Origin of the sequence: Lysinibacillus sphaericus OT4b.31 (genome assembly GCF_000392615.1) — a bacterium.
In the GTDB taxonomy this organism is placed as follows: domain Bacteria; phylum Bacillota; class Bacilli; order Bacillales_A; family Planococcaceae; genus Lysinibacillus; species Lysinibacillus sphaericus_B.
Map to the genome: position 1 here is coordinate 3,633,204 of NZ_KB933398.1, position 57,671 is coordinate 3,690,874.

A 57,671-nucleotide genomic window follows, 5' to 3' on the forward strand; every position below is an offset into this window, starting at 1 on the left:
ATACCCCAATAAATGGCGGTCCCGACCGGGATCGAACCGGCGATCTCCTGCGTGACAGGCAGGCATGTTAACCGCTACACCACGGGACCTTATTTTGTATTATTGTTTTTTCAAAAATGACCCCTACGGGATTCGAACCCGTGTTACCGCCGTGAAAGGGCGGTGTCTTAACCGCTTGACCAAGGGGCCATGGCTCCGAAGGCAGGACTCGAACCTGCGACAACCTGATTAACAGTCAGGTGCTACTACCAACTGAGCTACTTCGGAATAATTAATGTTGATTTGTCGTTGTTATCTTGTCGACTTTTATTATTATAGGGACAACTTAAGGAAACGTCAACCTTTTTCTTAAAGTTTTTTTATTTCATTAGTTTTAGAGGGCCTGCGCACTTACCACAGCAGTATTTTTTAACATTTACTCTAATCTTTCTAATATATAGCTGCTGACATTTTACACATGTATATGTATAAGAAGAGCGCTGTCTCTTCCTCATAGTTGTAGATGTTTGCAATGTTGAGCAAAAGCGAGGTGCATCCACTTTTTTTAATAGCTCTCTAAAATCTTTGTCGCGATGCTGGTAGCCTTTCCCCTCTAAGTGCAAATGATAGTGACATAGCTCGTGACGAACTATGCCTTCTACTTCGCTTACACCATACTGTTCAAACGCCTTAGGATTTATTTCAATATGGTGTGATTGTAATAGATAGCGGCCACCAGTCGATCGTAATCTTGCGTTAAAGTAAGCTTGATGCAGAAAAGGTTTATGAAAACTTTCTAATGAAACACGATTAACAAGCTGTTGTAGTTCCTCATTGTTCATAGCATTCACCTCTATCAACAAGAATACCACACTGCGTAGTATAGACAGTGTGGCTAAAATTTATTACTTTTCAAGTATTTGATCTTTTGGTGGTAGCATCGTTAATGAGATGCGCCCTTTATTTACTTCTATTTGTTCTACCCATACCGTAACAATATCACCTAATGCTACAACTTCTAATGGATGCTTTATACGTTTTTTTTGCAACTTAGAGATGTGAACGAGGCCATCCTGTTTTACACCAATATCAACAAATGCGCCGAAATCAACTACATTTCTAACTGTACCTTGCAACTCCATCCCTACTTGTAAATCTTCCATTTTCAATACATCTGTTTTAAGCAGCGGCTGCGGAAAGGCATCACGTGGATCACGGCTTGGCTTCATTAATGTATCCACTATATCTTGAATTGTAACAATCCCCATGCCTAAATCTTCACTTAGAACTTCCACATTAAGAGTTTCAATCGCTTCTTCTGCCTTCTGAGACCCAATTTCTTTTTTATCTATATGTGCCGCATCTAAAATCTTTTCTGCTAAACTGTAGCTTTCCGGATGAATACCTGTTCCATCAAAAGGATTTTTAGCTTCTGGTACACGCAGAAAACCTATTGCTTGCTCGTACGTTTTTGCGCCAAGTCGTGGGATTTTTTTCAGCTGTGTTCTTGTAGTAAATTGACCATTTTCCTCACGTACTTTAACAATATTCTCAGCCACTGTTTTTGAGAGGCCTGAGACATATTGAAGTAGGGATGCTGAAGCTGTATTGACGTCTACTCCAACCTGATTTACAGCTGTTTCTACTATAAAAGTTAACGACTCTGTAAGTTTTTTTTGCGAAACATCATGTTGATACTGACCTACACCGACTGCTTTCGGTTCAATTTTCACTAATTCTGATAACGGGTCTTGCAGACGACGTGCAATCGATACAGCACTTCGTTGCTCTACTTGTAAATTTGGAAACTCCGCTCTTGCCACATCCGATGCAGAATAAACTGAAGCACCCGCTTCATTGACAATGACATATGCCACCTCATTATTTACTTCGTTCAGTACATCTGCAATGAACTGCTCAGTTTCCCGAGAAGCTGTACCGTTACCAATAGCAATTATACTAATTGGATACTTTGCTAAAATCGACTTCACGACTGATTTCGATTTTGCTACATCCGGTTTCGGCGGATGGGGGTAAATGGCTGTTACTTCAAGCATTTTACCAGTTTCATCGACAACGGCTAATTTACAGCCCGTTCGGTAAGCGGGATCTACCCCTAATACATACTTGCCCTTCATCGGTGATTGTAATAACAGATTGCGAAGATTTTCAGAGAATATATGAATTGCCTGTGCTTCTGCCTTTTCCGTTAACTCACTTCGTAATTCACGCTCAATGGATGGTTGAATTAATCGCTTATATGAGTCTTCAATAGCTAATTTAACTTCCGAAATTGCCGGTGATGAGCCTGTTGCTGGAATCCATTCCTTCCACATGATCATAAGCACCCGCTCAATCGGAACATGAATTGAAACTTTTAGAATATCTTCTTTCTCTCCACGATTAATAGCTAAAATTCGGTGAGGAACAATGCGATTGACAGGTTCTTGGTAATCATAATACATTTCAAAAACATTTTTTTCGTCTGTTTCGTTGTTCTTCACAATTGTTACCAGTACGCCCTCTTTCCAAGAAAACATACGTATTTTTTCACGGATACCTGCGTCATCAGCAAAGCGCTCTGCTAAAATATCACGTGCACCTGTTAAAGCTTCTTCTGCTGATGCAACATTTTCCTCGTCTACAAAATCCTTTGCTAAAAGCGTTACATCTTCACTACGGAACTCTAATAGAATATCCGCTAACGGTTCTAGTCCTTTTTCCTTCGCAATTGTCGCTTTAGTACGTCGTTTTTGTTTGTAAGGACGATAAAGATCCTCTACACGTTGTAAAACAGTCGCTATTTGAATAGCCTTTTCTAATTCTGGCGTCAGTTTATCTTGCTCCTGAATTAAACGAATAACTTCCTCTTTACGTTGCTCGAGTTGCTGTATGTAGTGATAACGATCCTCTACAGATTTAATTTGCACCTCATCAAGAGAGCCTGTAGCTTCTTTTCGATAACGCGCGATGAATGGAACGGTATTTCCTTCATCCAATAATTTAATAACTGCCTCCGCTTGGCCGGGTTTAATAGCTACATCTTTTGCAATGAGCTGTAACATATGCTTTTGTTCCACATCATCACTACCTTTTTCTTTTCATTTTACCATTACATACTAATAAACATGCAAAAAATAGCCCCCTCTTAAGTAGAGTAGACAGCTTCTTTAAAATATATAAGGCGTTTATTGCTACTGGATAGAGGAATCCGATAGTAATAAACGCCTCAAGTGATGTTTAGAGCGACACACTGCCACTAGACAGAATAGCCTCCTGTAATTTCTTAATTGCTTGCCTTTGTATTCTTGATACATGCATTTGAGAAATCCCTAATCGTTCTCCAGCTTCTTTTTGACTAAGTTGTTCTAAATATGTAAGCTGAATGATTTGTTTTTCTCGTTCGTTTAAAACATCCATAGCATCTGACACAATCATTCTTCTATTGGTCATTTCATAGCCAACATCTTCTTTACCCATAATATCAAATAGCGTTACGGTACTTCCATCAGCGTCAGATTCTATTGAACGGTCCATAGAAAGTGCTTGGTAACTGCGACTCATCTCCATAGCCTCTAAAACTTCCTCTTCTCTAACCTCTAATCTGTCCGCGATTTCCTTAATAGAAGGAGACCGTTGCAATTCCATTGTCAGTGCTTCTACGGTTGATTTAATGCGTGGTCCTAATTCTTTAATTCGTCTTGGCACATGCACATCCCATGTTTTATCACGTAAAAAGCGCTTGATTTCCCCTACAATAGTTGGAACAGCAAACGCTTCAAAACTCCGGCCAAAATCTGGATCAAAACGTCTAATGGCACCTAATAACCCAAGCATCCCTACTTGAACGATATCATCAAAATAAGATTTACCATGTGAATATTTCCGCGCAATGGACTCTACCAAATACCGGTAATGAATCACTAAATTTGTCTGCGCTTCATCATCCTCAGTTGCTTGGTACAGTACAATCCACCTTAATACATCTTCCTTTGATGAAGATTTATGTAGTGATTCTTTCTCCATTTTTTCCCACCTGCTCTCTAGCGACATACTTTGTCATGAAAACAGTTACGCCACCATCGTTATTAATCATCACCTCATCCATCAAAGTTTCCATTAAGTAAAGTCCTAAACCGCCTTCTCTTAGTCCTGCAATACTTTCCCCAGGAAGATATGGGCCAATTTCCGACTTTACCTCCTCAAAATTGAAACTATTGCCGTAATCCGCAACCATCATTTCTATCTTATGTTCATATAAGGCACACCCAATCACGATTTCGCCTTCTTCATCTTCTTTATAAGCATGGTGAACAACATTCGTAACTGCTTCACTTGCTGCGATTTTCAAATCTTCAATATCATCATAATTAAATCCTATCCGACTAGCTAAACCAGAAACTGTTAAACGAATCACACTGACAAATTGCGGCTTTGCAGGAACCCTTACTTCTATATAATCAAATTCCTTCATCAGCTTAATTCCACCTTTTTATCAGTTTCAATATCCATCAATTCACTTAAGCCTGTTATTTCAAATAATCTTTGTAATCTACTTGATAAGCCAACTAGTTTAACTTTACCATCTTCGCGCGTGGCTCTTTTATAAAAAGCTACGAAAATGCCTAGCCCTGTACTATCCATATAATTTACTTTTGATAAATCTAGTTGAATTTCTAATCCTTCAGTTATCTTCACAGCCTCAAGTTTTTCACGTAGTCCTGAAGCTGTAAATGTATCAATCTCACCTTCAACAAATCCATATAATTTTGCACCGTCTTCTTTAAAATGGATCATTACGTCCATACAGCCCACCTCCACCATATTTGTTCGACTCTTCTTCAATTACCCTTATTATAAAATACTAAACATAATTATTTATTTTTTTATAATTACAACTGTAAAATCATCCGATAGTTTAAAGTTTTGTATTCTTTCTATTTTCTTATAAAGAAAATTACATAGTTCCTGTGCAGATTGATGTCGATGCTCGGCAATCAATGATGTGATGATCTCTCGTGAATTTAACTCATTATGTTGTCCTCTAAATTCTGTAACACCATCTGTCATGATTACTACTACATCCTGGTCCTCTAAGGGGATTTCGTTATATGAATACTTGATTTCAGGTAATACACCAAGTAGTAAACCTTTCGCCTCTAAAGAATAAAATGTATTTTCTTTAGCCTTATAGTGCAACGCTGGTTCATGACCTGCAGATGCGTATGAAAAAATGCTATTTTGAATATCCAAGCAACCGTAAAACATGGAAACGAACATGCTATCGTCCACACCTTTTTCAATTACACGATTGATGACCTCTAATACATATGATGGATCTTTATAAGCATAATCAAGCGTCTCAAGTGCATATTTCACCATAGACATACATAATGCAGCAGGAACGCCTTTACCCACAACATCCGTTACGGCCACACAGAGACAATCCTCTCGGTGATGTAAAAAATGTACATAATCACCGTTCATTTTACGAATGGGGATTGAAATCATCCCGATATCAACACTCGACAGTTGTGGTACGACAGTTTTAAGTAATGTTTTTTGAATATTAATTGCGATATTCATTTCTATTTCAAATTCAGCCTGTTTTTGTATTAAGCTTTGATGCTCTCTATGCGCCATCCCATAATGCACCATCACTTCAATGAGAAAATCATATGCAGGACGCACTTCATTTATTCTATCTGGAAAAATCTGCTCTACGGCATTTTTATGAATGCTCACAACATCCTCTGGTGAAACGTTTTTTTGAATTAATTGACGGGTGAAATTTTGACCAATATATAAATTTTCTTCAGTTTGATTGGTCATATAATCTGATAAGATTTTTTTATATTGCTTGTCTAACTCTTTCAAACCTCCACCTCCTAACGTAGCCATTTTTCCGTTGTGATGACCGTACCTTGTCCTAGAGTAGATTGGATATCCATGCTATCCATTAACCTTCTAACACCAGGTAAGCCTGCACCTAGTCCACCCGAAGTAGAGTAGCCCTCTTCCATTACTTTTCGAACATCCTTAATGCCTGGACCTTTGTCTGATGCAGTAATAACAATTTTCTTTTCAGCTTCTGTCTCAACACTTTCAACTTCTATAAACCCAATACTTGCATATAAATATATATTTCTAGCTAATTCACTAATCGCTGTCGTTATTCGAGCCTGATCAACAGTTCCAAATCCAAGTGCCTTCGCCTCGTTGCGCCCTAGTTGTCTTGCCGCAACTATATCCCACTCTGTAATAATTTCAACCGAAGACTTTAATGTCACTGTTGTCCCTCCAATTCCTTTCGGAGCTCTATTGTTATATTCTCTCCCTTTTAAGCTTAATTACCTTGCCATTTAAACTTAACTAACCGTTTTTTATCGAAAGAGAAATAATATAAGGTATATTCTATGTATATCTCAATAATACCTTTCGACATTTTTTCACAAAAATCTACTTTTATTCTAATGCTTATGTCCATTTTAAATCTATTTATACTATTTTTGAAGTACATTCAATTCAAGGTGAAGTAGACTTTGAGAATAGAAATGTAAAAAGCACCTAGATGAAGAAATCATCCAGATGCTCTATACATATATGTATATCAAAATTTGACAAGTCCCAAACTAATCATCAATGCACCATCTACCTTTTCCATCACCGCATGATCAAGCTGCGTAATACGATCTGTCAGTCTAGACTTATCAATTGTACGCACTTGTTCGAGCAAAATGACCGAATCACGTTCAAAACCATACTTTTCAGCATTTATTTCAACGTGCGTCGGTAGCTTTGCCTTTTGAATCTGAGCAGTAATTGCTGCGATGATGACAGTCGGACTAAATCGATTGCCAATATCATTTTGAATTATTAACACCGGCCTAGTACCACCTTGCTCGGAACCGACTACCGGCGATAAATCTGCAAAAAAAACGTCACCACGTTTTACATTCAAAGTGTCATCCCCCGCTAACGAGACGCTCCACTGTATGTTGTGCTTCATATTCTGCATGCAAGCATTCACTTGCAATCATCAGATTAATATGAGACATCTCAACATATCCTTTCATCATAGCTTCCCGTATTTGATTTGGTTGCTCCTGCATTAAATTTTTGCGCGACAAAATCTGCGCAAAAGATTCACCTTCAATTACTTCCTTTGTTTGTAGAAATAATCTGTCTTGAACAGCAATTGTAGCTTCTCTTAACTTTTTCTCGTACACAGCAAGCACCTCCAACGGAACCATCACTTTTCATTACTTCTCATTCTACCATTGAAAGATATTGTTGAAAAGACACGAAATGACAAAATATCTGACAATTTGAAGTATATGTTGTAAAATCCATGTAGGTTGTCGAAGGAAAATGTGTCGTTAAATATATATTTTAGGAACTCTTGCTGTTATAATGCATGGTATTTCATAATTTATGGTTTCAAGCTTTACTGCCCATTCATTCATTGAAATAACTTCTTGCCCTTGACGACCAATGAGCGTTACTTTCTCCCCTATAGCATATGCTTTTGGTAGGGCAACCATACATTGATCCATGCAAATTCGTCCAACTATCGGTGTTCTTTGGCCACCTATTATCACTTCTTGTCCAGCTAGTTTACGAATTACCCCATCCGCATAGCCTACAGGAATTGTACCTACCCACATATCTGTAGGGGCAAGAAACGTTGCCCCATAACCAATTGACTCACCTGCACTTACTTGCTTTACATGTACAAGCTCACTCTCAAGTGAAAAAGCTGGACTCAATGGAAATGGTAAAATCCCTTCAACATAAGACGATGGCGACAGTCCATACATTGAAATGCCATAGCGTACCGCATCAAATTGTAAATGTACGTCCTTCACTAATGACGTTGCTGTATTTGAAGCATGTACAAGTCTAGGTTTCTCAGGCAGTAAGGACATAAATTTCTCAAAAAACTGTACCTGGCTATCGAAATATTTCGTCTCCTCATCATCAGCCGTTGCGAAATGCGTAAAAATTCCGTCAAGGTCCACATTATGGGTTAATTGAATCGTATGATATAAATCCAATAATGCTTCCTCAGTACGTATGCCGATTCTTCCCATCCCACTATCTACTTTTATATGTAGGCGTAAAGGATTTACTTCATTAGCAATAAGTGTCGAAACTTGCTGTACCCATTCACTCGCAAATGTAGTAAGTATAATGCGTTGCTTAGCTGCATGTGGTGCAAACGAAACTGGCGAGGCACCTAATACTAGTATGTCTGGTTCTTCAAAATGTGCTCGAATATGTAATGCTTCGTCTGGTGTAGCCACGGCCAGCATAGTTGCGCCTGCTTCCAGCGCTGCTTTTGCAACTGCTACATCCCCATGTCCATACGCATTTGCTTTTACAACTGCGATAACTTGCACATTCGGTTGAAGTAGCTCTTTTAAGTTTCTCACATTTTGTTGAATGGCTTGTAAATCTACAATTGCTTTGGTTGGTCTAAAATGCTGCTGTGTCTTCATTAGAATACCCTCTTTATTTTTTATTAAACCATTATGTAATGCCAAAATACATTTTATTATCCTACATTGCAATAATTTCTATTGAGGTTTTAATTCACCTAGGTGTTAAAACACCTAAATAGTGTTAATATACAACCTTTTTCATTATAACTGTACTATTTTGCTTAACTAGCTACAGCTTTTTTTACCTGGAAAGCTGTAGCTAGTAAAAAACTACTTCATACTACTTATCGTCATAGAACTAGCAACTTCAATCATTTCTTCACGCGATAATTTACTCGATGCTACAAAGAAGGCAACGCCGTCCTTTTCCCAACTAATAGATGTATCCGTGATAGCACCAATTGTAAAGCCTAAGTCAACTGGATCTCCAGGTGAAGTTACTGGCAACATTGCAGTCTCTTTCATGACTGGTTGTTGCATCACAGTATAGGCCTTATCACCTTCAAATGTTAAGATAACGCGCTCCATACCATCCTCACTAATAGCTTGCTCATCAACCATTGTTGTGTTTTCAAAATTCACAACAGGGTAATGTGTTTGGAATTCTTGATATTCTACTTCCGCGCCCACTGCTTCTTTATCATCTTTTTCTGCTGGTGCGGCTTGCTCGCCTTTCGTTTCATCTGTTTCAGTAAACTGCTCTACGGCATATTCTTTCGCCGCATGCTGTACACCTAGCTTAATATCTTTAAAAGTAATACGAATTTGCTCTTCCTTCACATCGTTCATAATTACTACAGATGTTGGAAGCATTGATTTTTTATCAACGGTTATGACCTGATGAGGCATACTATTTTTATAGCTATTTCTAGTAGCCGCTTCAAATATATATGCTTTGTCTTCCTCTTTCATGACTAAATTTTTATCTTCAGCTAAATCTTCTGCAAGAGCCCCAATCAAATAGGCTTGACTATTCTTCTTTGGCCAATCACTTTGGAACTTATACATTTTGTTCAACGTTGGTGTGACCACAAAGACGCCATCTGCATTGCGCACAATCATTTGCGAAACGTCTTTTCCACTTTCCACTACTTCTACTCGGTAAAAATCAGGCTTTGTATGCCAAACCGTTACATCATACTTTCTCGGTTCACCACCCGATTTAATCTCCATCGTAGCGTCTAATTCATAACCATTTGTCTCTGACCACTTGCCATTAACTTTCTTCAACACTTTTTCCTGTGAGGCTGTACCACATGCCGACAGAAGTAATATCGCACAAATTAAAACGAGCCAAGTAACTAAACGGTTGCCCACGCTTTCACCCTTTCTTCTTTCAAATCCACTACGACAATATATGAACTGTATTTGTCAGTTATGTCTTATGAAGAATAGGCAATATATTTTTATGTTCCCTCATCCTATGTTTTTTTGGCAATAAACGAATAAACAGCCGCCTCTACAATTGGTGAGATAAAGACAATAATAGCTTTTTCGCGTTAGGGCCGCGACTAAATGAAGATAAAGTGTCAGATGGATGTTAGGAATTTTGAATGGAGTTAATGGTGCCAGCACAAATCACAAGCCATTTACACCGAGGCATAATTGGCTACAACAGTAATATTACTTGTGCGGCGGCATATTGCTTAGTATGTGTAATACTGACAAATCCGTTCACAAGTTCTCCTTTGAAATAGAGAACGGGATTACCAGCTTCCCCTCTCAATATCTCAACATCCCGCAGCTCACAATCTTTCCCAATACCTGTACCTAGCGCTTTTGAAAAAGCTTCTTTTGCTGCAAATCGTCCTGCCAAAAATTCTATTTTGCGAGTTTCTGAATGTGTTGAAAATAATGTCTGTTCCCTCTCCGATAAAACGCGATCTTTAAATTTATTTGTTCGTGTCATCACCTTAGTAATGCGCTCGATTTCTACAATGTCGAGACCAATTCCTTTAATCATTTGAACTTCTCCTTTTCTTATTTTCAAAAAGCCATGTATAATAATTGTAAATTGAGGTGGAGCAATGTTTAGTAGAACAGAAAATTTCAAGCAATATACAAAGTATTATCCTGTTGTTTCAGCATTAATAGCAGTCAATCTTATCCTTTATGTATTAACTCTTTTACCTGGTATAGGTACGCTCTTGTGTAACTACGGTGTCCAGGCAAATTTCCTCGTTCAAAACGGTGAATGGTGGCGTGTTCTCTCAGCAATGTTTTTACACGCTGGTTTTATGCATGTACTTTTCAATATGTTTTCACTGTATTTATTTGGGCCAGAGCTTGAAAAGATTGCTGGTAAGGCACGTTTTATTACAATTTACTTAGTCTCCGGTGTTGTCGGTAACATGGCGACCTATATGTTATATGATAGTAGCTATGCGAGTCTTGGCGCAAGCGGTGCTATCTTTGGCATTTTTGGTGCTTTCGGTGCACTTGTGTACTATACTCGCCGCACAATGCCTATGCTACGCAAGGTTATATTACCGATAATCGTCATTAGTGTTATTATGACGTTTTTACAGTCCAATGTGAATGTCTATGCCCATTTAGGTGGTTTAGTAACAGGATTTATTCTCGGTCTTATCTACCTACATCCCAAAAGAATCTTAAGCTGGCGAAAGCAAAAAATGGCAGGTAAATAACTTAAAAAGAGAGTGAGGTCATCCATTTAACCTTCACTCTTTTTATTTATCCACATCCACGTATAATTGTATGGGAGGTTCCCCTTCAGCTATTTGTGGATAAGTTTATAATGCAACTGTCTTTTCTTTAGCTGATTTACTTTTTTTCCATTCTGCTGCGGTTAATCCGTATACAACCTGGTCTACATGATGATCATATAACCATTCCGCATCTCTTAAACGACCTTCTTCATTAAAGCCTAACACTTTTGGTATTGTACGACTTCGAATATTCCCCACCGCCACACGCACTTCAATACGATTCAACTTCAGATAACTGAAAGCATAATCCATAACAGCTTTCATCGAATTGGTAACCAATCCTTTGCCGACAAAATCATTACCTAACCAATAACCTATGCTCGTCCACTTATGCTGCCAATTTATCTGATGATAACCAATCACTCCTGCAAGTTTACCTTCAAAGTAAATCCCAGCTTGTATCCCATTATTACTTGCATATTGTTGCATTGCATTCCGTATAAATTGTTCAGTATCTTTTACCGATTTCACATCATCCACAAATGGTAACCACTCACGCAACGTGTCCCTTGAACGATCCGTCAGTGCAAATAATTCATCCACATCACTTAAATCCAACAATTTCAAATATGTTTTCTCATTAATATCATATTTAAACACGATTACCACCCCTTTTGTTTGATTTATTCTATTATATACGTCATTTCTGTAAAATTATAGATAAAAAAGCTAATCTTCACATTTTACTGTAAGATTAGCTTTCGTTTGTTTCATCAATGCTCATACCAGGATAATATTGTTTCGGCATCCCGTTGTTCCAAACTTGGGACATTACCTGTCATTCCCGTCATTCCTGACATTACCGTTGCTTTAACAGACATAACATTTTTTCTCTTTTGGAAATATGTTTGTGTACACTCAACTGATTGTATACGTTTTTTCTCCATATAAAACGTTATACGACTAAAAATACGATATTGCATGGTAAATTGTTTACCATCAATCATATAGCCCGCAGTTTTATGTTGCCATATACCAAGTAATATCGCGAATGGAATCAGTAGCAATGACAGTAAGCCATAAGGATATAAGAAATAACTACTTGCACCAATTATCGGTATAAGCCATATAAAATCAATTCGGTAAAAAAACGGACGGGCTCGTTTTGGCGACCGTGTAAATTCAGGAAGCCAGTTCATATCCGGAAAAAGTTCAGCTAATATTTGTAGACTGTCATGCTTTTTAATAAGTGGGAACAGTGCAATTTTCTTATCCCCACCTTTTTCACCGTTTCCGCCAGCACTTTCTACAACAACAGTTGCAAAGCCCGTTAACTGACGTACAGGATTTTCAACAAGACGAATTGCTTGAATTCGATTTAAAGGCAGTGTGATACGTTTCTTTTCTAGCAAACCCTTTGTAATAATAAGCTTTTCGTCTTCAATTCGAACCGTATAATCATAATAATTTATAAGTGTAATAATAACGGATACAAACCATGCCACTATCAGAATTAGCATGACGGCTAATGCTATTAAAAATGCACCAACTTTCACAAAGTCTGAAAGCTCATGAAATACTGCATCATATGGAATTATATCTGAAAACTGTGAGACTGCTGCCACAAGCCCCGAAAGCACCACTCCAATTCCACCAGAGGTCGTTGCTAATACCAATAAATCGCGGATTGACATACGATAGATTGTTGGAATCGTCGCTTCTTCCACAGGAGTAGAGTCAAGCGTCTGTTCTACTTCAATCAATTGATGTGCCTGACTCTTTGTTCTACGCATTTCAAGTTCAATCACATCTGCCGCGTCCTTACGTATTGCTGTCAATTCTACCTCCGGCTTACCTCCCTTACTTCCAGCAGTTTCAACTTGCACCTTTACTAAACCAAATAAACGGTGGAAAATGCCCTCATTATAATTTAAACTTTGAATCCGCTCAAATGGAATATAGCGCTTCTTCTTTACAAACAGTCCATATTTCACACGTAATTCGCCATCCTCAAACCAATAGACAAAGGTGCGCCATTTTACAACACCACCTATAAGGGCAAGTACTGCCGCTACACCCCACACACCAAATAGTAAAATCGTTTCAAAAAAATGCTCACTGTGGAAGTTGAATGAAAAATTAAAGCCATTACTAATGATAATAATTGCGACTGGTAAAATCATACTTTTTAATGCTTTTACACTCGTTATAATGGCCGACACAGGGTGTAAACGATAGATTTCATTAGACATCATCTTCCGCCACCCTTGCTAATTCCGAAATACGTGCACGAAGTCCATCTGCCTCATCCATGATAAGTGCAGGGATTGTATGTACAGTAGCCGCCGTGGAAATCGAAATATTGCCGAGATTATATTTTTTTAAAATCGGTCCTTGTGTTGTATCAACATGTTGTACACGCACCATCGGAATAAGTGTACGTTTTACAACAAACAAACCGTGTTGTACTTCGATTTCATGTTCACGCACCTCATAACGCCAACGTTCCCATCTGATTTTTGGAAATAAATAGACAGATAGAATAGCACTTAGTAAAACAACCGCTCCGGCAACGAAATAAATAAATGTTGGCCACTCAAAATAATACGTGCCATAACAAACGAATGCTGCCACAATTATAAGAAACACCGTTTGAAATACGCCATATAGTCGCCATACTGTTAACCCTTTACGAGAAATTTGATGAATTGGTTCAGCTCTCAAAGTCGTTCCTCCTCTTTTATCCAACTATGTATACGTACCCAAATGCCATTTTGTTTCAATTAAAAATGAAAAAAACCTTACAGTCAAATTAGACTGTAAGGTTCATGATTATGATTAGTCTTCATGACGTCGAGGTGCTCTCGAACGACCACCTTGACCTTGACTTTGACCTTGTCCACCTTCACGGCGACCTCCGTCTCGACGTCCGCCATCTCGGCGACCTCCACGATCTCCACCGCGGCGTTCTCCGCTTCGTCCGCCTTCTCGACGGCCTCCGCTGAAGTTACGACCTCCACGGCCTCCGCGATCTCCACTGCGGCCTCCGCCACCGCCAGAACGTTCACGACGCATTGGTAATGGACGCTCTTCTGTAATTGTTACAGGTGTATCATCAGGCTCTTTTGTTAATGAGCGTAATGCAGCAGCAACTACATCTGTTGCATCATGGTTTTCAAGTATTTCTGCAGCAAGAGTGCGGTATTCACCTAAGTCATTGTTAGTAACAAGACCCTCAAGCGTCTCAACAGCTAAACGTTGTTGACCAACCAATGCTTCGTCAGTTGTTGGTGGACGAAGTGGCGTCATGCGTTTTTTCGTAGTATCTTCAACGATACGTAGGTAACCCATTTCACGTGGTGTTACGAAAGTGATTGCTGTACCCGATTTACCAGCACGACCAGTACGTCCAATACGGTGAACGTAAGATTCTGGATCTTGTGGAATATCGAAGTTGTAAACATGCGTTACGCCTGAAATATCAAGACCACGAGCAGCTACGTCCGTTGCAATTAAAATGTCAATTTTACCCTCTTTGAATTGGCGTAAAACTGAAATACGTTTCGCTTGGCTTAAATCACCATGAATACCTTCTGCAAGGTAACCACGTACGCTTAGCGCTTGTGATAATTCATCAACACGGCGTTTTGTACGACCAAAGATAATCGCAAGTTCCGGTTTTTGAACATCTAATAAACGAGATAACGCATCAAATTTCTCACGTTCAGTCGCTTTCACGAAGAACTGCTCGATATTTTCAACTGTCATTTCTTTTGCTTTAATTTTAACTACTTCTGGGTTGTTCATGAAAGTTTCAGCAATTTTACGAATAGCTGGTGGCATAGTAGCTGAGAACAATAATGTTTGACGGCTAGATGGCACGCTTTCTAAAATTGTGTTAATGTCATCGATGAAGCCCATGTTCAGCATTTCATCCGCTTCGTCTAGTACAAGTGTTTGAACTTCGTCTAATTTAAGCGTACGACGATTAATATGGTCTAAAATACGCCCTGGTGTACCAACAATAATTTGTGGCTTATTTTTAAGTGCACGGATTTGACGACCAATTTCTTGACCACCGTAAACTGATAATAATTTAACACGTTTGTCGTAACCTAATTTATATAGTTCTTCTGAAACTTGAATCGCTAACTCACGAGTCGGAGCGATGATTAAAGCTTGGATTGCAGGGTTTTTAGGATCGATTTTCTCAATAAGTGGAATACCGAATGCTGCTGTTTTACCAGTACCAGTTTGCGCTTGACCTAAAACGTCGCGGCCTTCCATTGCAAACTTGATAGTACCTTCTTGTATTGGTGTTGCTTCTTCAAATCCCATACGCTTTAGTGAACGTAATGAAGATTCGCTAATATTTAATTCTGAAAAATTTGTCAAACTTCTCAATCTCCTTTTTCCTTTATAAGTTGACAAATGGTTACATTTTCAGATGAAGTTGTCGGCAAATTCGAGCCTGTGGTGTGGAACGTTTCCGTTACTTAAAAATTCTCTCTACGTGGATGTATCGTGTAGAGCTCTCTTATATGAAAAGGAAAGCCCGGTCTTTACCGAGCGGTTCAATTCTGTCGTAATTATTCACTTAGAATAAAACCGTTATGTTCAAAAAAAAGCACTCTTCAACCAAATCATGAAGAGTCTTCGCACAAAATGTATCCATTGCTTACACTAGTCTATCACGTGAATCAGTCGTATGCAACGATAACGCATGAGTCGTAATAATCTGACTACTTATTGACCCTTTAAAAATTCAAGAACCCTTAAAAACCAAGCAGAGCAATCCTCGCCATAACAAATATGATGCTTGCCATTATCAGAAAAATACAAATGTTTGTCTTTCGAGGCAAGTTGATCATACAAAAATTGTGCCGTATGATATGGTACAATACCGTCTAATTTTCCCTGTATTATAAATACTGGATTTTTTATATTTTTATAATACGGCGCTACCGCTTGAACGAGTTTCATAAATTCAATTGTTGCTGATAAGGGCACGTTGTTAAATTTACTCCGATAACGTAAAAACAGTTCATTATTAGAAAGATTGCGATGGTAAGCCTCTGTCGCCAACATTTTAAAATCCTTAACAAGCTGCTTTGGACTCACGTACCTCGCGGCCGCACTAAGTAACACAAGCTTTTTCACTTTATAACGTTTCGCCAAGTATAAAGCGATAATGCCACCCATCGAAAAGCCAACTATTATTACTTCATCCACCTTTTTCGCAAGTGCACGAAAAGCTAGTTCAGTATCCATTAGCCAATGTTTTGCTGTAAAACCTCGCATATGCAATTCTTCACCATGTCCAGATAAGGTGGGCGTCTCAATCAACCAATCTGTCTGCGCCCGTAAATAAGCTGTAAATGGTTCTACTTCGTAAGGTCCACCTGAAAATCCATGTATACACAGCACCCCTACTGTCATTACCTCACCCCTAAAAAACACTAGTCTGACAACTAGCAACTGTTAAATTAATCGCATACTAATGAATGTCAGGACACCTAATGCAGGGAATTCGAGATGATTAAAACGTGTCGTTCAATCATTATTATGTACCCTACTATTTATTATATACTAAAGTTCACACCGCCCTATGAAGCCCTTAGCGTAACTATATCCTGCTGACCTCAACGACTACAATAAGAAATTCTAGACATCCAGCAAGCGCTGAGAAATGCTAAGTAACACGTAGCGCTTCAAGATAAAAACTAAACGCTCCGTATCCACAGCAAAAAAATCTATAGTCTGCTTAAAAAAATTTATCGATGAGGTCCGACCCCATCGATAAATTTTATTGCGTAAATGCTTTTAAAATGTTTTCTAACTTCATGCCTCTTGAACCTTTTAATAAAACGATGGATTGTTCATTAGCTTTGTGTAACTTTTCAATAATCGGTGCATAATCGTCTTGCGAGTAAATTAAATGTGCCGCATCAAAACGCTCTTTTAACACCTCATTCAAATAAGCCATGCGTGGTCCATATAAGCAAACGTAAGAGATCTCTTCTACATGAATATCTAGTGATAAGTCTTCATGGAAGCTCTGTTCATTTGAACCCAGCTCTAGCATATCACCTAGCACAAGCCACTTTTCTGAGCGAATCGTTGTCGTTGATACAAACTGAATAGCAGCCCTCACCGATGTTGGTGCCGCGTTGTAAGCATCATTAATGAACAATGCACCATTTGTACCCTGTACTTGTTGCATGCGCATATCAGTTAAGGCCACTTGCTTTAGCGATTTCCGTATTTGGTCATCGTTTAAACCTAAGTTTTGTGCAATTAGCATAGCAATCAGTGTATTTTTCACCTGATGCTTGCCTAATACGGAAATAAAGAAGTCCCCTTCAATTACACCATGTGTCGTGAAACTACTTCCGTTAGCTGTCGCTTCTATATTCTCTGCATACAATAAATCTCCAGGCTCTAAACCAAATGCCTGTGACTTTAAATTCCCCTCTTGTACAACTAATTCGTGCAATAACGGCTCATCGCCGTCATAGAAAAGTACACCGCCGTCTTGCATACCTTGAATAATTTCAAATTTCGCCTTGGCAATACCTGCACGCGAACCTAAATCTTGCATATGTGCCTCGCCAATATTCGTAATAACTGTTAAATGCGGGCGTGCTAACTTCGTTAAAAATTCAATCTCACCAAAACCACTCATACCCATCTCAAGCACAGCGACATCGGTATCTTCATCAAGCTGTAATATTGTTATTGGCAAACCTAGCTGATTATTAAAGTTCCCAATGGTTTTTTGCACCTTAAAAAAAGGCGCCAGTGTGCCTGCTAAAATGTCCTTCGTCGACGTTTTACCATTCGACCCCGTAATCCCTATAAACTTTGCCTTATGCTCACTGCGATAGGCACGTGCCATCTGTTGTAATGCCTGTTCAGGATCATCGACAAACAGTAGCGGAATTCCTGCTGGCGGATTCGGTTCATCTCTTTGCCACAGTGAAGCTCCTGCACCTTTTTCAAATGCTTGCAAAACAAATTTATGGCCATTTGCTTGCTCTCCACGAAATGGCACAAATAAGTCACCTTGCTGAATCGTTCTTGTATCAATAGAAATCCCTGATACAATCGTGTCACCGAAAGCTGGCACTTCATCATCTAACCATGCTGCTAATTGCTTTAATGTCTTTTTCACAATAATCCCACTCAGTCTTTTTTATAGTGAAGCTGTTGTTTTTCCTCATATCGCTCAATCGCTAGCTCAATTAAACGATTAATAAGCTCTGGGTAACTTACATTTGTATGTTGCCAAAGAAGTGGATACATACTTACAGGGGTAAACCCAGGCATTGTATTCACTTCATTGATATAAACCTCGTTATTCGCTGTAACAAAGAAATCTGCACGTACTAAACCGCTTCCATCTAGAATTTTAAAGGCACGTTTCGCATAATCCATTAAGTTTGCTACAACTTCTTTAGACAATTCTGCAGGGATGATAAGCGCTGTCGACCCATCTTTATATTTGGAGTCATAATCATAAAACTCTGTCACCGGCTTAATCTCACCTGGTACAGAAACTTCCGGAAAATCATTCCCCAATACACCAAGCTCTATTTCACTTGCCACGATTCCTTGCTCCACTACGATTTTGCGGTCAAATTGTAAGGCTACTTCAATTGCCTTTATAAGTTCTTCACGATTTGACGCCTTACTAATCCCAACGCTTGAGCCTAAGTTGGCTGGTTTTACGAACATTGGCCAAGATAATTGTTCTTCACAGCGTGCTAAAATGGCTCCCCGTTCATTTGCCCACTCACTGCGAATGAAATACGTATACGGCACTTGTGGTAAACCTGCAATTTCAAATAATTGCTTCATGATTACCTTATCCATACCTGCTGATGATGCTAGCACACCATTCCCTACATACGGAAGATTTAAAACTTCAAGTAAGCCCTGTACTGTACCATCCTCACCATTTGTTCCATGTAATAGTGGAAAAATCACATCGAACTTTACTGCTTTACTATTGTCGTCGATTAAGAAATCTGAAATATTGTTTTCTAAAATAATGGCATCATCACCAAATTGTAATTCTTCAATTGTACTTGCAGGTTTTACTAGGCGCTGACCTCGTCGCCATTCCCCATCAAGTGTAATGAAAATCGGATATACTTCATACTCCTCGAAATTTAAAGCCCCAGTGACTGCACATGCCGTCGACAATGACACCTCATGTTCCGCAGATTTTCCTCCGTATAATAAACCGATTCTTTTTTTCATTTTTGTGCCCTCCACATACTTCTTGAGTACTATTAGTTTATCACGAAACGGCTTGACTAATGACATAAAAATCTCACCGTGATTTTGACGGTGAGATTTAAGTATCCTATTCGATTCACGTTTAAAAGGTGAATGAGCGTTAGGTTAAATAATATGAATCAATTCATCGTGTTCGTTTTTCAAAATCGCATTTAAATCATCCCACACTTCATCTGGGAAAGAGTAATCTGATAGGTTGCGAATTTCAATGCCATACGCTGCTTTAGGTTTTTCAATACGATAGAGTGACAATAGTGCCCCGTCTTTAGCGAAGGAGCGATAAGCTCTCAAAAACTCTGGTGTGATTGAAGGCGTACTGGATTTCACTTTTCGACGCCAAAAGCCCGTGCTACGTTCTTTTTCACGTATTAAACTATTAAAAACATTGGCAACTAGCAAATCTGAATCACTTAAATGACGAAAATAAACTTTCGTCATTTTTTCCACATCCGAAGAATAATAGACAAAGCGGTTTTGTAATTTATTAAAAAATGGAGAAGTAATTGGTTCTTTTTTATGACTTAGGTAAAGTAACTCCCCTTGCTCCATAGGTGTCAGCTGATTTAATTTTTTCTCATCCATAAAGTCTATCCAACACAATTCTTTTGACTCAGTCGCTTTCTTTACAAAATGAGAAACTTCTTCATCTGATACATAGTCAAACTGTGTATGCATATTAAACGACCCATCTTCATAAGAATGTTTCAATAACAGTAAGTGATGCAGTGGATCTAAAGAAGCTACGAATTGCGAGAGCTTAAGGCCACTAAAAATGACGAATTTATCGACATCATTCATATGAACGTATATATGGTACATAAAATCTTCAGCTGACTTCAATTTCTTAGCCACAACCATCACCCCATTCTTCATATCATTATAAAACTAAACTGTAATTTTTTGAAACATTTTATGCTTATTGTCGTCACAACAATATACGTAGCCGGAAATACGTTTTTTGCGTTATAATGATAATGTTGTATATGCGTTAGCGCACATATTTTTATACTATTTTATTTTAGGTGGCTTTTATGGAAAATAAACGAAATTTCGCGAATCGTTTCGACTGGACACTCGCTTTTATACTTATCACTTTCCTTGTCATTAGCTTGTTAGCTATTGCATCGGCGCAAACTTCAGGACAATACGGCATTAACTATGTACCTAAGCAACTTCAATGGTATGTGATTGGTGCATTTATTATTGGTATTGTCATGTTTTTCGAACCAGATCAATATAAAAAAATGGCGTGGTATATGTATGGAGCCGGTATCGCTCTCTTAGTACTACTTATTTTCATGCCTGAAGGAGAAGGGCAAATTGGCGCACCTGTTAACGGTGCTAAAAGTTGGTTTCATACACCTGTAGGGAATATTCAACCCTCTGAATTTATGAAAACATTTTACATTTTAGCACTTGCACGGCTAATTAGTAAGCACCATGAGGTCTATTCATTAAAATCTTTAAAAACTGACGTCATTTTATTAGCTAAAATCAGTGTAACCTTGATTATACCACTTGCTATTATTATGAAGCAGCCAGACCTTGGTTCAGCGCTTGTATTCTTTGCTATCACCGCTGCACTTGTTATTGTTGCAGGCATCTCTTGGAAAATAATTTTACCGACTTTCGTCGGTGGAGCTGCACTTGGTGGTACTCTCCTATGGATGGCACTCTATATGCAGGATTTCTTAGAGAAAACATTCGGCTTTAAGGCTTATCAGTTTGCCCGTATTTATTCGTGGCTTGATCCCTATTCCTATTCATCAAGTGATGGCTACCATTTAATTACTTCATTGAACGCCATTGGTTCAGGTGAAATTTTCGGTAAGGGATTCCGTGGTCGTGAAGTTTATGTTGCCGAAAACCATACCGATTTCATCTTCACAGTTATCGGTGAGGAATGGGGCTTTATTGGTGCTAGTATCGTTATTTGTATATTCTTCTTGTTAATCTATCATTTAACGAAAACAACACTTTTATTAAAAGATCCGTTCTCAACGTATGTATGTGCTGGAATAATCGCCATGATTACGTTCCACGTCTTTGAAAACATCGGTATGACCATTCAGTTACTTCCGATTACAGGTATCCCGCTGCCGTTCATTAGTTATGGAGGGAGCTCATTGATGGGGAATGCACTTGCTATAGGACTTGTCTTTAGCATGCGTTTCCATTATCGCACTTACATGTTCACTACTCACGATGAAGATGATTAAAGTCCACAGACAGATACCAAGATATAGGAAATGGGTAGTCTCAATTTTAGGAGACTACCCATTTTCATTTTAAACGAGTTAAGCTTGAACTTGCGGTGTTTGCGTTGGCGGTGTGAGTACTTTTAAAAGCTCAAGTCGAGACTTTGTTACAGTAGCTTGCACACCCAACTTCGATAAATTCGAAACAATCTTTTTCAAATCTACTTCCTTCGTCATACGTTCCACCTCAATCTTTCCTCGAATTTTATAACGTTTCATTTACAAAAAAGTTTCAATGTATATGTGTAAGAGGTCTGACAAGTATATCTTTCTCTATCATACCATTTAACTTGACTTTATAGTTTTTCAATTTTGTTACAATGTAAATTTTATTTACCTGTTAACTCTTACTTCCTGTTACATACCCCACATCGGTATGTAACCTATAAATATTATACTGTAGAACCAAACGATGGTGCTATATGACAAATGATACAAATCAATCGAATGGCTCGAAAAGGTCATTTACTCTCCCCTTGATTTTTTCTATAACTAAATTATTTACATACCGCGCCATATTTATGCGCACAAAAAAATTCCCCCTTCATAAATCAAGTATATTTAAAATAAAGAGTGCTCCTTGTAAAGTAATGTTGCCAATCACAGAAATAATCTTTAACAACATGCTGATGAGCTGTCCATCGTTCCCTTGTAATAGCAAGAACAAGAGAGGTAGAATATACATACTGAAATATCGTAAGAAAGCAGGGAACTGTATTATGAAAAAGGCTATTCTATTGTTAATGTCCGTTCAATTTCTGGTCTATCTAGGTTTCGGAATTATAATTCCTGTTTTACCAGAGGTTATTGTCCAGCAGGGCTGGGATGATATACACGTGGGTGGTTTACTGACTGTGTATTCACTCGCAAGTTTTTTTACTGCACCACTTTGGGGAATGCTATCAGATAAGGTAGGGCGCAAACAACTCATTTTATTGGGTTTAATAGGCTTTAGCCTAAGTTTCGTTATTTTCTCTTTGTTTATTGATAACTTAGCTATTCTATACATATCACGCGTTGTAGGTGGCTTATTTTCAGGCGCACTATACACAGCCGTAACAGGCTTTATTAGTGATATGTCTAGCGAGGAAGATCGTAATAAGTACATGGGTCTAATGGGCATGTCCATCGGCCTTGGATTTATTTTTGGTCCCGCTATTGGCGGTATGCTTGGGCATTATAGCTTGCAATTACCTTTTATTGCTTCTGCAGTTTTAATCGCACTATTATTTATTTATGCAAGTATCGTCTTAAAAGAACCGGAAAAACGAAAAGATTCAAAAAAACGAGCAATTGTGCCAAAGGGTGCTGGCAAGATGCTTCAATACCGAGTACGTTATTTATTTATGTTCTCTTTTTTAGTGACATTTATGCTAGCTGGTGTAGAGGCTACCTTCCAACTATTCCAAATTGACCGTATTAACATTACACCATTACAGATTGGTTATTTGTTTATGTTTAGCGGCTTTGTGGATGCGGCTATTCAAGGTGGTGTCGTCAGACGCATTAAAAATGGCACTGAGACCTCTTGGTTAATTGGTGCTCAAATTGTTACAGCAGTTGGTATGCTTTTATTTACGTTAACTGCTAATTTAGCCATAGCTGGGCTAGCACTTTGTGTCTTTACTGTTGGGAACGCACTTGCAAGAACATGTATCGTCTCTCTTTCTTCCAAAGAGTCTGGCGGTCAATATGGCACTGCGGCAGGTCTTTCTTATTCAATGGATAGTTTGGGTCGTATTCTTGGCCCGCTATTCTTCACATGGTTGTTCACAGTGGAATCTAATCTGGGTTATTACATTGCAGCAGGCATTGCATTTGTATCTATCACACTAATTTTTATCTATAAATCATCAAATAAATCTTTACGACTTGAATAATTTAGCTGTTAAAAGGCGTAACCTATAATAATTCACAACTTTATATAGTCAATCAAATACCTAAAAAAAGTATATGGAGCGTATGTAAAGAATATTGAATGCTTTTATGTGTAAAATCGGAGGGCTTTACATGAACAAAATAACGAATCTTTTACTTCCTAAAGAGCTAGAAACGTTTCGTAGTGAAATTGAAGAGACACTTCGTTCAACAGTGATTATTTCGCCCTACAAACGTTCAACTTCGTTAACGGAAAGTAAATTTGCTGGTGAACCTTACTTACCTTATTATCAAGCATACCCAAAAGATATTACAGGTGAGCCGATGCGTCTATTAGCGCAAATAAATTTTGCAGAAATGCCACTGCTACAGGATTTTCCTACGCAAGGCATTCTTCAATTTTTTATTTCATCCAATATATTTGCTAACGCTGCGCATTACCATGAGGATATTTTCCAGCAGTTTTATAAAATACGATTTTACCCATCAATAAATACCGACATAGCTGCTCCTATATGTGAGACAACTGTGAATGCATCAAATGATTGGTTCCCTATTAACCAGGAGCTGGCCTTACAATTCAGGCACGAACATGAACCTGTTTCCGCTTTAGATTACCGTGCACCACACTATTTACCGAACCTAAAACCAAATCAGGATGACGTTAATTTACATGAAATATATTTACAGCATTTTTTAGGTGCAGGGGCAAAAATAGGTGGTTACGCATATTTTTTAGAGGAAGATATACGTCATGAATCACAGTTACTTCAGCGCTATGATATTCTGCTACTACAAATTGATTCAAATGACGAATTCGGCATTATGTGGGCTGATAGTGGTGTAGGAAAATTCTTTATCAACCGCGACAGACTACTTCAAGAAGATTTTTCAGATATATTATTCCAATGGGAACATTATTAAATACTGGATTACCTTGAACTAGCTTTCAAGGTAATTTTCTTTCTTGATGCAAACTATTCATGTATCTTCTTTCATTCTACCTGTGAAGTAAGCTATACTAAATATATTGGAAATATAGTAAAGGCAGGTGCAGGAATGAGCATTTTTACAAATGTAGAATATCTAGTACCTTTAATTTTAACAATAAATATATTATCAGCAATGACTATTATATTTTTAGAACGTAAAGATGCTACTTCTACTTGGGCATGGATTCTAGTACTATTTTTCCTGCCATTAGCTGGGTTTATTTTATATTTATTGCTTGGACGGCAATTGCGAAAAAAGCATTTGTTCCGTTGGGAAGGTCGCAAGGATATTGGCATAGATACCCTTATTAATTATCAAAAAGAAACTATTCGCGACGATACGTTTGAGTTCCGTATCGACAATGCAGAAAATTATAAAGAAATGATTTATATGCATTTAAAAACAAATAATTCCGTACTAACACAGGACAACCACATCACTATTTTAGATGATGGCGCCGATAAATTTGAGCAGCTCCTTCGTGATATTGAGGCAGCAAAAGATCATATCCACATTCAATATTATATCTTTCGTCTAGATAACTTAGGAACTCGTATTATCGATACACTTATCAAAAAGGCTAAACAAGGTGTGAAAGTACGACTCTTATATGATGAAATGGGCTCACGTAATGTGAAAAAGCGCCATTTTAAAACGCTACTTAGTGCAGGCGGAGAAGTAGAAGTGTTTTTCCCATCAATTTTACCACTGCTGAATCCGAGGCTAAACTTCCGAAATCACCGTAAAATCGTGGTTATTGATGGCCGAATTGGTTATATAGGTGGTTTTAACGTCGGAGATGAATATCTTGGCCTACATAAGAAATTTGGCTACTGGCGAGATACGCATTTACGGATTGAGGGAAGCGCCGTGCATCCATTACAAACGCGCTTCTTGCTGGACTGGAACCAGGCATGTGCACAACAAAAAATGGGCTATTCAGACCGCTACTTTCCGGCAATTCCTAAAAAAGGTGATGTAGGCTTACAAATCGTATCAAGCGGTCCAGATTCCGAGTGGGAACAAATCAAAATTGGTTATTTAAAACTAATTAATATGGCAAAAAAATACATTTATATTCAAACACCCTATTTTATTCCCGATGTTAGTTTTTTAGATGCCATAAAAATTGCCACACTTTCAGGGATCGATGTTCGGATTATGATTCCGAACAAACCTGACCACATGTTTGTATATTGGGCTACATACTCGTATGTTGGACAATTACTTGGTGCAGGGGCAAAGGTTTATATTTATGAAAAAGGGTTTATTCATGCTAAAGCCATTATTATTGATGATGAAGCGTCGACAGTCGGAACAGCAAACCTTGATGTTCGAAGTTTCAGCTTAAACTTCGAAGTGAATGCCTTTATTTATGATTCTACAATTTCCCACCAGTTAGCCGAAATATTTGAAAAAGATATTTTTGACTGCACTGAATTAACATGGGAAATGTACCAAAATCGTTCGAGTTTGATCAAATTTAAAGAATCCATTTCACGTTTACTAACGCCGATCCTATAAAACGAAACGTTAACTGTTATGAAAGTTCATAAATCCATAAAAAAGAGGTTATCTCGATTTCTAACGAGACAACCTCTTTCTTTTATTTAACACCTAAATATTCTTCTAACGTTATATTTTGCTTTTTAATTTCTTTGGCAACATCGATGCCAACATAGCGGAAATGCCACGATTCATACATGTAGCCCGTAATGTCTTCTTTATTTTGAGGGAATCGCAAAATAAAGCCATATTCCTGAGCATTCTCCACTAACCATTTCCCTGCTGGTGTTTCTCCGAATTCTTCAGTAAGCCATACATCTTTATTATCCCGTTCTCCAATATCAAAAGCTAAGCCCGTTTGATGCTCTGAATAGCCCGGACGCGCACTATAACGATCGGCAGCAGCCTGCCCATCACGATTGACGTAGTTGTTGTAGAGCGTTGTTTGATATTTGAAAGAGCGATAACCACTAAATGCTACTAAATCGAAACCCTTTAGTTTCTTCGCAGCAGCCAGCATTTTATCTAGTGCTTGGCTTGCCTCTGGATTTACATCAGGCGCAAAAGTCGATGGAAGCGGGTAGATTTTATTTGCCAATAAAATACCATTAATGTACGTTGGCTCTGTTGGTAAGGTTTGGTTCGGTATATAGCCATTTTCGTCAGGTTGTTGTTCTGGTTGTTCTACTGGTTTTGTTGGACGATCTGCTGTTTCTGGTTTCTCCGTTGCTGGTGTATCTTTTTTATTTGCCTCTGTTACTGGTTGTTGCTCATCTGACGCCACATTTACTTGATTATTTTTATAGTAAACGACTACGATAATAGATATTATTAACGCCACTGAAATAAAAGCACCAATGATGAGTGGTAGACGATTGTTTTTCACTGTATTTGCCCCTTTTACATTTATCCCTTGTTAATGGGTTGTTAGGGCTCCCTACTTTTAAAATGGATATGTAAGTGGGAGCTCCAGTATCGCACACCCGATTAATGAACACATACAAGTCCCCCATTTCCTATGGTACCGTATGTGTAAACCACATCTTGTAAGCTTTTCATCATTTATCGGTAGCGAGGAATGCACACGAGGATTTAACTCCTACGTCGAGTATTTTCGCTGATGAAAGCCTCACTTTATCCATATAGTATTATTTTAACACCTTTCACATTTTTTAGTGTAATATTTTCGAAATTATTCTTTTGTTAATCTGTAATAATAATATAAAGTACCACGACTGAGGCAATAGTGAAAAAAATGGCCATATACTTCATCCATTTTGCTTCTTTCACATACCCTTGCTCCTTAAAACTCTTAGCGCGGAAAGCATTTGATAGAGCAAACATTATAGTCATTGCAAGTACCGCAAAATTAAAATTACCCATAATTATACATACAATAGCCGCAATACTGAAAAAAGCGACGAGCATTGATGATAACCACTTTGTGTTCATCCTTTTGTCCCCCTAAAAAAATCGAGGCTACACAAGCGCCTCGACATACATTTTTTTATGATGTTGCTTTTTCGGGATGCTCCGAATAATATTTTCGTCCAATATAAGTTTGAATAATCAGTAACGCACCACTTACAGACCAGTAAAGCGGTAGAGCTGCCATAGAAGACATTGAGATAAAGACAATCATAATTGGTGAAATATAAATAAACATTTTCATCTGTGCTTTTTGCTGCTCTGGTACCGTCCATAGTGACACACGCGCTTGCACTAGATAAACAATACCCGCGATAATCGTCATAATGATATCAGGTGAACCTAGGCTAAACCATAAAAACATATGTGATTTTACATCGGCTGAATATAAAATCGAAAAGTAAAGACCCATAATAATTGGCATTTGAATCAACATCGGTAAGCAACCCATATTCAATGGATTAACACCATGCTTTTTATATAATGCCATCATTTCCTGTTGATGCTGCATTTGTTCTTCTTTTGTCTTAGCTTCCTTCATCTTTTTCTGAACTTCTTCCATTTCAGGCTTGAAGGCATCCATTTTAGATTTCATTATTTGCTGTTGACGATAGTTTTTCAACATAATCGGCATTAAAACTAAACGAATAAGCACTGTAATAGCGATAATCGCTAAACCATAGCTACCTGAAAATATATCATTCCCGAAAAACTCAAGTAAAAATTCCATAGGCTTCACAAAAATACTATAGAAAAAGCCTTCTTTGTTCTGAACTGCTTGACAACCACTAAGGACAAATACCACAAGACCAAGCATTGAAAATAGCTTTAAATTTTTCATTTTTCCACCTACTATTATTTTTCAACTAATGTGAAGTATACCTTATAAAGACTACCTTTATCAAATAGCAAGTGCTACTAATTCAATTACTTCTAGGCTTCATCGTAAGCTTTTTGATATGAAGTAAAAATTCCATAAAAAAAGATGCGAGTTTAGCATCGCTAACATGTCCGCATCTTCCTATTTGTTCAAATATTGCTTACAAGGTCATACTACTGTTTGAGACAATTAATAACTACTATATATTTTGAAGCTCAGACTCAGCCATTTCAAAACGATAAAATTCGTGATGTAACTCGTCACGGAAATGTTTAGGTGTTACGCCTGTGTATTTTTTAAAAATACGCGTAAAGTAACTTTGGTTACAAAAATGGAACTGATCTGAAATAGAAGTTATACTTTTATTTGTATGGCGCAAATAGTATTGAGATTCCTCTACACGGCGAACATTTAAATATTCAACAAGAGTAATACCCACATGTTCTCTAAATATACGCGATAAGTGGCTTGTACTAATATGGAAGTTATTTGCGATACTCTCGACTGTTAAGTCATTCTCTAATTCATCGTTTATATACATTATCACCTTATTGACAGTCTGGTGACGGAAAGTTGGCTGCTTGCGATCAGCGATAAAATAAACGAAGAAATCAATTAAATCGTCTGCGAATTGTAAAAATTCTGCATCTTTCATTTGATTTTCTATCATATCATTACAGGCTATATTAAAGGCAAAAGCTTTTTTCGAAGGTACTTGATTGTCAAGTAATTTACGAGCAACAATCGACGACAAAACGGAAAAATAACTTCGAACAATTTTAATGACTTGCTTGCCAAAACGTATTGAAAGAATATCAATTAACTCATGCAATGATTTCTTAGCCTTTGCACATTCTAAGTGATAAATTTCAAATATTAATTTCGACTCAATATTAAAAAATTCTTCTACACCGATATATTGATTAATATTATCGATTTCTTGGAAGTATCTTTTTGATATCGTTTCTGACATTGAATGTTGATGTAGTTGCATAATCTTCCCCATCTTTCCTCAGAGTGCACGAATTACTTTACAATATTTTACAAAAATCTACGTAATTGCAAATAAGAAAATAGCATTTACTTATTTTGGTATGAATTGAGTCCTATTTCACAAGTATATATTGACTATAACCTTAAAAATAATCCAACTAAAACACCATTTGTAATAAAAATAGACTATACAGAGGATTTTACCATATTCTGCGATTTCCTTTCAACCACATTTTATCCCCTTCACTAGTTCTTATTTATCACACAGCCATAGTAGAAACCTAGTAAACATACTTATAACCAATTAAATATTACCATATATATAATAAAAAAAATTAGTAATTAATTAATTTTTGTTACATATTATGTAAAAAAAATTACATCTTTTGATTTCACATTCGACATTTCTCTATTTTATTCCTAAATCTTCTCTATATAATTTATACGAATATGTAGTAAAATAGATGATAATACTATTTTTAAAAGTTCAAAACGAGGTGTTAATAGTGGATCCAAAACAAATAGAAGAAATTATGGAGATTATTAAGGAGTTTTTCCCAGAGAATACTTCAATCGCAATTTCCGACACAAACGAATACTTGTATTACCAGCCTAGCAAAAAAGTTGATTTAAAAATCAAGCCAGGTGATCCTATTAAAGAAGGTTCAGCTGCACATAAAGCTTTAAGCTACGGACAAAAAATCAGCACCTACATCGAACCAGATGTATTTGGCGTTGCCTATTTCGGCATGAGTATCCCTTTAATGGAAGAAGGCGAGACAAAGGGTGCTATTACTGCAATTTTCCCACAAAAGCCATCAGCATTTTTAACAAATTACATCACAATCAAAATTGATGATTGTTGGTATCCAATTAAGCATGATCAAGTCATTTATCTTGAAACACAGCTTCGAAAAACGTTCGTTAAAACAATGGGGCGCGAAGGGTATCACCGACTAAATTTAAGTGATCTTGAGCTATTCTTAGCACCTGATTCATTTATTCGATGCCACCGTTCATATATCGTAAATATTGACTTCATTGATGAAATTCAACCAGACTCACATTCCACTTTCTTATTAATCATGAAAGATGGTACACGCATTCCTGTTAGCCAACGCTATGCAAGCTACTTCCGTCGCTCTTTAGGTTTCTAATTTTTTATAAATACAGCAAGCATTTTACTTTAAAGTGCTTGCTGTTTTTTTCTATTTATTAAGAATTTAATGTCAGTTCAAAACAAGCGACGCTATAATAAAACGTTTTCTCTGTCGAAAAATCATTCTTATGCTCGAATTTCCTTTTTTTAAACAGTTTAATGCTATTTATGAAGTAATTGTGACAGTTTGGTGATAGTATTATTCAAATGGTTGGTGCTATACTACAACTGAATAAACAGAAAATTCTTATAAGTTTTTTCTTGTTTTGTTATCGGTTTCCATCAAAACTTTTAGGGGAGGATTTTTTTAATGGATGCAATTATTCAAAAACGTTTAGGTTTAAAAGAGCTTGAAAGTAAAATCGTTACAGCTGATGTAGCTGCAGCACTTATTTCTGATGGTGATGTAGTTGGTATGAGTGGTTTCACTCGTGCTGGGGATGCTAAAGTGGTTCCAATGGCATTAGTAGAACGCGCAAAAAATGAAAAATTCAAAATTGATGTATATACAGGTGCTTCTTTAGGCCCAGAAGTAGATAAATATTTAGCTGAGGCTGGCGTTATCCGCAAACGCGGACCTTTCCAAGGCGATGCAGGTATCCGCAACCTGATTAACTCTGGTGATATCCAGTATGTAGATGCACACCTTTCACATAACGCTGAATTAGTTCGTCAAGGAATTATGGGCCCAATTAAATATTTAATTCTTGAAGCTGTGGCTATTACCGAGGATGGCTTAATTATTCCTACAAACTCTGTAGGTAACTCACCTATCTTCGCTGAGTATGCTGAAAATATTATTATCGAGTTAAATATCTCTCACCCAGAAGCTTTAATCGGTATTCATGATATTTACGTACCTGCTGAGCAAGGTGAACGTGAAGCAATTCCGATGACAGATGCTACTCAACGTATTGGCGAAATCGGTATTAAAGTAGACTCGGCTAAAATTAAAGCAATCGTTATTTCAGAAGAACCAGATGCTCCTTCATTAATTGTTCCTCCAGATGAAGAAACACAAAGAATGGCGAACATTTTATTGGACTTCTTCCGCGATGAAATTAAAGCAGGTCGTCTAACTAACAAATTAATGCCATTACAATCTGGTGTAGGTTCTGTAGCAAATGCTGTACTTGATGGCTTCGCTGATTCAGAATTTGAAGATTTAGTTGTTGCTTCTGAAGTACTTCAAGATGCTGTATTCAACTTAATCGATGCTGGTAAAGTTAAATTTGCAGCTGCTACTTCAATTACACTTACTGAAGAATTACAGAAAAAAGTTTATGGTAATTTAGAAAAGTATGCTGATAAAATTTGCTTACGTCCACAAGAAATTTCTAACCACCCAGAGCTTATCCGTCGTTTGGGTTTAATCTCAATCAACACGGCTCTTGAATTAGACATATACGGTAACGTAAACTCTACTCACGTATCAGGTACTCGTATGATGAACGGTATTGGTGGTTCTGGTGACTTTGCGCGTAATGCTCGTCTAGGTATCTTTGTAACAAAATCATACGCAAAAGGCGGAGCAATCTCTTCAATCGTACCAATGGTTTCTCACGTGGATCACACTGAGCATGATGTAGACGTTATCGTTACTGAACAAGGTATCGCTGATTTACGCGGGCTTGCGCCAAAAGAACGTGTACAACTTATCATCGAAAACTGCGCTCATCCAGATTACAAAGAGCAATTATGGGATTACTACAACCGTGCTGTAGAAGCAACTGGTAGCCATCAAACACCTCATATTTTAGAAGAGGCTCTTTCTTGGCATGTTAATCTTGCTAAAAACAAAACAATGAAAAAAGAAGTTGTAAAAGCTTAATTTTCCATTATAACGCCTACTAAGTTCATTTCGACTTAATAGGCGTTTTTTTATTGTCAAAAATGGTATAATAAAGTGAAAACTTTGATCGGTGGGGATATAGGATTCCCCACCGATTATTAATGATTTCTGCAAGACCTGATAAGCTTTATATGTGTTGTTTTATCGACTAGGGTGCACGATTTCCTCCAACTGTGTTGTGAAGTGAAAATGTTAGCATCCCTTTGTATGGATAAACCCACTATGTCGTAATTTGTAACAGGAGGAGTTATGAAGAAATTTATCTATGTGATTATATTCTTTTCATTTTTTGACTTATTTACTCAGCTTCCTGTGATGAGTACATATGCAGAATCTTTAGGCGCATCTGCTTTTTTAACTGGGCTTGCTGTTGGCATGTATTCCCTTTCTAATACGTTTGGGAATATTATTTCTGGGTTTTTAACCGATCGTAAGGGACCTTTTGTGATTTTAGTAATCGGTCTTTTAACTACAGGGCTCTCGTTAACACTTTATAATTTAGTAGCAGAACCATTTGCTTTACTGGCAGTACGCTTTGTACATGGATTGGTAGCAGGTTTTATTGTCCCAGCTGCGTTTACATTCTTAGCAAATGCAACCGAACAAGAAAAACGTGGTAAAGGTAGTGCTATTTCAGGTGCATTCGTGGGAATAGCAGCTATCATTGGACCAGCCTTTAGTGGTATTTTAGCAAGTCGGACGAGTGTACCTTTCGTTTTTAATATTACAGCAAGTTGTATGCTACTTTTAGGTATTCTAGCTACATTTCTACTTAGATCAAGCCAAGTTAAAAAGGAAAAAACTGCACCAAGTATACATATACCCATTAGTGTATTTTTCACTAATAACGGGACGTTAAAAGCTTTTTCAGGGGCATTCTTTTTAATGTTTTCACAGGGCGTTATTGCCTATCTACTCCCTTTAAAGGTACAATCTCTAGGCTTTGATTCGCGATTAAGCGGCACACTAATGAGTGCATTCGGCATTATTGCTGTACTAGTATTTATCTTGCCTAGCAATCGTATTTTTGACAAAGTCGCACCGGTTAAAACGTTGTCGCTTGGTATTAGCTTAATGGGTATAAGCCAAATACTTATCAGTCAAGCCGATTCCAATACATTACTCTACATTGCGATGGCTTGCTATGGTATTGGTTTTGGTTTCTTATTTCCTTCAATAAATTCACTATTGATTGACTCGACGACAGTTGAAATTCGAGGAAAAGCATATGGTTATTTTTATGCCTTCTTCTCATTAGGCGTTGTACTGGGCTCCTCGTTGCTAGGTTGGCTTTCACTCGGTATTACCAGTGGGTTTATTTTCACAGGAATAGTATTGATAGGCTTTGCTATTTTCACTCTAATCCCCAAAAGAAAACCTTCTCATAGTTAAATGAGAAGGTTTTCTTTAAATAGAAGCATCTATATGAACCCGTTGATTTCCGCTACGGCGGACGCTTTTTGCGGGCATGGCTTCAGTCTCCTCGTCGCTACGCTTCTGCGGGGCCTTTTCGCTCATGCTTTTCCCGCAGAAGTCGCCGCTTGCGCTCCAATTAACTCGTGTACGTTAAGTTGGACGACCAAGTATTGATCTTATCGTTCTATTTTACATGACATTTATTCAATATATATTTGGTATTCGTTCTATACATCATTCCATTAAAGAAATCCAAAAGAACATGGTGTATAGTGACATGAAACAAGTCTATGCGCGTCTAAAAGAATCGATGGAACGTGTATTTGCGGATGTGTAAGAAAAAGCATAGTATGCGTTGGACAACCTTGTACTACTCTCGTTAGGGGCTATTGTAACTAATATTTCTGATAAAAATTTCAAAAGGTATTCGGAACGTGATTATTCCGAATACCTTTTGTCGTCAATCTGAACCTTCTCATAGTTAAATGAGAAGGTTTTTTGTTACTTTTCTTTTTCCTGGATTTCTTCGTTATAAAAATGGACGCCTGTATGTCCGCCACCTTCAGCAACCATTTCATTTGATGCTAACTTTGTTGGCGATGTCCCTGCTTCTGTCGCTACCTCAGTAGTTACACGTTCAGCGATTCTGCCATCCATATTAACATTTGATGTATTCAAATAAGATTCAAATTTGGATTTAGCACTACTTAACATATTCAATGCCTTATCTCGATTTTCTTTTTTACTTAAATAAGATGCCGCTAATCCTGCTAATCCTGCAAGTACAACACCTGACCCTTTACGTTTTGCCATTAAAAATCCCTCCTAGAAATATAGAAACTGGCCTTATAATATAGCTTTTCCCTATTTTTAGAGGTCTAAACATTATTTTTCGCTTTATATAACATATCAAGATGCGGCAAGCTATCATAGATATACGGTTCTGAAACTTGCTTGAAACCAAATGAGCCATAAAATGCTTTTAAATATTGTTGCGCCTGAATGAAAATCTCTGAACCTGGCCATTCTTTTTCGATTGTCTTTAAAGCTAACTCTATCATTTCCTTACCAAGCCCCGTGCCACGAACTTCTTGCTTTGTGATAACACGACCGATCGATGCCATAGTAAATTTTTCACCGGGCGGTAATAAACGTGCATACGCGAATATTTCCCCATTTTTAACATATGATATATGTATAGAGTTTTGATCATGATTATCTAAATCCTCATAGCATGATTGTTGTTCAACAATAAATACATTTACTCGTAGCTGAATAATTTTATACAATTCTTCCGTCGTTAATTCATTATACGTCTGTATTTTCCAAGACATTATCTATCACTCTCCCACTCGATATTATCGCACAATTCTAACTTTTTTTCGTTAACCAACTCTATTTTGTAATTTATTATGATTATAAATGACAAACTAAGGGAATTAATTAATTATTACAATTAATAGGAGGGTGATTTGTGTGAAAGATTTAGACTTGCTATACGATTGGGTAGATATGGCTTCATTATTGGGAGGAGCAGGCTTCTTAACTTTTCTAATTTACAGTGTAATTCTACTATAAGGAGCGTATGAAATGATTTCTGTAAAAACTAAAAAGGCAATCCGCTTACTAGCACAAGGCTACTAGCAGATTGCCTTATTTTTTTCATAGTCCCCTCTATAGACACCCTATTAGTTTTGCTCGACATATTGTCAAATAGATGTCTTACAGAGCTCTACCTTATTGTTTTACATCATTATAGGCATCGGATTTATCAAATGCCGCAACTACATACGAACATACTGCTTCCATTTTATAATCGTTTTCACGTGCATAATCAGCTGCACGATCTAACAATTTCTTCGCCACCCCTTGACCACGGAGCTTGTCTGAAACATATGTGTGATCCATTACCATCACTTGCCCCTTTTGTTGCCAAGTAATCTCTGCTAATCTTTCGCCTTCTTGCTCAAACACAAAAGCAAGCTTGTTCGATGCTTCACTCTGTAATCGGAATTCCATTTCTCACCACTCCTTTTTTTCATAGTAACATAGCCTGTTGTTATTCTTCAAAGATAGTGCAACGTTGCTTTGATTGGATTTGCACACGTTTACTTACTAACAATGGCGGCAATGCAAGTCCCTCTATGAGAGTTTAAAACGATGCACTTCCCCAGAAACCTGGAAACACAATGTGCGTAACTTATCCTGTTCATATTCTTATACCAACTAAACATAAAAAGCTCACTGCCATTGTGACAGTGAGCTTTACTTTCTTTAGTTAAACCAAGATGAAATGGATTCTTTTAAATTGGCAAAGAAATTTTTCACACCCGCCCAGAAGCCTTCATCTTCCATCAGTGCACCGAATTTTTCTTGTAACGTATTACTAATATCATTTAATTGATCTGACCATTTACTAAAGTCAATGTCTAGTTTACTAATTTTGTCCATCAAATCGATTAGCAGCTGTCTATCCGTCTCGCTTAATTTTATCTCGAGTTTGTTTAACTGCTCTTGCACGATTTTTTCAACATCTTCACGTGTTGCCGGTTTTGATTCTGCTATTTGTTTTTTTATTTCTGTTAGCAGTTCTGCAACCTTCGCATCCTCTATTCCCGATGATTGTGCAAGAGATGTTGCAACTGATAACTCCTCATTGGCAACGTCTGTGCGCTCAATATCTAAAGTTTCACCCGTTTTCACTTCATAAGCTTTATAAATCCCTACAAGCGCTGAATGACCTGTTACAGCCTTTGGCGCGGCTACTTGTACTGTCGCATCCTCGATACCAGCTGTCAGCATAGCATTCGCATACATTTCAGACGTTACTTGTGTAATATTTGAGGGTGTGACAATCTCAATAACCAAGCCTTTCCCAGCATCCTTGCGAGTAATTTTTGCAGAGGAATACATGCGTGAACTTGCATTACTGTCTTTAATGTATTTAGTTAAGTCTTCTCCAGATACTGTAATTTCTTCGATTTCAGGTTCTTCGTTTACTTTTAATGATTCTTTAACAGATTCTTTTTCCGTCTCTGATAAGTTTGCACCATAGACCACAATTGGTACGCCAAGTTTTTCATCAATTGCTTTTGTTGTCGAATTATCCGCGGCAAATCCTGTTACTGGTGCCATCACACCAAATACTAACATAGTAGCAGTTAGCACTTTCAGCCATGTTTTTTTCAAATTGTGTGACCCCTTTCGCTTGAAAAATCATCTAGCCTGTATAATGTAGATCACTATACAACTATTAGTACGAAAAAATGACGAGAAGGTTTCAAACAGTCTCTCGTCATTCGTGTGATATTAATTGAAGGATTATAAAATCCATTGCACGTCTACTTAATACTTTTACAGTTAAAACAAATCACTGTTAGAAATTAAATTTCTTCCGTCCAGCCATCTTGTTGTTTTATTTTACCGGCCTTCATTAATGTACCCAGTGCACGTTTAAATGCCGCTTTACTCATCTTGAACATTTCTTGAACTTCTTCCGGTGAAGACTTATCACCAAATGGCATTTTGCCACCCACATCTTGTAAATAGCTTAGAATTTTCTGTGCATCACCAGTAATACGTTCGTGTTTACGTGGTAAAAGTGAACCGTTCATGGAGCCGTCCTCTTTGACGTCAATAATACGTACCTCTATATCTTGTCCAAGACGAGGTTCTGCATAACGCTCTGATTCATGAACAAAAATGCGGTATGGTGCTTCCACACCTAGTAAAAATGACCCTACTGGCAATAAACGATATGGTCGGGCTTTAATATTTTTATTGTGCAGATCTTCAAATGCACCCTCATATAGCTCAAATATTTTTTCTTCAGTTGCTAAACGTCCAAATAAATCTCCATTGCGATCTGTGCGCAATGTCATAAATAAATGGTCGCCCACTGCTGGCCAAACCTCTTTAATGGCAGGTAGATCCTCTGCTTTTACTAGCACTTCACGTGATGTCCCAATATCAACGAAAGCTCCTTCATGTTCGACCACTCTTAGTACGCGCGCCCAGCCATATTCGCCTTGCGCAAATGTTGGAATAGCTGTTGTAGCCGCTAAATCTCCACGACGGTCTGTGAATAAAAATACTTGAAGGCGATCTCCTATTGCAAGTGGTTCTGTGACCTCTGAAGCATTTAAAGGTAGTTCAGCTACCCCATTGGTTAAGATCCATTTCGATGCTTGTTGCTCTAATACAGTAAGCGTTACAACTTCACCTGATTTTAATTCGTTCATAATGTCTTCCTTTCCTTCACACCATCATTTTCGCAAACTATTTTACTTCGTACGACTAATGGGTACTAAGAGGCCCACTCCAAAACAACAGGATAGTGGGAAATCCAGTACCCCTAAGTAACCGATTAAAGTTTTACTTTATAGGTTGTGCTGTGATCTAGATGCCTCTAATTTTTTTGCGATGTCTGGATTTTCTTCCATTACCTGCACAAGATCAGCAATTCGATCGATTGAATTCCAACTAAGATGGTGCTCAATTCCTTCTACATCATTGTAAATACGTTCTTCATCTACACCAATGATTCGTAAAAATTGCTCTAGTAGTTCATGGCGTTGCACAAGACGTTTTCCAAGTTTTTCCCCTTTTGGCGTCAATGTAAGGCCACGATATTTTTCATAAACTAAATAGCCATCTTTATCTAATTTTTGAACCATTTTCGTAACAGAAGAAGGAAGAACAGATAATGCTTCCGCTATGTCAGACACACGAGCATATCCTTTATTAGCGATTAATAAATATATTTGTTCGATATGATCCTCCATACTTGGTGTTGGCATATCCAATTCCCTCTCTTTCTTTTTCTTACTCTCTAGTTTACTACAAGCTTACCTTAAAAGTTAACTGAAAATACATAACCACAGCAATCCTTGTCATTACACATAAAAAGAGCCGACCTCATATGAAGTGGGCTCTACTCATGCCGTGGATACTTATTCACTACATGTAATGCACGAATAATCTCCCTGTTGATCAGCTCAATATTTTCTGGAGTATTCATTTTTTTAAATGCTTCATCACGCGCGTTCATAAATGTAACATACTTACTAGGCAAAGCATTTAGAGCGATTGCAACTGTGTCGAACTCACAGATTTCACATTTACAAAATGTTTGATATTCTGGCCCTCGTAAAAGAAAACTTACTAAGCCACGTACAATTTCCTCTGTAACATTTACTAAAATAGGTTGTGACATATAAAACTTTCGCCTCATTTATAATTAATTGTTACATTGTTCCCAACATATATTAGCACTAAACAAGGGCTTTTTCAAGAATAGCTAGTAGCATCTACATCAACAATATTTACTAATTACAAATGGTATTATTATCCTAAAAATCAACGAACTTCAAACTTATTATTTGTATTTTTTTGTTTTAATTAGTCTTAACGAGTTAAAAACCACAAGTAATGTAGCACCCATATCTGCAAAAATGGCAATCCATAACGTTAACCATCCTGGGATAACGAGTAATAAGGCGATTAATTTTAATGCCAGTGCAAAAATGATATTTTCTTTAATAATGCGTAATGTTTTTCTACTTAAATCAATTGTATACGGCAATTTCGTTAAATCATCACCCATTAAAGCAATATCTGCGGTTTCCAAAGCTGTATCCGTGCCCGCACCGCCCATTGCGATACCTACATTGGCCGATGCTAAGGCCGGCGCATCATTTACTCCATCTCCGACCATAGCTACAGCTCCATACTTAGTGCGTAATTCTTTAATTGCTGTTAATTTTTCTGCTGGCAGTAACCCCGCTCTTACATCACTCATACCAAGAGCAGTAGCAATGGCTTCTGCTGTAGGTTTAGCATCCCCTGTTAACATGACAGTATGCTTCACTTTTAATGTTGTTAGGTTTTGCAGTACACTTTTACTTTCACCACGTAATTGGTCAGCGATTCCGATAATGCCGATGAAATGATGGTCACTAACAACGGCAACAACTGTTTTACCTTGCGCTTGCAATTGATTGGCTTGTTCTTTTGTAGCTTCATCTACAGCTGTGAAAGTGGAAATCCATTTCAAACTCCCGACAGAAACCTTTTTGCCCTCAATTGTCGCAAAAGCCCCTTTTCCTGTCACCGATTGGAAATCAGTCGGTTCTAACTCAGTTAAACCTTTTTCATGTAACGCAGTTAAAATTGCTTTCGCTAGTGGATGCTGCGATTGCTTTTCAACGGCTGCAACAAGTTGTAGCACACTGTCCTCTGTCATATTACGGTGCGTGAATATGTCTGTTACCGCTGGTTTCCCCTTCGTTAAGGTACCTGTTTTATCGAATGCCACAGCTTCAATATGACCTAATTGTTCTAAATGGACGCCCCCCTTAATGAGCACACCCTGCCTTGCTGCATTTCCGATAGCTGTCACGATGGCAACTGGTGTCGAGACAACTAGCGCACAAGGGCAGCCAACAACCAGCACCGCTAAACCTTGATAGATCCAATGCTGCCAATCGCCTATAAACAATGGTGGAATAACAGCAACAAGGAAGGCAACCATCATAATCGCAGGTGTGTAATATTTAGCAAAGCGATCAACAAATTGCTGTGATGGTGCTTTTTCTGCCTGTGCTTCTTCTACTAAATGGATGATTTTAGCAATAGTTGTATCTTCCACACGCTTGGTAACACGGACTTCTAGTGCACCTTCCTCATTCAATGTTCCAGCAAATACTTCGTCATCTTTTGATTTATTAACAGGTATCGACTCGCCTGTTATAGCTGCTTGATTGACTGCTGATAGTCCTCTTATTACAATCCCATCCATGGCGATTTTTTGACCCGGCTTGACTATTAAAATATCACCGATTTCAATTTCTTCAGTTGGTACTTCCATCTCATGGAAATGCTCACCGTGAGCACGTTTGATAGTCGCTGTTGCAGGGGCAATATCCATAAGTTGTCGAATCGATTGGCGCGCTTTATCCATAGAGTATGCCTCAAGTGCTTCACTGACAGCGAATAGGAAAACTACAACCGCCGCTTCTTCCCACTCACCAATAATTGCAGCTCCAATTACAGCAATCGTCATCAGCGTTTTCATATCAAATTCGAAGCGTGCTAAATTACGGAATCCTGTTTTAAAAATGCCAACGCCACCTACTAAGATTGCTACGATAAACATGCCAATTGCAAAAGGATCTGTTTCTCCACGCATTGTTACCAAGACATACCCAAGTATTACAAATAACAATGCAATACCAGCTAAAATATTTTCCGTTTTTTTATAAAACGACGTTGATTTTTCAATTGAACTTTTTGGCGATTGCGATACTTTAATGCCATCAAATGCACCTGCTTCTTCAATTTGATCGACGTTTATCTCACCAAACACCGTTATTTTGGAAGCTCCAAAATTAACTTGTGCATCTTCTACCTCGGGAATAGCTTTCACATTTTTCTCAAATTTTGCCGCACAGCTGGCACAGGATAAGTTTTGCAAACGGTATTCTTGCTTAGTTGGTGTCGCTGCCATCGTCAATCCCCTCTTTCGCATGTTCATAAGCAATCGTGACAATTTGGTATACATGTTCATCGGCTAAAGAATAGTACATTTGCTTCCCCTTGCGATGCGATTTCGCTAGACTGTTATCTTTTAAATAGCGTAAATGATGCGATGCTGTTGCTACAGATGATCCGATAATTGTGGCAACATCACAGACACATAATGCATCTTCTACCGTTAGCGCATAGGCAATTTTCAATCTTGTTTCATCAGATAAAGCCTTTAAAAATTTGGCTACACCCGATAAATCTGGCATTTGTTGCTGTACTTTCGTGACCGCTTCCTCATTTACATGTGTTATTTCACATATTTCTTTCGGCATTTTTTCACCTCATTCAAATGTTCGTTTGATTGTTTTCAATATATCATAGTACTCCATCATATTCAAACAGACATTTGAATGTATATGATTACTATCACGGAATTATACTTAAAGTTCTACTCTGACTCTTACAAAAAAACAGCACACTAAATAGTGCGCTGTTCTTCAATATTATTGTGCCTTTAATAACAATGTCTTCCCCTTAATCTCTTTGTTCTTTACAAAAGTTTCATGATAATTCCCAATTGCCCAATCCTCCACTTGGTCTTGATACCACTTCGATTTAACATGACCACTCTGCCCTGGACCAACGATATGATAGGCTGAGTTCAAATCACTTACATCCGCTATAAATCGCCAGGAAGCTCCGTGATCTACATTGCCATCTAGGTCATCATCGGCCGCCTGTACAGTGACTTTCGAACCGCCAATCGGTACCTTTTTAGCATTAAAGTATTTTGCTAGTATTGGTGACGCGCTTCCTAACGTGTGATCAAATGTAAGTTGATGGAAATCTCCCCATTGCCACTTGGAAGGTTTCTTGCCGAAACGCTCTTCAATTAGTGCTATCGATCGTTCTAATGCTTCATATACAGCTGCATCCACACCACCCTGTTGTTCAATCCAAATACTCTTCTCGCCTGCATATGCTTTTCGCAATAGCTGATCCGTTATATTGTATTTACCAGCCATCAGATTATACATATCTAGAGGCATTTCATCTTTAAAGAGTACTTCCTGCAATTGTTCCATTAGCGTATGGAAGACAAGTGGTGCGCTCGAATCTTTTGTATCCACCATATCCCATTCTTCCAGTAAGGCAATGACTTCTGCATATTTTTCATCCTGATCTTTTGCTTTTAACGACGTTAATAAATCTGGTAAAAACTCACGTGCATATAAATTATGTTGATCCATTTGTAAATTCATCATGTCTTCTACTGTTAGCGAATCATTGGCTTCTAACACTTCTTTAATACGCTCATAACGATACGGCTGTGCCCAGAAATCCGTTATATGATAAGGGTACTCCTCGCCGATAACTTCATTATTTGCAGTCGCAATAAATCCTTCCTTTGGATTTACGACTGTTGGTAGTTCATCCCATGGGATAAAGCCTTCCCATCCATAGTCACTTGAATCACCCGGTACTGGTAACTGGCCTTCTCCCTGCCTGCGAATCGGAATTTCACCATTTGCTTTATAAGCAATTGTGCCATCCTTAGAGGCAAAGATAAAGTTTTGCGCGGGTGCCTTAAAGTCTTCTAATGCCTTTTCAAAGTCATCCCATGAATTTGCCTTATTAAAGCCAAGTATCGCTCGCAGTTCTGCCGTAGATTGCAAAGCGGTCCATTGCATAGAAAACTGTGCTGATGGTTCCGTATCTTTAAATGCTAAATCGGTCATAATTGGCCCATGTCGTGTGACAATAACATCAAAATCTACTGTCTTTCCATCCTTCACCTTGATTGATTCATTACGTACCTCGGCCTGCTCCCACTCGCCATCATATTTGAACTGTGTTGGATTATCTGGATTCGGTATTTCAATATACAAATCTTGTACATCTGGACCTACATTTGTTACCCCCCAAGCAATATCATCGTTATGTCCTAAAATAATGCCAGGGATGCCTGCAAATATGACTCCACTAACATTTTGTTCAGGTGACTGAAGATGCATTTGATACCAAATAGATGGCGTGCTTAAACCTAAGTGTGGATCATCTGCTAAAATCGGAAAACCTGACTTTGTTTTATCGCCTGATACAACCCAGTTATTACTGCCATTAAATTCATTCGGCAATAGGTCAGCGTCAAATTGACCTGCTACCGCTACAGGGTTTGCTATGTTTGCCTCAATAATTGATGACGCGTTGTCAGGATACTTTATAAATAATTCCTTTGCCTTGTCTTCGTCGAAATGTTGTAAAGCCCAGTGACGGAAAGCAAGTGTATTCCAATTACCCCCTAAATCATATGCCATATATTTACCAATCGTTAGCGAATCTACAACGGACCATTCTTCCGGCTCATAACCTAGTAATGCGAATTCATAGCTTAATGTATTATTTTCCTTTGCCTGCTTAATAAAAGCGTTTACTCCTTCTGCAAACCATTCGAGTACCTGCTTGCTTTCTTCATCATAAGCAGCTAACGATTTTTCTGCTGCATCACGTAAGCTAAACGTACGGAAATGTTTGTCCGTATTAATTGTCGCCTCACCAATCACTTCTGATAATCGACCACTTGCCTGTCTACGCGCTAAATCCATTTGAAACAGTCGATCCTGTGCCTGAACGTAACCTTGTGCACGATATAAATCCGCATCTGTCTCTGCTAATATATGGGGAACTCCCTTATCATCCCTGGTAACAGTTACATCCTGATTAAGCACACTTACTGCAAGATCCCCTTCAATAACGGGCTTTGATTTATTCATAAACCATGTAAAGCCAATAAAGACTACGATTAGTGCAATTGCTAAAAAGCCAACAACACCAACGAGCCATTTTTTCCATATCTTTTTTTTCACAACGACAAACCCCCTCTTAAGCAATATATTCTTTAGCAAGCTTTGTAAATCCTTTTCAACAAGATAAAAGCTGATTTTTCTAGCGAATTTCGTTGTTTTTTAATAGAAAATCCCCTTGATATATAGAAATCCAAAATCCCACTGTACATAAAATAGTAGATAGTAAATTATTTCCTGTACTACAGAAATATAAAAAAAATCGCATTTCCCACTGGAAGTACGATTTCTTCTTAGATATTAATAATCGAGTTGTAATTCAATTGGACAATGATCACTACCCAAAATATGCGAATGGATTGTCGCAACGTCAATTTGTTCTTTCAATCGTTCAGATACAATAAAATAATCAATGCGCCAACCAATATTTCGCTCACGCACTTTATTCATATAGGACCACCATGTATAATGATCCGTCTCATTTGGATGCTTGAAGCGGAAAGAATCTATAAATCCACTTGCTAAAAGCTCGGTCATTTTAGCACGTTCTTCATATGTAAACCCTGAATTGCCAATATTTGATTTTGCATTTTTTAAATCTATGTCCGTATGTGCGACGTTCAAATCTCCACAGTACACGATAGTCTTTTTAGCATCAAGTTCTTTTAAATACAGGGCTAAACGGTTCTCCCAATCCAGGCGAATGGGTAATCTCGCTAAATCACGCTGCGAATTCGGTGTATAGACGTTAACTAAATAAAAGTTTTCATATTCTAACGTAATTATTCGTCCCTCTTCCTGTGACTTATCTTCACCGACACCATAATGTACTGAAAGAGGTTTATGTTTTGTAAAAATAGCTGTACCTGAGTAGCCCTTTTTCACAGCATAATTCCAATATTGTTCATAACCTTCTAGTGAAAGCTCAACTTGTCCCTCTTGACACTTCGACTCCTGAATACAGAAAAAGTCTGCATCTACTTCATTGAAGAAATCTAAAAAGCCTTTGCTCATGCAAGCGCGGATTCCATTGACATTCCATGATATAAATTTCATAGTTTTGCACCCCTAGAAAACGCCCCTCGCCTTTAGCGAAGAGCGCCATGTATAATTTTCTTATATATCGTCGCCGACTATTTTCACTTCAGTTTCTAAGTCGATGCCATACTTTTCTTTGACCGCCCGTTGCACCATTTGAATAGTTGCAATGTAATCAGTGGCCGTTGCATTTCCTTTATTCACGATAAAGCCCGCATGCTTGGTCGATACTTCTGCACCCCCCACGCCTTTTCCCTGCAGACCACTATCCTGTATAAGCTTGCCTGCGAAATGACCTGGAGGACGTTTAAAGACACTACCAGCAGATGGGTATTCTAATGGCTGTTTAGATTCACGCTGGTACGTTAAATCAGCAATTTTCGCGTCAATTTCTTCCTGAACGCCTTGCGTTAACTGAAATTCCGATGACAGTACATAATAACCCTTCTTAGCAATGATACTTTTGCGGTAGCCGAGTTCTAGTTCTTCTTTTGATAATATTACAATGTCGCCTTCTTTTGTTAAAACTTTAGAAGAAATAATAATATCCTTAATTTCACCACCATATGCACCTGCGTTCATCGCCATAGCTCCACCAATGGAGCCAGGAATCCCACATGCAAATTCAAAGCCTGTTAGGGATGCGGTTGCTGCCAGCTTGGACACGTCCTTAATGAGGGCACCACTTTGTGCATGTACATAATCACCGTTAATGTGAATTTCATCTAGATGTGCAAATGTGACAACTATTCCACGTAAGCCGCCATCACGGACGACCATATTGGAGCCATTACCTAGCATTAATAATGGAATATTATTTGTATGAGCATAGCGAATAACAGCTGCCGCTTCATTCTCCGTTTCAGGTAGAACAAACACATCCGCCTTGCCACCTAATTTTGTCATTGTATATTGTTGTAATGATTCGTCTAACTTAATATTGGCTGGATTAATGGTTTGCGCTAAATCCGTCGCCCATTGTTCTTTTGTCATGAGAGCTAATTCCTTTCTAACGTCCTTCTTACTTACACTAGTATGGATTTAGAACCTCGATTTGACAAGTAAAATGAAGGGTAATTTTCCCGCATTAACGGGCAGTAAGATACCTTTTACATAGCTACTTCATAACGATTTAAAAATACATAGTCATTCTAACTGCCCGTAAATGCCCGATTCGTTCAACTAAACCATCAATGATAAAATTGATATCACTGATGGCAGTGTTTATAACCAGCCACTTGCCCAAGTTTCAATATTGCGAATAGCACCTTCCAACGCTTGACCTTTATCCGTTAAAGAATATTCTACACGCACTGGTACCTCTGAATATACTTTTCGTTCAACAAGCCCTTCTTTTTCAAGCTCCTTTAAACGTTCTGATAATAAACGACCACTTACAGGTAATGCAGACTCAATTTCATTGAAGCGTTGGGGGCCGTCTAATAATTGATATAAGATTAGTCCTGTCCAGCGTTTACCGATTAAATCCATAGCTTTAGCTAAACGAGGACATAAAGTTGTCTCATTCATATTTTTCACCTCTTATGTATTCTATTGTAACGATTTCTTAAGTAAAAGTAAATTTTAAGTAACTTATTTACTTGACGTAATTTGTTTACTATTTTATATTTAATTACAAAAAGTAACTTTAAGTTTGGAGGATATTTCTTATATGTCTTTTAAAATTGATACAAAATTAGAGCTTGAGCATTTACACCTAGGCTTTTTATTTGAATGATCCGGAGGGTAACGGCATAGAAATTTACCGTGACCGCCATCGTTCTGAATGGATAAGTGATGGTAACGGTGGCCTTGTTACAGGAACAGAGGGAGTCGATATAGAAGATATAATGGCTCATTATGACCGCCATCGTCCATGGGTAGGTTTCCCTAAAGGCACTGTACTAGGTCATATACACCTAAATGTGAGCGTGTTAAATATACAACAACTTACTTCTATATAGATGCACTTGGTTTCGATATTATGACTAGCTTCCATGATAGTGCGCTATTCATTTCCGCTGGAGGCTATCATCACCATATCGCAGTAAATACATGGCAAGGAGTCGGAACACAAGTACCACCAGAACAAACAACAGGTTTACTAAGTTACACGTTTTCACTTTCTTCTCAGGCAGAATTTCAAAAGCTTATAGCCAATTTGAACAAGCATCAAGTGAAATATACATTAGATAATAGCCGCTTAATTGTTTTGGATTTTAATAATGATGCCATGAATTTTTACGTTCGATAGTATTTTTAATAATTATAAATATTCACAAAGCACACTATATTTAGTGTCATATTTTATCTCTTTTACTAAAAACTCATTGAACTAACAAATTTTTTAATTTATTATTCGTGTAAGATGCTGTTTTTAGGGGGGACCTTCCAATGAAAAAATATGCTATTGATTATAGTCACTCAACGATCGGTTTTTCCGTTCGACATATGATGATATCGCAAATTCATGGAACTTTTGAATCTTATCATGCCGAACTTGCCGTGTCCGATATTGTACAAATACAAGATGCCAAGATATCATTCTCGCTCATTGTTGCCAGTGTTTCGACCAAAAATTTTGATCGTGATGTTCACCTTGTATCACCTGATTTCTTTGATGCTGATGTCTATCCGAAAATTCACTTTGAGTCTACATATATTGAAAAACTGGAAAATAACAAATTTGCTATTCACGGAGATTTAACGATTAAAAACATTACGAAGGCCGTCGTCTTCACAACCGTTTACATTGGAAGTAGCATGAATCCATGGGCACAAGAAGTACATGGATTTCAATCAAGATCAAAAATTGACCGTAGAGATTTTAATTTAGTATATAATGCACTCCTCGAAACAGGCGGTGTATTAATCAGTGATGAAATTGATATAGTAGTAGATCTTGAAATAAATCTACTTTAACAGCTTGAGTCTTTATGAATAGGAGGTTGATTAATGCTATGGTTTGATGGCTTTAATTTTGCATCGATTTTTATTTCGATAATCTTTATCATGGTCTTTGGAACATTTGCATTTGTTATCATTAACGGCGTCAGACAATGGTCTAAAAATAATGCAGCACCGGTTTTAACCGTGCCAGCTAGAATCGTAACAAAGCGTACAAATACAAGGGGCGGTAGCGGCAACTCTGGTGCGCACACTTCTTACTATGTAACTTTTGAAGTACAGAGTGGTGATCGTATAGAGTTAAAGCTAAATGGTAGTGAATATGGACTGTTGGCAGATGGCGACTTTGGTTTATTAACATTTCAAGGAACTCGTTTTCAAACATTTGAGCGACACAAAAAGGAGAGCAGCGATTGATATCGCACTCTCCTTTTTGCTATTTATTTGATTAAATATTTTCCAAATCCAGCTTCTTCAGCATCACCAAGATACTCTATGTTACTGCCAGCTGGAATGATTTTCTGTGCATCCTTTGCAGAAAGGTAAATAACTTTTGTATTCGCCGGGAATGGTGCAAATGACCAATTGTTGTCCGCAGCAGGATTAATTGTTTTATTTGCCATGATGTAGTCAATCACTGCTTGACGATTTTCATATGCATAGTTTGTTACATTCGAGCCGTCTGTATTTTTGAATGTCGCCCCGTAAGAGCCACCTACACGATAGTTGTTCGTAATGATGATAAACTCTTGGTTCACATCAATCGGTTTACCGTTGTATTGTACATTTTTAATACGATTCGCTTTTTCGTCCACTAACTGACCACGACGATCGTATTTTGCAGGCGATGTCACATCAATTTGATATGTTAAACCGTCTAAAACGTCAAAATTATAAGAACGTGCTTCTGCGTCAATAATATTTTGCTCTTCTGCTTTATTTGGATCAATTGTTGTGAAGATACCTGCAGCCATTTCTAACCATTCGATCGCTTGTGCACCCGTTACTTTGATAGTTGCAACAGTGTTGTCGTAATGATAGATATCTGCCATATTTTTTATGGCAAGTGGCCCTACAGGAATGTTTGTGTAGTCGTCTGGATTATTTCTTGAACCTGCCTTAAAAGGTGCACCAGCAGAAAGGATTGGTGTATTCTCATCAGCCGTACCCTTTAATTCTTTTTCAATATACCATTGTTGTGCTTGTGTCACGATTTGAATCGATGAATCATCTTGAACCATAGAGAAATAGCTGTGTATTGGTGCAGTTGTCTCACCAACAGCTTGGCGGATGTACGTTAATGTACCTTCGTGCGCTTCTTTTATAGCATTTAACACTGTTTGAGATGGTTGTAAGCCTTCTTGTTTAATAGAACGAAGAGCCCCTTGTCCATTTACCACCACCCATTTAGAGCCTTGTTGCTCTAATTTCAAGTCAATAACGCCAAGGTGGCTACCATAACTTCCTGCCATTACTGTAGGAACACCGTTAATCGTTCCTTTTTCTTGATCAACATTTTTAAGATCTTTATAATCACCTGGGAATGTTAGATGTGAGTGACCTGTTATTAAGGCATCAATACCTTCAATAGCAGCAATTTGGTAACCGACATTCTCAGCACCTGCTTCATACGTATCTCCACCAATACCTGAGTGAGAAAGCACAACAATCACATCTGCTCCTGCTTTTTGTATTTCTGGTACCACTTCTTTGATTGCTTCCACAGGTTCTTGCATCTCTACCTTACCTGCAAGATGAATGGCATCCCATTCAACAATTTTCGTAGGTACGATTCCTGTTACACCCACTTTAATAGTATGTTTTTTCCCTGTGTTATCCAGCACTTCTTTATCCATAATTACATAAGGCGTGTACATATGCTTTTTTGTTTTTGCGTCATATGCATTTGCATTAACGACCGGATATTTTGCATCATTTAATACTTCACTTAAGAAATCTAATCCATAGTTGAATTCGTGATTCCCTAAAGTTCCACCATCATATTTCAGCGCATTTAGTGACGCAATAGCTGGATGAACCTCGCCTGGTTTTAAGACGTTTTCTAACGCTTTATATGAACCAAGAGGTGTCCCTTGAATTAAATCACCATTATCAAATAATAATGTATTTGGGTTTTCTGCTCTTGCTTGCTCTATTAAGGCTGCAGTGTTTGCTAAACCGACATCAGCGGATTCAGCATCTAAAAAATAATTATAGTTTGCTAAATTCGTATGAATATCAGTTGTGCCTAAAATTTGAAGATCAACTGTAGTCGCTTTTACAGGCACTTTGTATTCTGCTACAAAGCGTTCTACAATACTTTGCATTTGTTCAGTTGTCACATAGTCACGTGGACGAATTGTATCGTCTTCGAAACCTTGTAAGATATTTGCCGCGACTGCATTTGCTAGGTCTTGCTTATGTGTCTCAGCAATTTTATCTGCATCCTTGAATTTATCTAACTCTGCCAACGATGCCTTTTCAGTTACTAATCCACGTGCAGATATAACAAATGCTTGTTGACGTGTTAATTTATCATTCGGATCAAATGATGTTGCTGTTTTGCCTTTGATAAGCTTTAGTTCTAGTGCTTTTTCAACATAAGGAGCTAACTCCTTTGGTACATCAGTAAAAGCAAGTGTAGAACCATCTCCTAACTCGACATTCAAGCTTTCTACTAATTCTTTCACGTAGTCTCCACGTGTCACATCATTCGATGTAGCGTTTGCAGATAGTCCCCCTGGGAAGACTGTGAAGAGAATTAATAACATTGCTAAAAAATTAGTAATTAATTTCTTATTCATGTAACGACCCCCTTATTAATCTAATATTTTCCTACGGTTTCTATTATATTATACTAACAAGTGATTTAACTGAATATTTAGACCTAATTGTATGTACTTTTAAACTAATAGCACAACACTTTACTAATATATAATATATATTTATTATCTATTAACTATTCACTATCACAGGATGTTTTTTTTTGTAAAATTCTAATAAGTGCACAGTATCAATATGTCAGCCCTTCATTCCTCTACCAGACCTCTACTTAGCCAATAAAAAAAGCCCCCTCAAAACCGAGAGAACTTTTAATAAAAATAAATGATTATGCGTTTACAGTTTGAAGAGATTGCGCAACTTTTTTCACTGCTTCTAAACCAGTTGCAATAATTTCCTGTGCTTTGTCTTGTGATGCATTATGTCCTTCAATAATTACTTCTTCGATAATTTCCATACCAAATACGCCACCTACTACATTTTTGATGTAGTTAACAGACATTTCCATCGGTTGTGCTTCTGGTGCTGAATAGTAGCCACCACGAGCATTTAAAATGATAGCTTTTTTATCATTCATTAAGCTAACTAGTTGACCTTTTTCGCCATATTTGAAAGTGAAACCAGCTTGATATACATAATCAATGAAAGTTTGTAAAGTAGCTGGGATTGTTAAGTTCCAAAGTGGGAAAGCAAAAACTACAACATCAGCTGCAGTTAACGCGTCCATTGCTTTTTGTTTTGCAGCTAAAATGCGTGACTCAATGTCAGTTAATTCTTCGCCGTTTTGTAATTTACCGTAAGCGTTGAATAGATCTTGACCGAAGTACGGCATATCTTCAACGAATACGTCGAAAGTCGTTACATCTACGCCTTGTAGGTTTTCCATGAAAGTGTCATACATTTTTGTTGAGATACCGTCTGGGCGGTTATTTGCTTTTACTACTAATACGTTCATTATATAATTTCTCCTTAGTTTTCCAACATTATTATCTCGAATTCAAGATATATGAATATATTAAAAAACATCTTTTAAAAAGTCAACGCTAATAGTCTCATACTTTTGACTGAAATGCCTACTTCCTTTTATTCACCTTCTAAATTAGTGATGTCGTTTAATGCTGTGCACCACACGCAAAAATACTCAGGCTCACGTTACTCGAGCCTGAGTACCTTTGCATCAGCAGAAGTTTACATCCTACGTTTATTGAGTAAAATTAAAACTCGCAGCTTTCATCAGTACATACACCAGCATTTGAAAAGCCTGTCATCTGCAATCCTGGTTGTAAGCCTTCTTCTTCCGCTACTTTACGTAAAGTGTCTTCAAAAACTTCCTGCGGTTGCGCACCTGAAATGCCATATTTACGATTTATAACGAAAAATGGTACTCCTCGTACACCAAGTTGTAGTCCTTCTTGAATATCTTCCTCAACATCAGAAGCAAATACATCACTAGTAAGAACGTTCTCTACTGCCTTACGTTCAAGACCTAATTGCTCAGCAATGTCAATCAATACGTCATCATGACTAATACGTTTCGCCTCAATGAAGTAGCCATGTAGTAAGGCCTCAACAAGTGCTGGCGCTTTTCCTTGTTGTTGTGCCCACTTTACAAGTCGATGTGCCTTTAACGTGTTTTCTTCCATTAGGTTGTCAAAATTATAGTCCAGTCCTACTTCTTTAGCACGAGCTGCTACACCTTGCGTCATTTCCTTCGCCTTATCTACTGTCATACTGTATTTTTTTGCTAAGGATTCATACGTAGAAACATTCGTATCCATAGGTGTTGTTGGGTCAAGTTGGTAACTTTTATAAACAAGCTCCACCTGACCATCAAAACCCGTATCCTGAAGCGCCTTTTCTAATTGCTTTTTGCCAATATAACAAAATGGGCAAACATAATCTGACCATATTTCAATTTTCATAAATGTTCACTCTCCTTTTGCTACATTGTATCGACACTATACATTCCTAAGCAATTTTTCTGCTTCATTGCATAAATTTTCAAATCAATCTCCATACTGAGCTTAAAAACAATGTGAGGGTTATGTATGACACAATCTCTTTGGCTTGCAACGAGCGAGTCTGTCTCCTTGCCATCTCTAACTGATTCTACTACATGTGATGTTTGTATTATTGGTGGAGGTTTGACTGGACTATATACTGCCTATGTTTTAGCAAAAGCAGGTGTGGATGTGGTACTGCTCGAAGCAAATTCCCATATCAGTCATGGTACAACTGGTCATTCAACAGGAAAATTAACAGCACAGCATGGCTTAGTATACGCAAATATTATGGAAAAACTTTCAGTAGAAGATGCGCGGCTCTATTATCAACTAAATCAGCTCGCTGTTGAGAAAGCCTTACAGATACTGCCCAAGGAATCCATTCAACAAGTAGATTCGTTGCTTTATTGTCAAACGAAGGAAGGCTATAAACAATTATTAAATGAATGGAATGCCTATAAGGTTTTGAATATTAAGGCGAAAATCACCTCAGATACGGAACTACCCTTCTCTATTACAAAAGCACTTAGCATTTCGCAACAAGCGCAAATAAACCCTGTGGCCGTTTGTAACTTTTTAGTGAAAAAGGCATTATCAATGGGTGCAAGATTGTATGCCAACACACGCGTCCAGCAATTACGTCTGCCACAAAATGACTTACATACCGAAAATAATATGTCGGTTCAATATAATAAGCTTATTTTGGGGACGCACTATCCGATTGAGGCCTTCAAAGGTCTACAACTATTTAAACTCTCAAATAGTCGCTCTTATATGGTCGCTAGCAAAATTTCAGATACATTCCATGGGCAATATTTATCGGTCGATTTTCCTTCGCGTTCTATTCGAACTGCAACCATTAATGATGAACACTATATACTACTTGGAGGCGCTAATCATACCGCTGGGCAAACAACAAATACCGAGCCTTTTTATGACGCTATACAAAATGAAATGCAAGAGCACTTCGAACGAGAGCCTCTTTATAGGTGGTCAGCACAAGATATCGAAACACCAGATATGATACCTTATGTAGGCAACATTACACAGTCCTTACCAAATGTCTTCATCGCTACTGGTTATAGAAAATGGGGAATCTCCAATTCTTTTGTGGCGGGAGATTTACTATCTGCGCTTATTACAGGAACACAGGCTGAGGATGGAGCAACTGCACTTTATGCACCTTCGCGTACGAAATTTGGTGCTCAGTTTATGCAAATGCTAAAGGTTGGAGGCTTCGTTGCAAAGGAATTTGTAACAGGCTATGTCAAGCACGCTAACGCACCGACCTGTACACATTTAGGCTGTAAAACAAAATGGAATAATGCAGATGAAACATGGGATTGTCCTTGTCATGGCTCACGCTTTAATGCTCAAGGGGAAGTCCTTGAAGGCCCTGCTGTCTTTCCACTTAAGCTAGAATAGCAAAAAGGGGTGTCTCAAATGACTTTTGAGACACCCCTTTTCTGTATCGATAGCGTAGCGGCAGATACATAGTTGGGCTAAAACCGCTTGTTTTTCAGAGAATATTACTATCTAAATTTCTTATTTTTGACTTATTGGACAACCTTTTTTTATTATTTCAATGCGTCCGTTAATACTGGTACAATTTGTTTTTTACGTGATACAACACCTGGTAATACCACGCGATTGTTCACAAGTTCTGCGCCAAAACCTTGGGCAGCAGCTTGTGCCACTTGCCCAATAGCTACCGCTGTGGAATCATTGTTTAAAATATCTGTTACAACAAAGAAGAATAAATCTAAACCATTTTCAGCAACATTCTTATTTAATAAAATCTCTAACTCTTCTTGACGTCCCAGTACATCATCAATATCGACAGCATTTACTTGCGCAACTACTGATTTATATTCCCCAAATTGGAACTCTTTTGCGTCTAGAGATAAAAGATCTTCTAATGATTTATCTGAAAGGTCTGCGCCAGCTTTAAGCATTGCTAAACCATATTCTGCTACATTAACACCTGCAATTTTAGCTAGCTCTTCACCCGCTTTCACGTCCTGCTCAGTGCACGTAGGTGATTTGAATAATAATGTATCTGAAACGATGGCAGAAAGCATTAAACCTGCAATATTCGCTGGTACCCCTACACCGTTTTCTTTAAAGATTTTATTTAAGATAGTTGCTGTACAACCAACGGGCTCTGCACGGTAATATAATGGATCTGCTGTTTGGAAGTTTGCAATACGATGGTGATCAATTACTTCGGTAATTTGTACTTCTTCAATACCATCAGCTGATTGTTGGAATTCGTTGTGGTCTACAAGAATTACCTTTTCAGTTTCTCCTACTACTGATGTGATTAATCGAGGTGCTGCAAAATCGAATTTATCTAATGCAAACTTTGTTTCGTTGTTCAACTCACCTAGACGTACTGCTTCAGCATTCTCACCAATTTGTTGTTTTAAATAGGCATATACAATAGCAGATGTAATGGTATCTGTATCTGGATTTTTATGTCCAAAAACTAAAACTTTACTCATTGAAATGATTCCTCCTAAATGGCTATTACAATTTTATTTTTATTCTATCATACCTTTTGACATAAAATTATATAAAGTAAAACTTTAATAGGGTTTTTCAATATGTATACTAGCTCATCTTGGTGCCTTATTGAGAGACATAAACTCTAGTATTTCTCCCTTTCAAATATTTTATCTATTTTTTACCATCCATCATTTTACATTTAATATAGAAAACAGGTTTTTACTTAAAATTTATTCAAACAAATAGATATATAGTTGCGTTTTGTTATTCAAGAAACCATAATTTTATGCTATTATCATGTAGTCTATATGTTAGGAAATACAGGAAATGGGGATTACGATGACGAAGAAGATGGAAAAAAAGTATATTCCTTTAGCAAGCTATTTTGAAGTAGCTTCGCAACAAGACATAACTTTATCGTTTAACGCACTAGAAAACATTATGGGGCAATCCTTACCCAATGCGGCTTATTTGAATAAGAGCTGGTGGAAAAAAACAAAGCCTCCCCTCTCTCATTATTTATCATGGACAAATGCAGGATACTATGTCATTGATGTCAAACTTGGAACAAGTGTCACTTTCTCTCGCAATCAAGTGAAGGCCTCATCAAGCGATATTTCTGAAAATAATGAAAATCCTTCCGCTTACATAATCCGAGCGATTGAAGCACCGGATGCTAGAGCATTTATTCTTTTACAAGAAGAAATCTTTCAGCAAACCGACTTTATGTATAATGAGCAAAATGAGTTAGATTTAACTGTACAGCAGCTTCGTAAAAATTTAGCCTATTGGAAACAATTAAAAAACCGCACAATTTTGTTGTGCGTTTTAAATGGTCTATTTGCTGGTTATGCCGTTATTCATGGTAGTAAGCATTCTAAAGCCAAACATGTGGCTTCTGTTCGTCTCGCAGTCAAGGAAGAGCATCAGCAAAAAGGCATTGGCTCTTCACTGATGAAAGCAGTCGAAAACTGGTCCATACAGCGAGATATTTCACGCTTAGAATTATCTGTTATGGAACATAATGACGTTGCTATCAATCTGTTTAAGAAGTTAGATTTTCAACATGAAGGCACTCGCCAAAACGCCATTAAACTAAATAACTCTTTTTTCAATGAGTATATTATGAGTAAAATTATATAACCTATTTTTCACAAGCCTCCAAAGGTGCTTATCTACTAGAGGAGGCTTGCCCAATTATCTTACCTGTCGTTTAAAGAACGAATGCTCGAAAATAGTTTTACGCTGCTCATAGATTATCCATAGAAAAAGGTATCGCTTCTTAATCTATGCGATGTATGCTATCAAAACAACACTTGCTTTTCTCTTGCTGCATCTAAGAATAATAAATTATTCTCCACTTGCTCATATGAATGCTGGTATTGATCGTATTGTGCTTTATCGTGACTGACCATTTCTTCTATCAATGCATGCATAAACGAAAACAGCACTGGCACAATATCGAGTGAAGATTGGTTCTTCATGCCAAGTGCAAATAATGCATTTGCATATTCTCTTATTGGTGACAAGGCTGATCCTGTAATCGCAATAACTCTTACCTTTTTCATCTTCGCAATTTCTACGATTGTTTTTACATCGTTTGTATGCTTATCACACGCAAAGACGATTAACGTCGTGCGTTCACCAATACTATTAATTTGTTGCACAATATCTTCGGAATCTGTGCGCAATTGCTTAACGTTTGGTCGTAAGGTTTTCAACGTATATGATAACCAGTTTGCAATCGAAGCCGATTGACGAGCACCCAGTATATAAATGGTATCAGCTTCATGCATCCATTTTGAGCTTTTCTGAAGCATGTTATCGTTAATAAGATGAATAGTATCTTGAATATTTTGTATATCACGCTGCATGACCTTACTAAAGCTAGTGTTCTTCTGCTTAGTGGATGTATATGTAGCTTGAAGATGCGCTCCATCATTTTGAGACATTAAATAACTTCTGATTTCCTCTTGAAGCTCAACATAACCTGACAAATCCATGGCATAACAAAAACGTATAACTGTCGATTCACTAACATTAGCCTGTCTTCCAACTTCAGCCGCACCATTAGCAATAACAACTGTCGGATTATCCGTTACAAACTGTGCAACTTTTCGTTGCCCCTTGGACAGTCTTATAAATTTCCTCTTTATATTTTCATTTATACTCATTCCTAACAACCTTTCTTTCAAAGAAATTATCACGAATGGAGATTGTTTTCTATGGACTCTAAATTCGATTAAAAATACAGTATCACGATTACAATTTGAATACAATGACTTTTCAGAAAAATCTTTAATGCTTTAAATCGCTAATATAGTAGTTCGTAATAAAATGACAT

At 37.7% G+C, this 57,671-nt stretch carries 57 protein-coding genes, 3 tRNA genes and 1 pseudogene; 15 read left to right on the forward strand and 46 right to left on the reverse strand.

The window, feature by feature from the left end; genetic code table 11:
- Positions 1–13: 13 nt before the first annotated feature.
- From H131_RS16700 to acpS, 15 genes are all read right to left on the reverse strand, one after another.
- Positions 14–89: transfer RNA gene (locus H131_RS16700), tRNA-Asp, on the reverse strand.
- Positions 90–117: 28 nt separating this feature from the next.
- Positions 118–189: transfer RNA gene (locus H131_RS16705), tRNA-Glu, on the reverse strand.
- 1 nt (position 190) lies between these two features.
- Positions 191–267: transfer RNA gene (locus H131_RS16710), tRNA-Asn, on the reverse strand.
- A 92-nt stretch (positions 268–359) separates the two neighbouring features.
- Complete coding sequence (locus H131_RS16715) at positions 360–821, reverse strand: SprT family protein (protein WP_010860305.1); 462 nt, start codon at positions 819–821, stop codon at positions 360–362.
- 63 nt (positions 822–884) lie between these two features.
- Positions 885–3,059, reverse strand: coding sequence for a Tex family protein (locus tag H131_RS16720; protein WP_010860306.1), 2,175 nt, complete (start codon positions 3,057–3,059; stop codon positions 885–887).
- A 160-nt stretch (positions 3,060–3,219) separates the two neighbouring features.
- The gene (gene sigB / locus H131_RS16725) at positions 3,220–4,005 is read right to left on the reverse strand and encodes an RNA polymerase sigma factor SigB (protein WP_010860307.1); all 786 of its coding nucleotides are present in this window, start codon (positions 4,003–4,005) and stop codon (positions 3,220–3,222) included.
- Positions 3,983–4,453 carry an anti-sigma B factor RsbW gene (gene rsbW / locus H131_RS16730; protein ID WP_010860308.1) on the reverse strand — a complete coding sequence of 157 codons (471 nt, stop codon included), beginning with the start codon at positions 4,451–4,453 and terminating at the stop codon, positions 3,983–3,985. The genes sigB and rsbW overlap by 23 nt, the downstream gene beginning before the upstream one ends.
- Positions 4,453–4,785 carry an STAS domain-containing protein gene (locus tag H131_RS16735; RefSeq protein ID WP_010860309.1) on the reverse strand — a complete coding sequence of 111 codons (333 nt, stop codon included), beginning with the start codon at positions 4,783–4,785 and terminating at the stop codon, positions 4,453–4,455. Before H131_RS16735 ends, rsbW begins: the two co-directional genes overlap by 1 nt.
- Positions 4,786–4,857: 72 nt before the next feature.
- A complete protein-coding gene (locus H131_RS16740; protein ID WP_010860310.1) occupies positions 4,858–5,856 on the reverse strand; it encodes a PP2C family protein-serine/threonine phosphatase in 999 nt (332 codons plus the stop codon).
- Positions 5,857–5,867: 11 nt separating this feature from the next.
- Positions 5,868–6,269 (reverse strand): anti-sigma regulatory factor, encoded by a 402-nt coding sequence (locus H131_RS16745; RefSeq protein WP_010860311.1) that lies wholly within the window; start codon positions 6,267–6,269, stop codon positions 5,868–5,870.
- 320 nt (positions 6,270–6,589) lie between these two features.
- A complete protein-coding gene (locus tag H131_RS16750; RefSeq protein ID WP_008177055.1) occupies positions 6,590–6,940 on the reverse strand; it encodes a type II toxin-antitoxin system PemK/MazF family toxin in 351 nt (116 codons plus the stop codon).
- A gap of 4 nt (positions 6,941–6,944) precedes the next feature.
- Positions 6,945–7,208: a hypothetical protein gene (locus tag H131_RS16755; RefSeq protein WP_010860312.1), complete on the reverse strand. Its 264-nt coding sequence runs from the start codon at positions 7,206–7,208 to the stop codon at positions 6,945–6,947.
- Between the two features lie 150 nt (positions 7,209–7,358).
- Complete coding sequence (gene alr, locus H131_RS16760; RefSeq protein ID WP_010860313.1) at positions 7,359–8,480, reverse strand: alanine racemase; 1,122 nt, start codon at positions 8,478–8,480, stop codon at positions 7,359–7,361.
- Between the two features lie 213 nt (positions 8,481–8,693).
- Positions 8,694–9,740 carry a LolA family protein gene (locus H131_RS16765; RefSeq protein ID WP_010860314.1) on the reverse strand — a complete coding sequence of 349 codons (1,047 nt, stop codon included), beginning with the start codon at positions 9,738–9,740 and terminating at the stop codon, positions 8,694–8,696.
- 292 nt (positions 9,741–10,032) lie between these two features.
- Positions 10,033–10,386 carry a holo-ACP synthase gene (gene acpS / locus H131_RS16770; RefSeq protein WP_010860315.1) on the reverse strand — a complete coding sequence of 118 codons (354 nt, stop codon included), beginning with the start codon at positions 10,384–10,386 and terminating at the stop codon, positions 10,033–10,035.
- 64 nt (positions 10,387–10,450) lie between these two features.
- Between acpS and H131_RS16775 the strand changes: the two genes are divergently transcribed.
- On the forward strand, positions 10,451–11,071 hold the full coding sequence (locus H131_RS16775) for a rhomboid family intramembrane serine protease (RefSeq protein WP_010860316.1): 621 nt from the start codon (positions 10,451–10,453) through the stop codon (positions 11,069–11,071).
- 105 nt (positions 11,072–11,176) lie between these two features.
- Here H131_RS16775 and H131_RS16780 read toward each other — a convergent pair whose 3' ends face one another.
- From H131_RS16780 to H131_RS16815, 8 genes are all read right to left on the reverse strand, one after another.
- Entirely contained in the window at positions 11,177–11,752 is a 576-nt protein-coding gene (locus H131_RS16780; protein ID WP_010860317.1) for a GNAT family N-acetyltransferase, read from the reverse strand.
- 113 nt (positions 11,753–11,865) lie between these two features.
- Positions 11,866–13,344, reverse strand: a complete 1,479-nt coding sequence (locus H131_RS16785) for a PH domain-containing protein (protein WP_010860318.1) — start codon at positions 13,342–13,344, stop codon at positions 11,866–11,868.
- Positions 13,337–13,816 (reverse strand): PH domain-containing protein, encoded by a 480-nt coding sequence (locus tag H131_RS16790; protein WP_010860319.1) that lies wholly within the window; start codon positions 13,814–13,816, stop codon positions 13,337–13,339. Before H131_RS16790 ends, H131_RS16785 begins: the two co-directional genes overlap by 8 nt.
- Before the next feature lie 114 nt (positions 13,817–13,930).
- Positions 13,931–15,487: a degradosome RNA helicase CshA gene (gene cshA, locus H131_RS16795; protein ID WP_010860320.1), complete on the reverse strand. Its 1,557-nt coding sequence runs from the start codon at positions 15,485–15,487 to the stop codon at positions 13,931–13,933.
- 351 nt (positions 15,488–15,838) lie between these two features.
- On the reverse strand, positions 15,839–16,531 hold the full coding sequence (locus H131_RS16800) for an alpha/beta hydrolase (RefSeq protein WP_010860321.1): 693 nt from the start codon (positions 16,529–16,531) through the stop codon (positions 15,839–15,841).
- Positions 16,532–16,898: 367 nt separating this feature from the next.
- Entirely contained in the window at positions 16,899–18,266 is a 1,368-nt protein-coding gene (locus H131_RS16805) for a UDP-N-acetylmuramoyl-tripeptide--D-alanyl-D-alanine ligase (protein WP_010860322.1), read from the reverse strand.
- Between the two features lie 11 nt (positions 18,267–18,277).
- Positions 18,278–19,357: a D-alanine--D-alanine ligase gene (locus H131_RS16810; RefSeq protein ID WP_010860323.1), complete on the reverse strand. Its 1,080-nt coding sequence runs from the start codon at positions 19,355–19,357 to the stop codon at positions 18,278–18,280.
- 144 nt (positions 19,358–19,501) lie between these two features.
- The gene (locus tag H131_RS16815) at positions 19,502–20,254 is read right to left on the reverse strand and encodes a hypothetical protein (protein WP_010860324.1); all 753 of its coding nucleotides are present in this window, start codon (positions 20,252–20,254) and stop codon (positions 19,502–19,504) included.
- A 173-nt stretch (positions 20,255–20,427) separates the two neighbouring features.
- On the opposite strand from H131_RS16815, the gene H131_RS16820 reads away from it, so the two are divergent.
- Positions 20,428–21,615 carry an FtsW/RodA/SpoVE family cell cycle protein gene (locus H131_RS16820; RefSeq protein WP_010860325.1) on the forward strand — a complete coding sequence of 396 codons (1,188 nt, stop codon included), beginning with the start codon at positions 20,428–20,430 and terminating at the stop codon, positions 21,613–21,615.
- Between the two features lie 78 nt (positions 21,616–21,693).
- Here the strand turns inward: H131_RS16820 and H131_RS24610 are convergent, their stop codons facing one another.
- Positions 21,694–21,831 carry an Lmo0850 family protein gene (locus tag H131_RS24610; RefSeq protein ID WP_010860326.1) on the reverse strand — a complete coding sequence of 46 codons (138 nt, stop codon included), beginning with the start codon at positions 21,829–21,831 and terminating at the stop codon, positions 21,694–21,696.
- Between the two features lie 542 nt (positions 21,832–22,373).
- Here H131_RS24610 and H131_RS16825 point away from each other — a divergent pair.
- From H131_RS16825 to cls, 3 genes are all read left to right on the forward strand, one after another.
- Complete coding sequence (locus H131_RS16825) at positions 22,374–23,534, forward strand: MFS transporter (RefSeq protein ID WP_010860327.1); 1,161 nt, start codon at positions 22,374–22,376, stop codon at positions 23,532–23,534.
- Positions 23,535–23,664: 130 nt separating this feature from the next.
- Entirely contained in the window at positions 23,665–24,456 is a 792-nt protein-coding gene (locus H131_RS16830; protein WP_010860328.1) for a YwqG family protein, read from the forward strand.
- A gap of 135 nt (positions 24,457–24,591) precedes the next feature.
- Positions 24,592–26,049 (forward strand): cardiolipin synthase, encoded by a 1,458-nt coding sequence (cls, locus tag H131_RS16835; RefSeq protein WP_010860329.1) that lies wholly within the window; start codon positions 24,592–24,594, stop codon positions 26,047–26,049.
- 82 nt (positions 26,050–26,131) lie between these two features.
- On the opposite strand, the gene H131_RS16840 is transcribed toward cls, so the two are convergent.
- The 4 genes from H131_RS16840 to H131_RS16855 all read right to left on the reverse strand — a co-directional run bounded on the left by H131_RS16840 (position 26,132) and on the right by H131_RS16855 (position 29,333).
- Positions 26,132–26,917: a M15 family metallopeptidase gene (locus tag H131_RS16840; RefSeq protein ID WP_010860330.1), complete on the reverse strand. Its 786-nt coding sequence runs from the start codon at positions 26,915–26,917 to the stop codon at positions 26,132–26,134.
- 317 nt (positions 26,918–27,234) lie between these two features.
- Positions 27,235–27,483, reverse strand: a complete 249-nt coding sequence (locus tag H131_RS16845) for a hypothetical protein (RefSeq protein ID WP_010860331.1) — start codon at positions 27,481–27,483, stop codon at positions 27,235–27,237.
- A gap of 55 nt (positions 27,484–27,538) precedes the next feature.
- Complete coding sequence (gene yidC, locus H131_RS16850) at positions 27,539–28,300, reverse strand: membrane protein insertase YidC (RefSeq protein ID WP_010860332.1); 762 nt, start codon at positions 28,298–28,300, stop codon at positions 27,539–27,541.
- Positions 28,301–28,538: 238 nt separating this feature from the next.
- Positions 28,539–29,333 (reverse strand): helix-turn-helix transcriptional regulator, encoded by a 795-nt coding sequence (locus tag H131_RS16855; protein WP_010860333.1) that lies wholly within the window; start codon positions 29,331–29,333, stop codon positions 28,539–28,541.
- Positions 29,334–29,838: 505 nt separating this feature from the next.
- On the opposite strand from H131_RS16855, the gene H131_RS16860 reads away from it, so the two are divergent.
- The 4 genes and pseudogenes from H131_RS16860 to H131_RS24615 form a co-directional block, all read left to right on the forward strand.
- Positions 29,839–30,489, forward strand: coding sequence for a LytTR family DNA-binding domain-containing protein (locus H131_RS16860; RefSeq protein WP_010860334.1), 651 nt, complete (start codon positions 29,839–29,841; stop codon positions 30,487–30,489).
- A gap of 312 nt (positions 30,490–30,801) precedes the next feature.
- Positions 30,802–32,322, forward strand: a complete 1,521-nt coding sequence (locus tag H131_RS16865) for a succinate CoA transferase (RefSeq protein ID WP_010860335.1) — start codon at positions 30,802–30,804, stop codon at positions 32,320–32,322.
- 270 nt (positions 32,323–32,592) lie between these two features.
- On the forward strand, positions 32,593–33,735 hold the full coding sequence (locus tag H131_RS16870; protein ID WP_010860336.1) for an MFS transporter: 1,143 nt from the start codon (positions 32,593–32,595) through the stop codon (positions 33,733–33,735).
- A 181-nt stretch (positions 33,736–33,916) separates the two neighbouring features.
- A pseudogene (locus tag H131_RS24615) lies at positions 33,917–34,030 on the forward strand (transposase); the annotation flags it as partial.
- 230 nt (positions 34,031–34,260) lie between these two features.
- Here the strand turns inward: H131_RS24615 and H131_RS16875 are convergent.
- From H131_RS16875 to H131_RS16935, 13 genes are all read right to left on the reverse strand, one after another.
- On the reverse strand, positions 34,261–34,572 hold the full coding sequence (locus H131_RS16875; protein WP_010860337.1) for a hypothetical protein: 312 nt from the start codon (positions 34,570–34,572) through the stop codon (positions 34,261–34,263).
- A gap of 65 nt (positions 34,573–34,637) precedes the next feature.
- Positions 34,638–35,093 carry a GNAT family N-acetyltransferase gene (locus tag H131_RS16880; RefSeq protein WP_010860338.1) on the reverse strand — a complete coding sequence of 152 codons (456 nt, stop codon included), beginning with the start codon at positions 35,091–35,093 and terminating at the stop codon, positions 34,638–34,640.
- A gap of 403 nt (positions 35,094–35,496) precedes the next feature.
- Positions 35,497–35,778, reverse strand: a complete 282-nt coding sequence (locus H131_RS16885) for a GNAT family N-acetyltransferase (protein WP_010860339.1) — start codon at positions 35,776–35,778, stop codon at positions 35,497–35,499.
- 255 nt (positions 35,779–36,033) lie between these two features.
- The gene (locus tag H131_RS16890) at positions 36,034–36,948 is read right to left on the reverse strand and encodes a DUF1002 domain-containing protein (RefSeq protein WP_010860340.1); all 915 of its coding nucleotides are present in this window, start codon (positions 36,946–36,948) and stop codon (positions 36,034–36,036) included.
- 194 nt (positions 36,949–37,142) lie between these two features.
- On the reverse strand, positions 37,143–38,000 hold the full coding sequence (locus H131_RS16895) for a CvfB family protein (protein WP_010860341.1): 858 nt from the start codon (positions 37,998–38,000) through the stop codon (positions 37,143–37,145).
- A gap of 138 nt (positions 38,001–38,138) precedes the next feature.
- On the reverse strand, positions 38,139–38,558 hold the full coding sequence (mntR, locus tag H131_RS16900) for a transcriptional regulator MntR (RefSeq protein ID WP_010860342.1): 420 nt from the start codon (positions 38,556–38,558) through the stop codon (positions 38,139–38,141).
- 134 nt (positions 38,559–38,692) lie between these two features.
- The gene (locus H131_RS16905; protein ID WP_010860343.1) at positions 38,693–38,974 is read right to left on the reverse strand and encodes a late competence development ComFB family protein; all 282 of its coding nucleotides are present in this window, start codon (positions 38,972–38,974) and stop codon (positions 38,693–38,695) included.
- 162 nt (positions 38,975–39,136) lie between these two features.
- Entirely contained in the window at positions 39,137–41,266 is a 2,130-nt protein-coding gene (locus H131_RS16910) for a heavy metal translocating P-type ATPase (RefSeq protein WP_010860344.1), read from the reverse strand.
- Entirely contained in the window at positions 41,247–41,618 is a 372-nt protein-coding gene (locus tag H131_RS16915) for an ArsR/SmtB family transcription factor (protein WP_010860345.1), read from the reverse strand. The genes H131_RS16910 and H131_RS16915 overlap by 20 nt, the downstream gene beginning before the upstream one ends.
- 171 nt (positions 41,619–41,789) lie before the next feature.
- Entirely contained in the window at positions 41,790–44,153 is a 2,364-nt protein-coding gene (locus tag H131_RS16920) for a penicillin acylase family protein (protein ID WP_010860346.1), read from the reverse strand.
- A gap of 237 nt (positions 44,154–44,390) precedes the next feature.
- Complete coding sequence (locus H131_RS16925) at positions 44,391–45,146, reverse strand: exodeoxyribonuclease III (protein ID WP_010860347.1); 756 nt, start codon at positions 45,144–45,146, stop codon at positions 44,391–44,393.
- Positions 45,147–45,206: 60 nt separating this feature from the next.
- Positions 45,207–46,121: a UDP-N-acetylmuramate dehydrogenase gene (murB, locus tag H131_RS16930; RefSeq protein ID WP_010860348.1), complete on the reverse strand. Its 915-nt coding sequence runs from the start codon at positions 46,119–46,121 to the stop codon at positions 45,207–45,209.
- A 231-nt stretch (positions 46,122–46,352) separates the two neighbouring features.
- The gene (locus tag H131_RS16935; protein WP_010860349.1) at positions 46,353–46,658 is read right to left on the reverse strand and encodes a winged helix-turn-helix transcriptional regulator; all 306 of its coding nucleotides are present in this window, start codon (positions 46,656–46,658) and stop codon (positions 46,353–46,355) included.
- Between the two features lie 200 nt (positions 46,659–46,858).
- Between H131_RS16935 and H131_RS23165 the strand changes: the two genes are divergently transcribed.
- The 4 genes from H131_RS23165 (at position 46,859) to H131_RS16950 (ending at position 48,452) form a co-directional block, all read left to right on the forward strand.
- On the forward strand, positions 46,859–47,092 hold the full coding sequence (locus tag H131_RS23165; RefSeq protein ID WP_010860350.1) for a hypothetical protein: 234 nt from the start codon (positions 46,859–46,861) through the stop codon (positions 47,090–47,092).
- 20 nt (positions 47,093–47,112) lie between these two features.
- Positions 47,113–47,382 (forward strand): VOC family protein, encoded by a 270-nt coding sequence (locus H131_RS23170; protein WP_010860351.1) that lies wholly within the window; start codon positions 47,113–47,115, stop codon positions 47,380–47,382.
- A 140-nt stretch (positions 47,383–47,522) separates the two neighbouring features.
- Positions 47,523–48,050, forward strand: coding sequence for a YceI family protein (locus H131_RS16945; RefSeq protein WP_010860352.1), 528 nt, complete (start codon positions 47,523–47,525; stop codon positions 48,048–48,050).
- A gap of 33 nt (positions 48,051–48,083) precedes the next feature.
- Positions 48,084–48,452 carry a DUF2500 domain-containing protein gene (locus H131_RS16950; protein WP_010860353.1) on the forward strand — a complete coding sequence of 123 codons (369 nt, stop codon included), beginning with the start codon at positions 48,084–48,086 and terminating at the stop codon, positions 48,450–48,452.
- 23 nt (positions 48,453–48,475) lie between these two features.
- Here the strand turns inward: H131_RS16950 and H131_RS16955 are convergent, their stop codons facing one another.
- The 3 genes from H131_RS16955 to H131_RS16965 form a co-directional block, all read right to left on the reverse strand.
- Entirely contained in the window at positions 48,476–50,839 is a 2,364-nt protein-coding gene (locus H131_RS16955; RefSeq protein WP_010860354.1) for a bifunctional 2',3'-cyclic-nucleotide 2'-phosphodiesterase/3'-nucleotidase, read from the reverse strand.
- A 305-nt stretch (positions 50,840–51,144) separates the two neighbouring features.
- Positions 51,145–51,771 (reverse strand): FMN-dependent NADH-azoreductase, encoded by a 627-nt coding sequence (locus tag H131_RS16960; protein WP_010860355.1) that lies wholly within the window; start codon positions 51,769–51,771, stop codon positions 51,145–51,147.
- A 259-nt stretch (positions 51,772–52,030) separates the two neighbouring features.
- Positions 52,031–52,738: a DsbA family oxidoreductase gene (locus H131_RS16965; protein WP_010860356.1), complete on the reverse strand. Its 708-nt coding sequence runs from the start codon at positions 52,736–52,738 to the stop codon at positions 52,031–52,033.
- Positions 52,739–52,864: 126 nt separating this feature from the next.
- Here H131_RS16965 and H131_RS16970 point away from each other — a divergent pair, with 126 nt between their 5' ends.
- Positions 52,865–54,244 (forward strand): FAD-dependent oxidoreductase, encoded by a 1,380-nt coding sequence (locus H131_RS16970; RefSeq protein ID WP_010860357.1) that lies wholly within the window; start codon positions 52,865–52,867, stop codon positions 54,242–54,244.
- A gap of 152 nt (positions 54,245–54,396) precedes the next feature.
- On the opposite strand, the gene H131_RS16975 is transcribed toward H131_RS16970, so the two are convergent.
- On the reverse strand, positions 54,397–55,323 hold the full coding sequence (locus tag H131_RS16975) for a manganese-dependent inorganic pyrophosphatase (RefSeq protein ID WP_010860358.1): 927 nt from the start codon (positions 55,321–55,323) through the stop codon (positions 54,397–54,399).
- A 343-nt stretch (positions 55,324–55,666) separates the two neighbouring features.
- On the opposite strand from H131_RS16975, the gene H131_RS16980 reads away from it, so the two are divergent.
- Positions 55,667–56,470, forward strand: coding sequence for a GNAT family N-acetyltransferase (locus H131_RS16980; RefSeq protein WP_036131622.1), 804 nt, complete (start codon positions 55,667–55,669; stop codon positions 56,468–56,470).
- Between the two features lie 161 nt (positions 56,471–56,631).
- Here the strand turns inward: H131_RS16980 and H131_RS16985 are convergent, their stop codons facing one another.
- Entirely contained in the window at positions 56,632–57,501 is an 870-nt protein-coding gene (locus tag H131_RS16985) for a MurR/RpiR family transcriptional regulator (RefSeq protein ID WP_010860360.1), read from the reverse strand.
- Between the last annotated feature and the right edge of the window lie 170 nt (positions 57,502–57,671).

Bases quoted from the DNA above. Each gene is read 5' to 3' on its own strand.
- H131_RS16715 (WP_010860305.1), bottom strand. From the start codon at position 821: ATGAACAATGAGGAACTACAACAGCTTGTTAATCGTGTTTCATTAGAA.
- sigB (WP_010860307.1), bottom strand. From the start codon at position 4,005: ATGGAGAAAGAATCACTACATAAATCTTCATCAAAGGAAGATGTATTA.
- rsbW (WP_010860308.1), bottom strand. From the start codon at position 4,453: ATGAAGGAATTTGATTATATAGAAGTAAGGGTTCCTGCAAAGCCGCAA.
- H131_RS16735 (WP_010860309.1), bottom strand. From the start codon at position 4,785: ATGGACGTAATGATCCATTTTAAAGAAGACGGTGCAAAATTATATGGA.
- alr (WP_010860313.1), bottom strand. From the start codon at position 8,480: ATGAAGACACAGCAGCATTTTAGACCAACCAAAGCAATTGTAGATTTA.
- acpS (WP_010860315.1), bottom strand. From the start codon at position 10,386: ATGATTAAAGGAATTGGTCTCGACATTGTAGAAATCGAGCGCATTACT.
- H131_RS16775 (WP_010860316.1), top strand. From the start codon at position 10,451: ATGTTTAGTAGAACAGAAAATTTCAAGCAATATACAAAGTATTATCCT.
- H131_RS16785 (WP_010860318.1), bottom strand. From the start codon at position 13,344: ATGTCTAATGAAATCTATCGTTTACACCCTGTGTCGGCCATTATAACG.
- H131_RS16800 (WP_010860321.1), bottom strand. From the start codon at position 16,531: ATGACAGTAGGGGTGCTGTGTATACATGGATTTTCAGGTGGACCTTAC.
- H131_RS16810 (WP_010860323.1), bottom strand. From the start codon at position 19,357: ATGAAAAAAAGAATCGGTTTATTATACGGAGGAAAATCTGCGGAACAT.
- H131_RS16815 (WP_010860324.1), bottom strand. From the start codon at position 20,254: ATGGTTGTGGCTAAGAAATTGAAGTCAGCTGAAGATTTTATGTACCAT.
- H131_RS16820 (WP_010860325.1), top strand. From the start codon at position 20,428: ATGGAAAATAAACGAAATTTCGCGAATCGTTTCGACTGGACACTCGCT.
- H131_RS24610 (WP_010860326.1), bottom strand. From the start codon at position 21,831: ATGACGAAGGAAGTAGATTTGAAAAAGATTGTTTCGAATTTATCGAAG.
- H131_RS16825 (WP_010860327.1), top strand. From the start codon at position 22,374: ATGAAAAAGGCTATTCTATTGTTAATGTCCGTTCAATTTCTGGTCTAT.
- H131_RS16830 (WP_010860328.1), top strand. From the start codon at position 23,665: ATGAACAAAATAACGAATCTTTTACTTCCTAAAGAGCTAGAAACGTTT.
- cls (WP_010860329.1), top strand. From the start codon at position 24,592: ATGAGCATTTTTACAAATGTAGAATATCTAGTACCTTTAATTTTAACA.
- H131_RS16845 (WP_010860331.1), bottom strand. From the start codon at position 27,483: ATGAACACAAAGTGGTTATCATCAATGCTCGTCGCTTTTTTCAGTATT.
- yidC (WP_010860332.1), bottom strand. From the start codon at position 28,300: ATGAAAAATTTAAAGCTATTTTCAATGCTTGGTCTTGTGGTATTTGTC.
- H131_RS16855 (WP_010860333.1), bottom strand. From the start codon at position 29,333: ATGCAACTACATCAACATTCAATGTCAGAAACGATATCAAAAAGATAC.
- H131_RS16865 (WP_010860335.1), top strand. From the start codon at position 30,802: ATGGATGCAATTATTCAAAAACGTTTAGGTTTAAAAGAGCTTGAAAGT.
- H131_RS16870 (WP_010860336.1), top strand. From the start codon at position 32,593: ATGAAGAAATTTATCTATGTGATTATATTCTTTTCATTTTTTGACTTA.
- H131_RS16875 (WP_010860337.1), bottom strand. From the start codon at position 34,572: ATGGCAAAACGTAAAGGGTCAGGTGTTGTACTTGCAGGATTAGCAGGA.
- H131_RS16880 (WP_010860338.1), bottom strand. From the start codon at position 35,093: ATGTCTTGGAAAATACAGACGTATAATGAATTAACGACGGAAGAATTG.
- H131_RS16885 (WP_010860339.1), bottom strand. From the start codon at position 35,778: ATGGAATTCCGATTACAGAGTGAAGCATCGAACAAGCTTGCTTTTGTG.
- H131_RS16895 (WP_010860341.1), bottom strand. From the start codon at position 38,000: ATGAACGAATTAAAATCAGGTGAAGTTGTAACGCTTACTGTATTAGAG.
- mntR (WP_010860342.1), bottom strand. From the start codon at position 38,558: ATGCCAACACCAAGTATGGAGGATCATATCGAACAAATATATTTATTA.
- H131_RS16905 (WP_010860343.1), bottom strand. From the start codon at position 38,974: ATGTCACAACCTATTTTAGTAAATGTTACAGAGGAAATTGTACGTGGC.
- H131_RS16910 (WP_010860344.1), bottom strand. From the start codon at position 41,266: ATGGCAGCGACACCAACTAAGCAAGAATACCGTTTGCAAAACTTATCC.
- H131_RS16915 (WP_010860345.1), bottom strand. From the start codon at position 41,618: ATGCCGAAAGAAATATGTGAAATAACACATGTAAATGAGGAAGCGGTC.
- H131_RS16925 (WP_010860347.1), bottom strand. From the start codon at position 45,146: ATGAAATTTATATCATGGAATGTCAATGGAATCCGCGCTTGCATGAGC.
- murB (WP_010860348.1), bottom strand. From the start codon at position 46,121: ATGACAAAAGAACAATGGGCGACGGATTTAGCGCAAACCATTAATCCA.
- H131_RS16935 (WP_010860349.1), bottom strand. From the start codon at position 46,658: ATGAATGAGACAACTTTATGTCCTCGTTTAGCTAAAGCTATGGATTTA.
- H131_RS23170 (WP_010860351.1), top strand. From the start codon at position 47,113: ATGACTAGCTTCCATGATAGTGCGCTATTCATTTCCGCTGGAGGCTAT.
- H131_RS16945 (WP_010860352.1), top strand. From the start codon at position 47,523: ATGAAAAAATATGCTATTGATTATAGTCACTCAACGATCGGTTTTTCC.
- H131_RS16950 (WP_010860353.1), top strand. From the start codon at position 48,084: ATGCTATGGTTTGATGGCTTTAATTTTGCATCGATTTTTATTTCGATA.
- H131_RS16955 (WP_010860354.1), bottom strand. From the start codon at position 50,839: ATGAATAAGAAATTAATTACTAATTTTTTAGCAATGTTATTAATTCTC.
- H131_RS16960 (WP_010860355.1), bottom strand. From the start codon at position 51,771: ATGAACGTATTAGTAGTAAAAGCAAATAACCGCCCAGACGGTATCTCA.
- H131_RS16965 (WP_010860356.1), bottom strand. From the start codon at position 52,738: ATGAAAATTGAAATATGGTCAGATTATGTTTGCCCATTTTGTTATATT.
- H131_RS16970 (WP_010860357.1), top strand. From the start codon at position 52,865: ATGACACAATCTCTTTGGCTTGCAACGAGCGAGTCTGTCTCCTTGCCA.
- H131_RS16975 (WP_010860358.1), bottom strand. From the start codon at position 55,323: ATGAGTAAAGTTTTAGTTTTTGGACATAAAAATCCAGATACAGATACC.
- H131_RS16980 (WP_036131622.1), top strand. From the start codon at position 55,667: ATGACGAAGAAGATGGAAAAAAAGTATATTCCTTTAGCAAGCTATTTT.
- H131_RS16985 (WP_010860360.1), bottom strand. From the start codon at position 57,501: ATGAGTATAAATGAAAATATAAAGAGGAAATTTATAAGACTGTCCAAG.